This is a genomic window from uncultured Parabacteroides sp., assembly GCF_947855115.1.
In the GTDB taxonomy this organism is placed as follows: domain Bacteria; phylum Bacteroidota; class Bacteroidia; order Bacteroidales; family Tannerellaceae; genus Parabacteroides.
This window is the reverse complement of sequence record NZ_CANTZW010000013.1, coordinates 1-57671: the sequence shown is the minus strand read 5'-3', so window position 1 is coordinate 57671 and position 57671 is coordinate 1. Positions and strand designations below refer to the sequence as shown.

Genomic DNA, 57671 nt, shown 5'->3' with positions numbered 1-57671 from the left:
ACCCCGACGAACCGTTTCGTCCGCGCCTTCCGATCCGCTCAATACACCGGGGACACCGCCCCCAGACAGGTTCAATTGCCCGATCTTATCGTCTAAAGTCATTTTACTCATTAAGTCATTGATAAATACATCCATCTGTACCTTATCTTGTCTCTGCCCATAAGCGGTAAGCGCTAGGCAGACGGCGAAAGAAACTAATATCTTCTTCATATATTTAATTATTTATATTCACTATTTATCCAGTTGTAGAGACGGGGCGTGCCCCGTCTCATCCCAGCAAAATGGTATTCCAAATTACTATCAGACTGTGGTGAGACGGGGCACGCCCCGTCTCTACAACTAGGTATTATAAATGCAGCCAGCCACTATTATTTTCATTGAATAGAGAAACCCAACTTTTTCAAACCGTCCTGAATTTCCGGACAGCTCATGAACAAACGCCACAGGAGGCCTGTACGGTAATTCTCGATCATCGGGGCGACCGTACATTGGTCGATCGCCAGATAACGACGCGGATACCAATTCTCGCCCTCGCTGAAAGCATCGTAAAAACCATACTTACCCCAGATGCGATCTCCCAGATTAAAATAGAAATGCTTCAAGGCCTTCGAGGATTCCTCCGGTGTATACGGATAGCTGCTCAAGGCCGCTGTCGGCGTAATCACCCCGTGATCGTTGGAAGGCATATGCGCGTCATAGCCTTTCACGGAATAACTGGCGGTTAATCCCCAACAAGCGTCGCTATATCCCTTGAAGCCTTTCGGATTCTCCACGCAATAACGGTAATTGACCAACACGTGGTTCCGGTTCAAGTCCCAGTAATTAGCGTATCGGTCTGACAACCCTACCGGACATAAACCGATGTAGGAATAATGCGCCCAGAATAACGGGCCGCCATATTTCTCGGCATAATTATGCTTCAAGATCAAAGGCAGGTCATACGCAACCGCGTCGCTCCCGATACCACCTTTGCGGGCCCAGCCGTTGTGATAAGCGGAGGCCGGAATAGGATAGGTTGGCGAGGAAGCCGCCAAAATATAGGTAATCAGGCATTCATTATAACCTTCCAAGGGGAAATTCATCTCCCATGCGTAACCGGGGCTCCAATGCCAATACAATACATCCTGCCCGTTCAAATACCATGTCCATTCCATCTCGCGCCACAGCCGGTCGATCTTCGCGGCCAACGCCTTCTCGCTCTCATTTCCATCCTTGAAATACTGGCGTACACACAAGAGGCCTTGCATCAAGAAAGCGCTCTCTACCAAATCGCCTCCGTTATCTTTCGTGCCGAAGGGTTTTACCTTACCCGTAGGGCCATGCATCCAATGAGGCCAAACCCCATGGAAACGATCGGCTTTCGACAGGTAATCAACGATTTGATGAAAACGGGCCACACCTTCCTCACGGGTGATAAAGCCGCGTTCGATACCCACCAACAACCCGGCGATACCAAAGCCGCTTCCCCCGGTTGTCACGACATCAGCGTCGTTCTCCGGATACACGCCATCCATATGGATACGCTCCGGGGCCAGTCCGGAGGTAGGTTCCGCACCTTCCCACATATAATTAAAATGGGCCTTTTGTATATAAGTCAGAAACTCATCGTCCGACTGGAAATCCAGCTTGCGCTCATTTGACGCAGGTTCCGCGGATGTGTCGCTTTTCTTGACCTCATGGCAAGCCACCAACGAGAAGCCAAGCAACAGGGTGACAACGCCTGTACGAATATAGGTATTCATATTGGTATATACTTTAAATAGTTATCGTTTCAATACTTTACTCATCGGTGAACGGCCGCTCTCGCCCAGCGCCTCGATCGAGAAATAATAGTCCGTATCCTTATCCAGCCCCCGGAAATCATACACCGTATCATCCAATACCGTGATACAGTTGTATAATTTATCCGGCGCTATACCGTAATAGATATTGTAAGCGTACGCCTCCTTTACCGGTTCCCAAGTGATCATGGCGTTCCGCTTATCCGCTTCCGACCGTTCCACCTCCAGATTCTTAACCGTAGCGGGAGCTTCTCCCAAGCCATTCCCGAAAATACGGAACCCGGATATGGCGAAGTTGCCCGAAGGCACATGCTCGTTCACTACCTTCAGGTAACGGGTCTTCAAAGGCTCGCGCAACTCGATATAGTCATGCGGAACATCCTTGTCGTTATCGCTCTTATCGACCACCAATTCCCAGTTTTTCCCATCTACAGAATGATAAATACGATATTGATGATACAAATCCATCGCCTTATTATGCTGTACGGCTTTGTGCTCGTAATAGTTCAGTTGGATCGCACGGACTTCTTTAAGCCCCTCCAAGGAGATTTGAAGCCATTCCCCCGATTCTCCCGAAGCGGCAGACCAGAAAGTACGTATACTCTCGTCCGTAACGTTCTCGGGAACGAACGTACTATCCATGGAAGAGGCCATCGCCGGTTTTCCATACGATAACAACATCCAACCAGAAAACGTATCCGCGATATCACCGGTCTTTCCCTTCGGCGTAAACAAGGGATAATCCCCGAAAGCGGTATTCGAATACATCACCCCATCCTTATCGAATGCTGCGGGATACAGGCCGATACGACGCTCAAACTTATATTTCAGGGAAAGCATGCAAGTAGCCACATGCCAGTAATTGCCATACGCATCCTCGAAAGTACCGCCGTGTCCGGCCCCTTGCACAAAACCTCCCGGCTTGTAACTCATGGGATTATGTTTCTGGTAGGTAAACGGGCCCATCGGCTTGTCGGATACATAGACACCATCGGCATAGACCTTGAACTCCGTTCCCGGAGCGCCATACTGGAAATAATACTTGCCGTTATGCTTGGTCACGAAAGCCCCTTCCGTAAAAGGCGCTAAGGTCGTGCTGTCATCGTTGTTCATCCCGAAACGTTCCCATCCATGTTCCTCCGGACGCAGCATCATGATCTCTTGGATCTTGCTGACCGGATGGAAATCGCGGCGATCCAGCTCCACGCCCTTCAAGGCATACTCGTTGCTCGAGCCATAATACATATACAAACGCCCGTCATCATCCAGCAGGAAGGCCGGGTCCCAACTGGGAAGGGCTGTTTTCTCTACATATCGCTTGAATTTCCCGCTCTTCGGGTTCGTACTATACCAAATGGGTAATCCCGCGTAAGTAGAACCGGTATAGAACAAGGTATCTCCACTTACGAAAGCAGCCGGGGCGCATAAGTCATCATCTTCCGGATAACGCTGGAAGCCGGCGAACACAAACTCCCAATTGGCCAAGTCCTTGGAATAATAGAATCCGGCTTGATTCGTGGCGAAAAGGAAATATTCTCCTTTGTACATCACTATCATCGGATCGGCCGTAGAACGGAAAGAGCCATTTTTCACCAAATCCGGCAGATTGGCCCGGAAGCAATAGCTCAAGTTCACCGGGTTGCAATAGGTAGAGGGATGGTCGTTCGTAGCGTCGAACCAGCGGGTAGCTCGCCGCGGGGCTTTTACCCGTACATCGCGGGGATCGGCTTCCATCCGGATATCTATCCTCGTATCGTTATCGCCAAACGCATGATAGGCGTATTTCATCCCCGGATAATACACGAACAGCTCATGGTCGTAACGGCTTGCCTGTACTTTATAATGGCCTGCCGCATCGGTGGTACAATGAACCGGGCTGGCCGTGAACATGACCGTAGCGCCTTCCAAGGGTTTGCCGTCCGGCCCGGTAATCGTGCCTTCCAGGAAATGCTCCGGAGACACGGTTATATAGTAATCGCTTACCTGCCCCTTGATCACGATCACGGAATCTCCCCGCTCGTTTACTTGAGCGTTCGCGGTAGAAATCGCGAGGAAAGAGGCAAGGAGTGATATGAGCATATACTTATCCTTATAAGCTTTTCGGGAAAAAACGGCAGCTCTTATGTACTTCCGGAAAAACATGTACGTGTTTTCCGGGAAAGACGTACATGTTTCCGGAAAAACACGTACATGTTTTTTCCAGGATATGATAGGCCTGTTTATTCTATTATGTTCTAGCATATTATATTCCAGATATTTTTTTTATTGTAGAGACGGGGCGTGCCCCGTCTCCCACGGTCCGATAGTATCTTTATGTTACCATTTTGAGGGGATGAGACGGGGCACGCCCCGTCTCTACAACTAGGTATCATTATTTTATGGATTGTATTTTTTGGATTCCTTTTTGTACATCCGGGTGGCTCATGAAAAGATTCCACAGCAGATTCGTGCGGTAATTCTCGATCATCACGGTTACGGGTGCTTGGTTCAGCCCCATAAATAAGGGAGATACCCAGTTTACGGTCAGGTTGAAAGCATCCCGGAAACCGTATTCGCCCCACAAGAAACTGCCGTAGTTACGATAATAATTCCGTAAAGCTTTCATGGAAGCGTCTGGCGTGTAAGGGAATGAAGCCAGAGCGCCCGTGGGCGCCATCGTTCCGTTATCCCGGTGAGGCATCGGCTCTTGGGCTTGGTAACTCCACGCGAAATCACTAGCGGTCAATCCCCAGCAATCTTCCCCATAGCCTACATAACCACCTTGGTTCTCGACACAATATCGTTGATTGATCTTCGCTATTTTCCGGTTGTTCTCGAAATAATTCGTGTACTTATCGGTGAACTTATGCGGGTCTAACCCGAGGTATGAGTAATGGATGAAGAAAAGGGGGCCTCCATTGGAGACACCTACTTTCAGGTTCTCCCCATAATAGGTATTGCCATTCGTATACATCCTACCATCTTGCACGCAACTCCAGCCGGCACGGTATTCTTGCGCATACTTTTCTTGGCTGGCCCAACCGCTATAATACATCTCCGGGGAGACTCCGTATTTCGGTCCCATGATAGCCAGCATATAGGTAATCATGGTCTCATTCCAACCTATCAATTTATGGTTGATCACCCACGCCTGATCCGGCGACCAGTGCCAATACAAATAAGGGCTGTCCTTGAATTGCTTATACCAGTTCCATTCCACGTTCTTCCATAGATTGTCGATACTCTCGCGGATTTGTTTTTCCTTGTCATTCCCTTGATTGAAATATTGACGAGCCGTCAACAGCCCTTGGAATAAGAAAGAGGTCTCCACCAAATCGCCCCCGTTATCTTTCGGGCCGAAGAAGGCGACCGCCTTTCCTGTCGTTCCATCGATAAAGTGAGAGACCGCTCCATGGAACTTATCCGCTTTCTCCAAGAAAGAAGTGATTCTCAGGAAACGTCGCACTCCTTCTTCCCGGGTGATAAATCCCCGCTCGATCCCCGCTACGATCGCCATGATACCGAAGCCGGAAGCCCCTGTAGCGATCATGTCATTCCGTCCGGGAATATTCTCGCGGGCGAGTCCGCTGTTCGGCTCCGCTCCCTCCCAATAATAACGGAAGTTCGCTTCCTGCACCATATCCAGCAATTGCTCATCCGTCATCGGGCGGGTAGTAGCCGATACCGCCTGGGAGAACGCAGACTCGTTCAGCGCGTAGTCCACGACTGTCACCTTGTAATAGGCTTTTTTACCGATCTCCCCCAAGAAATCGGTATAGCGGTTCATCCAAGGCCGACGGATAGCGACCGGCTGGTAAGTAATCCCGTCGAATGAACGGTAGATGCGATAGTATTTTATATCCTCCTTTGATTGAGGAATCCATTTGATATCGATATGACGCTCATACGCCTTGGCCTCTTGTAAGGCAGGGGCGTTCAAAGCGCTTACCGACGGAAGGGTGGCCGGCAACAGCTCTACGTCGTCCAAGTAAATCGTATATTCGTTTCCATCGGCCGTACCGGGGCGAAAGGCCACCGCCGCCAATTTCTTGATGTTCGTATCATTCACGGCGCTCACCCCGAGATCCCCTAAAGGGATAGATACGGAATGCCATACGCCGGGACGTGTATCTCTCAGGTATTTCCCCATGTCTACGTACCGGGTATACGTGCTATCCGCGTAACGAATGGCGATACTGGGAAGAGCGGCGGTATTCATGCTCTCTTCCAGACGTACTTGCATGGAGAGTGTCGAGGGTTCGCGGAAGAAGTCGTTGCCACGAACCGGGCAATATTGTATCTCGCTATACCAATCTCCTCCGGGAGCGGATACATAGGTAAGTTCCAGGGAATTGCCGGGCGTGAAAGCAACAGAGCCAGCGACCGGAAGATGCTGCCTCGCATTTTTAATCCAAGAAGGTGAGGTATATTTCGCCTGAGAATAAAAGTAATCCCCTTTCATCAGGCTATTCTCGAAAAAAACATAGTCGTAAGGTTTCTCCACCGCTTGCAAACCGGCAGATAGTAAGAGAGTAGTTAGTAATACAATGTGTTTCATGATGCTGATATTTATATAAATAAACGATATAATCTGAGATAAAATAGGCGGTGCCAAACGGGTTGACACCGCCTTGCCAAACTACAAAGGTCTAGTAAATATGTGAGAATCTTCTTATTCTGCTATCGTTCCAGCCTCAAACTCCAAATTCGGATTCAAATCGATTTGATCTTGAGGTATCGGATAATATTCGCTCTCCCCTTTAACAAAACCCGGAAGTTCTTGAGTAGCTCTGTCCGTACGAACCAAGTCGTAGAAACGAGCTCCCCACTCTAACGCTAATTCAACCTGACGTTCTTCTAAGATTTGATCTAAAGTCGCATTCATGATCGGGGCTAAACCCGCACGTTCACGAACCAAATTCAAAGGAGCATCACCGTTTTGTCCTTTACGAACCTTAGCTTCAGCATTCATCAACAATACGTCAGCGTAACGGAATACACGCACATTATTACCTGCGCCATATTGTGTACGGCCCGGGGTCATTTGGTTCTTCGGTGTATAAGCCTTACCGTTATAGGCGGTAGGTTCACCCGGTTTAGCAGCAGGTATATAATCTCCGTCGCGTGTTGTAGCATCCGTCATTAAGAATGTTGTCTCAGCACGAACAGTCTCACCTCTTTTTGTGAATAAATCACGAATCTTCTGAGTCGGTTCGATAAATGCCCAACCAGAAATAGGAGCCTCACCACGAGGGCCTTGGAAGGCAAACCATTGATCAGATTCTACAATCTCACCACTACCGTTACCAAAGTCCGTGAACTGATACTCCAATAAAGACTCATTACATAATTTTCCCGGTATTTTGAACAACTCATAAAAGTCCGGATACAATTCGAACTTACCGCTATTGATGATATCCTCCGTCAAGGTCAATACATCATCCCATTCATTATTATACATCTTTGCCTGAGCTTTTACCATTTCTGCCGTATATTTCGTTATCGCACCCGGATGTTCAGACTCATTCGGACGAATAGCTGGAAGATTTTGAATACAGAAGTCTAGTTCATCATAAATGTATTTCAAGACATCTTCTTTCCTACTTTTCGTAATATTTAATGCTTGATTGTCAAGTAACAATGGAACATCTCCCCATAGATTTACAAGTTGATGATAAGCTAACGCACGGAAAAAACGAACCTCCGCACAATACTTAGTATTCAAAGCCTTGTCAGACTCGCTACTTATATGTTCCCCATATTTCGCCAATGACTCCAAAGCAGAATTAGACAAAGAGATCACATTATAATAATTGCCCCATGTTCCGTTTAAAGCCCAAAATGTATTTAGCTTATCATACTGGAAATTACTGCAATAATTAAACTCAACTTGGTCTGTAGGAGATCCACCTTTATTTACATCATCACCACGGACGATAATACACCCCCAACTAGACCAACTGGCCAACAGATTACGGCTCTTAGCATATATACCGGAAACCGGCATATACATCTCAGATGTTTTCGAATAATCCACAGATTCCACCTCTACAGAGTTTTCCGGAAGCTTATCCAAAAAGTCGCTACAGCTTGAAAGCGTAAAAGCTAATGGAATTGCTATTAAAAGCTGTTTTTTAAATATATTTTTCATATACTATATTAGCATTAAATATTTAATAATTAATAGATGATACGAAGACCTAATGTATAGGACGAAGACAACGGATATACCCTTTCATCAAATCCATAAGATGAAGAAGGCATCGTTCCATCCTCATTTTTCACGCTCGATAACTCTGGGCTGAAACTATTTGCCTTAAAGATTGTCAAAGGACGATCTGCCGTCAAGCTCAAACGTATGCTCGGCATCTTGAATTTTCCAAAATCCTTTTTGGGAAACGTATAAGCGACTTGTACGTTCTGAATACGGAAGTAGGAACCATCCTCTACATAGAAGGAATTAAACTTAGCTATGTTCCAAGGATTAACAGATCCGGCAGCTGAAGGATAGCTATTAGTTGATCCCTCACCAGTCCAACGGTTTTCTACTTGATCAGCATCATAGTTCAACTCTGAGTGCCAACGACGGTCACCACGTTTACGGTTTACGATCTGGTTTCCTGTCACACCTTGCATTACCATAGAGAAATCAAAGTTCTTGTAAGAGAAACCTAAATTGATGCCATAAGAGAAATTCGGGACATAAGAGCCTAGAGTAACACGGTCTTTATCATCGATCTTCCCATCTTTGTTCTGGTCAACATATTTAAAATCACCTGGTTTCAAACCATTCTCAACAGCAATCGGATCTGCGGCAATTTCGGCCTCATTCTGGTAAACTCCAGCGACCTCGTGTCCATAATAAGCATTCAACTCACCTCCAACCTTAGAGATTGTACGGAATTCCGCAGAACCACCATATAAATAAGATAAACCATTCAGGTCCTTCACCTCATTATGCAAAGTCGTTAAGTTTGCACCAATATAATAAGAGAAATCCTTACCAATTTTATCAGACCAATTCACCGATAATTCAACACCTGTATTCAATATCTCTCCTTGGTTACCTAATAAGTTTCCAGCACCCATTGGAAGTGGGGCATCAATTACAGCATTCTGTGTCAGACGATAATACCAATCAGCCTCAACACTCAAACGACTGTCTAATATACGGAAGTCCAAGCCTACGTTCGTTTCATTTACAACTTCCCATCCCAACCAGCTAAAATATACTAAATTCGTATATCCGGGAACAGCGCTCCCCGCAAAGATACCAGAAGTTGTCATATCTTGTGTAATAGAGGCAAAACCATCACTAGCCTTGATCTTATCATTACCTAGTTTACCCCAGCTGGCACGAATCTTCATGTAATCAAGCCATTTCTGGTCTTTCATAAATCCTTCCTCCGAGATATTCCAAGCGACACCTACAGAAGGGAAATACCCCCATGTCTCTTGATATTTAGAGGAACCATCCGCACGCATTGTAGCAGACAATAAATATTTACCCTTATAATCGTAAGAAACACGACCGAACCAAGATACACCACGGTAAGTTGTACCATTATCACCCGTTGTACGTCCATCTGCATTTCCTTGATTCAAATAGAAATACTCCTCATGCTCACCGGGTACACCAGTCGCCTCGCCCCATAAATTACGGAAGTTCTCCTCACGTACAGAGTTACCCAACATAGCCGTTAAGCCATGATCACCAAATGTATCCGTATAAGTTAATGTATTGTCCCAGATCCAGCTATGATAAATATCATTTTGCTTCTTTAATTTGGAAGTAGAGTTAACTTGGGTACCACCTACTAGATAAGCCGGAGTATAAGTACGAGACTGAAGAATATTGATATCTTGACTATAAGCTGTCTTGAAGAACAACTTATTCTCCGGCAGAAAATCAAATTGAGCATAGAATGAAGGCATCACGCGCAACGACTTGTTTTTAGAATCATAATATTCAGCGGTTGCCACCGGGTTTCCATAGAACTCACTTAAACCAATTTGAGCCGGAGAGGCATAATTGATAGGATATGCTCCTAATGGATTAGATTCATCATAGACCGGAATGATAGAAGGAGTACGAAAAGCCGACATCCAAACCTGTCCATCTGGTACAACCTGCGTAGAATTACTTAACACCACATTCACCCCGACTTTTAACCAGTCAAAAGCCTTATAGTCCGCTTTCGTACGTAAGTTAAAACGAGAATAATCATTCTCAGCATTCAAGATACCATCTTGATACAAATAAGAAGCACCTACTGAATAAGTCGCTTTTTCCGATCCCCCGGAAATATCCAAAGAATGATTATGCGTCAATGCTGTATGAAGAATCTCATCATACCAGTTTGTATTGGGTAGTGATCCCCAGTTTTTAACAGACTGATTCAACACATCTTGCAAGGTCTCATTTCCCATCTCATTGATCATCATGGCATATTGCTCACTGCTTGCCATTTTCAATACATTCGTTGCTTTTTGGAACCCCACGTAACCGTCATAAGTAACCGTAGCCGGACGATTCAGGGCACCCTTTTTTGTCGTAACCAAAACAACGCCATTAGCGGCACGTACACCATAGATAGAAGCTGCGGACGCATCCTTCAAGATCGATAAATCCTGAATATCACTATTATTCAAGAAATCAATGTTATCAAAAAACATACCATCCACTACATACAATGGCTGGCTGTTATCATTCATAGAGCCGATACCACGGATACGTACGGAAGGACCGGAACCCGGCTGTCCATTACTCGTGATCTGCACACCCGCTACCTTACCTTGTAAAGCCCCCATCGGAGAGGATGTGGCATGTTTCGTGATCTCATCAGCTTTGATTACGGCGATTGGGGCCGTCAAATCTTTAGCCTTACTTGTTCCATAACCGATAACGACTACTTCTTCCAAGTTTTGCGTGTCCTCACTCATAAGAACGTTCACTACGGTCTGTCCGTTCACCGGGACTTCTTGCGTAGTCATACCTACGTAACTAAATACTAAAGTCGCGTTCTTGGGAACATTACTTAAGGTATAGTCTCCATCCATAGAGGTTATGGTACCATTCGTCGTACCCTTAACCAAAACACTCACCCCGATCGCAGGGTATCCTGTGGCCTTTTCAGTTACCACACCAGTAACTGTCAGATTCTGCGCGAACATGGTAGTCGCCGCAAGTAACAGGCATAAACAAAGCAGTAATTTAGCTTTCATTCATTCTAGTTTTAAAGTTGAACATTTGTTTTTACACACATTATTAAATTCGAAGCAAATGAACACCCAAACCTAAAAAAGGACAAATTTTTGTATACTTCAACGCTACTGCAACGGATATACAAGCGGAATATTACTACTTTTTTACTACTGCAATATAATCTAATTAACTCATTTTCAGATATAATACATTTGTTAATTCAAAAGACGCAGATTATATGTTACTAAACACATTTTACCAAAAATAGGAAAACAAAAACGACAGGAGTAGTGCATAATTACGATTCCCATATCCCATAGCCAGGATAGCTTCTCGCGCTCGTAAGCATGCAACCATCAATGGAACTGGATTATGAAATTTATCAAGCTTTGCCCTTCTGGAAGATTCAGTTTTTTACGTAACCGATAGCGTGCGGCCTCAACACCCCGTACGGAAAGGTTCTGCATACGGGCCATATCCTTAGTCGGCATATTCAGGCGTAACAAAGCGCATAATCGTAAATCACCCGGGGTCAATTCGGGGTATCGCTTTTTCAGATTCGTAAAGAACTTTTCGTGGATACGATCGAAATTTGTCTGGAAAATAGCCCATTCATCATCACCCGATATATTCTCATCGATCATACGGATTAACTTGTCGAAGAAGCGCTTCGTATAGCTTCCCGATAATTGTTGAGCCTGTATTTCCTTCTTCAAGCTCTCCAAGAAATCGTTATGAGAAATGACAGACAAAGTGGCGCTGGCCAGTTCTTTACTCTTATATGTGAGGTCATTCTCTAATTTTTCATTCTCTAACTTGATAATTAATTGCTCTTGTGCCTTTAACTGTTCTTCTTGCAATCGTTTTTGCTCCTCATTTATTTTCTTCTCACGCATGACAATCCACGCCGTATATATTCTCACCGATACGACCAGCACACATAAAAACAAGGCGAAATAAATAATCAAAGCCCACCAAGAGCTATAAAACGGGCGCTCTACCGTGAAGGGATACGACAAAGAGGATAACGCTTTCCCCCGGTCGTCTCTCACTACCGCGTGCAACACAAAATTGCCATACGGCAGGTTAGAATAAGTTTGCTGGAAATTACTGGAGCCTTCCGTCCATTCATTGTCGAATCCCTCCAGTTTGTAATAGATCTGAAAACGGCGACCCGTATAGTCCGGATATGAGAACTTGAAAAGAATCGTATTATAACTATAGCTTAACGCGGATACGCCGGCCCTCGGCGTATCCGCTCCCTTGCAAGGGAGCGGCGCGAACTCGTTCTCGTGCCTATTATAAGCCCTTACCTGCGATAAACTCAGCAGAACCCGAACCGTATCCACATCATTCCGACGTCTATTATAACGAGCGATCCCTCCGTTTAGACAGAAATAGGAAGTCCCGTCGGAAGCCACATAAATATTCCCCCTATCTTCTATTGTCGGATTATTAAACAGAGTAAAAGGGATACGCTGCTTCAAACGGAACCGTCCGGACTCATGTCCCAGTAATACATATTCCGAGTTTCGGATAAACCAATACAAATCATTATTCAAGGAAACGATCCGATAGGTATCGCTCAACTCAGGAAAGTCTTCATTCAATAAATCATAAGGAACGATTTTTCCGGTCAAATCCTCATAAGTATAGAATTTGTTCCCATCCGAGAAAACGATACGCCCTCGTAATTTCATCACATTAATCGTACCACTCTCATTTCCTTCCTCTAACTTCCCGATATACTCCATCTCCTTCACGCTCCTCAAATCCTCACTCAGACGAAGACGATAGATTCCTTTATACATATGGCTAGCCCATATATTGCCTGTAGGGTCAACCTCAAACGATTTAATCAAATTAGAGAATCCTTCCACGTTATGGCTGAACTTCCAGCGGTTGGTAACCATGTCTCGGGTAAAAACACTCAGCGGACGGTAAGACATCTGGAGCAAGACCTCCTTTCCGTGGATGATCGTCTTACGCAACACGGTACCTCCCCCATTAGGTCCCGGTATCAGGGTTGCCTCCTGGCCCTCTAATTGCAAAGTTCCTATATTATGCCCGGCGATCAATTGATTCCCGACATCAGAGATATACCACGTTTGTTCTTGAGTTCCGGGAATCAAAGTCGGATAACGATCATTCTCAGACAATGCATAAAGACCTTGGTTTGTTGCCAAATAAATAATATCCTTCTCTATCACCATGTCGTGTACCATGCCGATCTGGGCCTCAAGCGGCTCATAAAAATAAATCGGAGAATTTACATGTATTTGTGCGATTCCATTATCCAACGCAGCCCATAAATTATCGGAACTATCAGCGAATACCCTCAACACTGTATTATTGATCAAACCGTTTTCCCGGTTGAGATGCCATAGAGTCTCTCCTTTCTTATTAATCGCCACAATCCCATTCGAAATCGTACCCACGACAAAAGTAGAGTCTTTCATCATGACTCCCCGGTTCGCTATCCCTTCCTTCAATATATCGTTGGCCGGCGTATCCCATACAGACAACTTTTCATGAACCTCATCATAGAGAAAACATCCGCTACGAGCCGAGACCAACAATAATTGATGATCAAAAGGAAAGACAGAAACCACATCATCTTTTAAAGCCTTTTTCGATACTAGCTCCGTGAACTGGCCGTCATCCATCCGGCAGAAGCTTCCTCCCTCCATAAACTGAACGTATAGATGATCGTCCAAAGTAAAAATATACAACGGAGACAAATCAGATACACCTTTCCTTACTTTCTCCCCATCATAAATAAAAAAGCTCCGGAACGATTGGAAATAGATCTCCCCCTTATATTCATTAATCGTCCAGAATTCATCATTATTCAGATAGATATTCATCTCGGACGAACTGAGCGAATGATAGATCAGGTCATTCTCATCATCCATCTCAAAATACCCGAACTCCTCGAAAGAGCCTACATAAATACGCCCGTCCTTTGATATGTACAAAGCACGGACCCCCAGATTATTGGGTAATTTCACAAGATCCCAGTGAATACCGTCAAAAACCAAAAGTCCCCGGTTATTTCCGATATACATTTTTCCTCCCGGGCCTTGGGCGAGCGCCCAATTCTGGTTTCCCGCTTTGTAATCGCTTACGGAATAATTGATAATTTTGGGAATATAGGGTACCTTCGCATTCCCCGTCATACAAGACAACAAGGCAATAACGCAACAAACTAACACATGAACCAACGTCCTCTCAAGTATCTCCTTCACTATATAGTACAGAATGTTATGTACCGCAAAAGTAAATAAAAAAACATCACATTACACCCAACTTCTTATAAACTCTCACATAATCAATCTCGAATATATATGGAATCTTGAGGTTCCAATCGCATGGTTATATATTTCCGTACGCAATTATCCCACAAAAAATATTGTAAAAAACGCAAAGGCAAAGAAGTAAATAAAAAAAGAGATGCCAAAATTGACATCTCTCTCTTTGGATTGTTGAGTTGTCTCACGAGGATTCGAACCTCGACAGACAGAACCAAAAACTGTAGTGCTACCATTACACCATGAGACAATCCGATTGCTTTACTAAAGCGATGCAAAGGTAAGAATAAAATCTTACCTTGCAAATTTTTTCACTATTTTTTACTTAGCGATCAATAAATAATAGTTTTTCTTACCTCTTTGAACCAATAAATATTTATCGTCAAGCAGTGAAGAACAGTTAATTACGGTATCAACCTCCACTAATTTCTCTTTGTTAAAGCTTACGCCACCACTCTGTACCAATTTACGCATCTCGCCTTTTGAAGGGAAGATAGCGGCTTTTTCGGTACACAAATCAATAGCTTTGATTCCAGCAGACAATTCATCACGGGAAATCTCGAAATGAGGAACACCCTCGAATACGGCTAATAATGTGTCCTCGTCCAATTTCAACAAAGCTTCGTGAGTAGAATTGCCAAACAAGATATTGGAAGCCTCGACCGCAGCCTCGTAATCCTCCAAAGAGTGAACCATAACAGTCACCTCTTTCGCCAAGCGTTTCTGCAACGGACGCAAATGAGGAGCGGCTTCTTGCTCTGCTTCTAGAGCAGCGATCTCTTCTTGGCTCAAAGCCGTGAAGATCTTGATATATTTAGCGGCATCAGCGTCGCTTACGTTCAACCAGAATTGATAGAATTTATATGGGGAAGTATAACGACGGTCCAGCCAGATATTGCCAGACTCGGTCTTGCCGAACTTACCACCGTCGGCTTTTGTGATCAACGGGCAAGTCAAGGCATACGCCTCTCCTCCCAACGTGCGACGGATCAATTCCGTTCCAGTCGTGATATTACCCCATTGGTCGGTACCACCCATCTGCAGGCGGCAACCTTCATGCTCATACAAATATAAATAATCGTAGCCTTGCAGTAATTGGTAAGAAAACTCAGTGAAAGACATACCTACACTCGATTCGCGGCTCAAACGTTTCTTCACCGAATCCTTAGCCATCATGTAGTTCACGGTAATATGCTTACCGATATCACGGATAAAATTCAAGAAAGAATAACCCTTCATCCAGTCATAGTTGTTTACCAACTTAGCGGCATTAGGAGCGTCGGAGTCAAAATCAAGGAACTTAGACAATTGCTTCTTGATGCAATCCTGATTGTGACGGAGAGTAGCCTCGTCCAGCAAATTACGCTCGGCAGACTTCATAGACGGGTCACCAATCATACCGGTAGCACCACCTACTAAAGCGATAGGACGATGACCGGCACGTTGGAAATGCTTCAACATCATCACACTTACCAAGTGTCCGATATGCAAAGAGTCCGCAGTCGGATCGATTCCCACATAGGCCGATGTCAACTCTTTCTGCAATTGCTCTTCCGTTCCGGGCATCATATCAGCGATCATGCCCCTCCATCTTAATTCTTCTACAAAATTCATCGTATTAATTATTCATTATTATATATTTAGTACGGGCAAAGATACGACTTTATATGAATACACACGCATTTGTGTTAAAAATAACCCTGAAGTTTCGCTCCACCTGTCGGCCTACCTCGTCAAGAGGAAGGCTCAGGGCTTCGGCGGCACGTTCATATATTTCCCAGATGGAGCAGTCCGACTTATCAGTCTCCAGCAACAAGCGATCCGGCCAAGCCTCCCGCAAGGCTGACTCCTGGAACGATACGCCAAATGATAGATAGAATCCTTGTCGGAGCAACTGCTTAGCCAAGTCGCCTTTCTTACGGAAACCATGAACGATCCACGGCATAGCGGGCCGCAAGCGTTTCCGCACAGACAACAGTTCATCCCAAGCCTTGACACAATGGATCACCAATGGCTTACGCAAAGCTTCCGACAGACAGATCTGCGCCTCAAACACAGCTTCTTGAATAGCCAATGGCGTAACCACCTGCTTATCCAACCCGGCTTCGCCAATCATAAGAATCTCCTCCCTACCCGCCAAGTCTCGAAGCGAAACTAACTGTTCCTCTATCGCCTCCGTATGGATATACCAAGGGTGAATACCTACGGAGTATAGTGTACTTGCTTCAAACATCTCGCCATACCCGATCCCCGGCCTCTCCTCCCCGAGAATCATATTAACGATCGCTACCACACTCGGCGCTTCCTGTCTATAATGTGTATGTATATCATAGTAACGCATTTTTCCTAAATCAGATAGAGAGACAAAAATAAACTTTCCTGAAAGCCCAATTTTACGGAACCGGATCATACCCGCTCCCCCCCCAAGGATGGCAACGAAGTATCCGTTTAACCGCAAGATACAATCCTTTCACGGGCCCATACTTTTTCAAGGCCTGTACCGCATATTCAGAACAAGTAGGTGTATACCTGCACGAAGCCGGTGTCATGGGAGAGATACAATATTTATAGAAATAAACCGGCAATAAAAGTAATGTAGTAAAAAAATGTCTCATCCTTCTTTATCCCGAAGGATATGGATCGCTTTCCTCATCGCCTTCTCCATCGTAGCATACGGATGGATTTCCTTATCAAGATACAGGAAAGCGACCAACATGCGCTTATCCTTCATCTCCAGCGGTTCTAATAAATCATATTTACGAACCCGGTAAGCCTCGCGTACCTGACGCTTGATCAAGTTACGTTTCACGGCTCTCTTAAATTTTTTCTTAGGTACACTCACTAAAAAGGAGACCCGAGCGGGCATCTCTTCTTCCATCGATAAATAAACTACCCGTAGCGGAAACGCCACAAACGACTGTCCCTTCTCAAATAAGAGATCGATGTGACGTTTCCACGACAGGCGTTCTTCTTTTGAAAGGGTATACCTTTTTACTGTCATTATTTCTTACTGTCTTGCTGTTTTTTTAGATATAAATCCAAAGCAGCAGTCATAGAAGGGGCTTCCACCGTGGGGGCCTCGACATCCAAGCGCAGACCCGCATCTTTAACAGCCTTCGCCGTAGTAGGGCCAAAACAGCCGATCTTTATATCGTCTTGCTTGAAATCCGGGAAATTCTTCAACAAGGAAGAAATACCCGACGGACTGAAGAAAACCAGCATATCATAATCGAATTTCTCGTCCTTAGCGAAATCGTTGCTCACCGTGCGGAACATCACAGCCTTCGTATAATTGATTTTCTTCGCGTCTAGCAAAGCGAATAAATCATCTTTATGCACATCGGAAACAGGCACCAAGTATTTCTCCTTCGCATGCTTGGCGATTACAGCTACCAAATCATCTGCCTTACCGGTCTGACCATAAAAAATCTTACGTTTCCTATAAACGATATACTTCTGAAGATAAACAGCGATCGCCTCTGTCATACAGAAATACTTCATCGTTTCCGGAATAGCCACACGTAATTCCTCGCACAAATGGAAGAAATGATCAATAGCCGTACGAGCCGTGAAGATAACGGCGGTATGGTCTAGAATCGAGATCCGTTGCTGCCTGAATTCCTTGGAGGATAAAGGTTCAACCTTGATGAACGGGCGAAAATCTATCTCTACGCCGTACTTTTCTGCAATATCGAAATATGGTGATTTCTCCGATGCAGGCTTCGGTTGTGATACCAATAATTTTTTAATATTCAATGCCATAGAGTACTTGACTCGATAAAGTTATACAAATAAATAATACCTTCATATAGAAGAATTAAAGGCAATATTTCTTGGCCGCAAAGGTACAAACTAATATATAAAAAACTACTATTTTTCCTGTGAAATATCCGTATTGTCTTATAAATTATCACAAAACGACACAGAATATAGAAAAACACAAACAATAAAACAGGAATCTGCATACGGGTCCCCACAAATACCAGCCAGAGCGCCGGAACATATAAACAGATCCCCCACGCCCCTATAATAGCGTTATAATTAGTCTTCCAGAACTTGTATTTCGGGGTCTCCGTGAAGACTATGCCAAATAAATAATAAAAACAGCGCTTACACCAGTAAAACAGCATCAATACCATCATTATCAGCCCGATAGATATCAACACCATATTTTCTTGCAAATGGTCGAAATGCCCGTATGCCCTAGCGATAGCGAAAAGACAAACACTGCAAAGGAACAGGGCCTGAAACGTCATGAAATTCCGGAAAAACCCCTCGCTACCCCTCGTTACCTCAAATAAATTTTGACGTTCTTTCACATATACCACATCACGCATCATTTTCAAGAACAAACGGTAATTGGTACGAAACACCAGCGCAAAGCACACAAATAAGACGAACAAAAGGCTAAAGACCACATCGTCTACCAATTGCCCGTCCCACAAACGAATCCCTACATATCCTTCAAATGTACCCATGTGCCGCTATTATCGGCACAAAGGTACATAATTATTTCAATAAAGCGCTTCCTTAATAATCTCTCCGACCGTAGGGTGCGGGAACACAAACGACTTTAACTCATCCACTTTCATGCCCTTCTCTATCGCGATGCCGGCGATCACGATCAGCTCCGAGGCCGGATTACCCAACATATGAGCTCCGATCAACGTCTCATCCTCCGACAGGATCAGCTTACAAACTCCATTGCCCATCTCATTCTCCGCAACAAAACGCCCAGAGAACGCCATCGGTATCTTTCTCACCGTATACGGAACACCTTCTGCCCGCAACTCCTCCTCTGTCTTCCCGACACCGGCGATCTCCGGATTCGTATAAACGACTCCCGGAATAGCCTTATAACTCATCGCACGCGATTTACCCAAGAGATGATCCACGGCTACCTCTGCCTCGCCAACCGCCGTATGCGCTAATAGGGAGAAAGCGGTAATATCGCCGCAAGCGTATACATTCGGAAGGGAAGTTTGCATATACTCATTTACTTTCACCCCATTACGGAAAGGCTCTAAGGCCAGCGTCTCCAAGCCAAAACCTTTCGTAACCGGCCGACGCCCGACACTCAAAAGAACCTTATCGCCATGTAACGCAAATGTCTCCCCGTCTTTCTCTACAGAAACCTCGGTGCCATGTACCCCGGTCACTTTATGGCTCAAATAGAACTTGATACCTCGCTTCGCATATTCAGCCTGCAACATTTCAGACAACTCGCGATCCATCGGGCCTAATATCTTATCTAACATCTCTACCACATGCACCTCTACCCCCAAGCTATTGAAGAAAGAAGCGAACTCCATACCAATCACGCCCCCGCCGATTATCACCAAAGAAGCCGGAAGCTCTTTCGACTGCAACGCCTCCCGGCTAGTCCAGTACTCCGTCTCCGTTAATCCGGGTATAGGGGGAATTACCGTTTCCGATCCCGTACAAACCAGAAGGTTGGCGGCTTCATATCGCTCTTCTCCGGCAGCGATCGTAATCGTCCCATCGGCCGCACGACCTTGTATACAAGCCTCCGTCGTAACCATCACCACGCCATGCTCCGTCATTTTCATGCGGATGCCGGCTGTTAGTTTTTTCACCACCTTATTCTTACGGGCGATGATTTTAGGGAGATCGAAAGAAGGATTCTCCGCTTTTACCGCATACTTGGAAGCATGCTTGATATTATCGTACGTCTTGGCGGAATAAAGAAGCGTCTTTGTCGGCACGCATCCCTCATTCAAGCAAACTCCACCCAACGCGTTTTTCTCGAAAAGAATCGTGGAAAGCCCACCTTGCGCCGCTCTCTCCGCGGCAGTATAACCGGCCGGACCTCCACCGATTATAGCGACATCGTATTTCATACTATTAGATCTATTTAAGTTGTATATTAGGATTAATCTTTCTCAACTGTTTGATAAAATCGCCCCGATTGACCGGGGAGATGAGCATCCAAGGTTTCCCGTCGCTCCAAATGATCAACCGGTCTAACGAAAGCGCGTAGCTAGACACCGGCATCACGGTAGATTCCAGCGCCTCTATATCCGCAATAGCGATTTTCTTCTCCGGGAAAACGCTACAATGCGCCACCAGCATATCATCTTCCGTTATCCGGTAATATGTATTGAAGAAAACGTGAAGCACTCCCAGCGCCACGAGTATCATCCCCACCATAGCCGATATATTGGTACGCAAAAACGCCGCCACACACCCAATTATCACGATGACAATCAATAAATGATACCACCATCCTACTTTTGATTTATATTCTCTTTCCATTTTCCGATCTTTTTATATTCTTGGCAGTTTCGAGGTATTTTGCTCTATTTTTCTTTCCTCACTAGCTACCCGTCGTTCCAACTTCTTTACGTCCTCCGCAACAGGAAGTTCTTCCGGTTTAATACCACGTTCCCCCAACATATTCCTCACACTTGTATTATTTTGAATATGCTCTCTGGTTATCAACTTCTCACCATATAAGTCTTTATTTCCCACATTGTAACTAGTCATCTCTGTGGCAAGATTTTTTGCCGCGATTGTTAAAGTGGGCAAAAAATCGGCTAAAGGCCGAGTTGATTTTACTCCCAACCTCTGTTTCATATCTTCCGTAGTATAACCGCCGAACAAAGCAGTATCACCCTTTGAACGAATACGGCCAAAACCTTTATCATCAACTCCTCGCTCATATATATTTTGCGATAGCTCCTTCTCCGAAGCACGCAAACGATCTCGTGTCTCTAGGCGAGATATCAAGTTCAATCGCTCTTCAATCAATTCTATCTTACGAGTCTGAATCGCGAAATAACTTTGCGCAAATGCAATCTCCTCTTTCTTAGGGTCACCATTTTGCGCAATTAAATAACACGCATAACGCGTCAGCATAAAATCATTAATCTCTCGCTTACCACCCTTACCAATATCAATCATTTTCGTGACCTCACGAAAATGATCAACCACACTGATACCCTGAGACTTGCAGGATTCCACAGCTCGATGTATCGCCACCATGAAATTTTCCCAACGAGCATATCCTAAAATACTCTGTAATTCACGTGCAAACCAAACCTCAACTTGTTCACCGTCCTCTTCTCTGTTAATAAAATGTACAATATCATCAAAAGAAGATTTCAGCTTATTTATCCTAGATTTATCCATAAGTATCTTTATCAAACGCTATTTTTTGATTTTTGCGCAAGTTAACGAAAAAGATTACACGCAAGCTCCTTATACAAAAAAAATACGCTGCCACTTCTCAGCAACAGCGTATCCACTTAAACCGGTTAATACAAATCATAAGATTGTAGTCGCCTTTTTATTTTAATTCTTCCAATACCGTATAGGATTGCAATACGTTATTCTTATCATATTGTTCCGTACGCACTAGGCCTACATTCGGGCTGTACCATTCATAGCCATACCCTGTGATCGTCTCCTTTGATTTGGGGGAGCGTGTAGCGACATTATATTTTACCTTAGCGCAATCGAACGTACCGGCAGGGGTTGTTATACTCTCCGTTTTAATGAACTCACGATCCTTGATAGCCATATCCTTGCGGTTCTTTCGGTTCTTCTTATCGTAGATTTTCACGGAGGCCTCATCGAAATACACGTTATTCTTATTGAAATCAGCCGCATACGGATTCGGGTAATTGATAAAATTCTCCGTGATATCCACGTTTGTATTCATTTCCGACACCACTCCCGGGTAAGAGAGCGTCTCTCTCGAATCAAGGAAAAATTCTCCATTCTGGCAATATGCCTTGATATCCCCCTTGTTCACGATCGTACCGGAGGGATTGGTGTATACGTAATCCGCTTCCACCTCTTGGCCGGAAGGAAGCGTTTCTACCTCATCCACCTGGTAACTCATAACGGATTGCAAGTTTCCCTTTGCGTCATATCCTTTACGTACCCATACCGTTCCCTCTGTTTGCGGAAAGAAGAACGTACAATCCTGTGCCATCGCCCCTCCCGCAAGCAATGAGATCAAAGCCGCGTATATTATTTTCACCTTCATAATCTTGACGTTTAATTAATTCACTACTATATACATGCCGGATATCCAATGCTTTGTTAGAACAGAGTGAATCCCTAAATGTTCAGAAGGTAAAAATTAAAAATAGCCAAAATATCGTAAGGCCTCGGCACGCCATCTACTATCAATGGATACCGAATATAATATCTCTCACGATGAGAGAACCATTTACATACAGGTGCTTCTGAAATAACGGTTATCAACTGTTCATCATACTAAAAATGGAATCGTACACCCGCATCAAAAGCTAAACGAAATACGCCGGCATGATCTCCTTTTTCGTAAGAGATATTCTCTTGCTTCGGTAACGAGCTTCCTACATAGCCGATATTCAAGCCCACTCCCACATGCTTAGACAAAAGATATTCCGCACCCAATGAGAAATTATATCCCACGCCGGATAAGGACTCGCTTATCCCCTTTGTAGATTCCCGGTAACTGAAATATCCTATACCTATTTTCTCTTCTACGATCCATCGGTTTATGATTTGTTTCATCACAAATTGAGGAGCGACATAAGTAAGCCCCACGTTAATATTTATACCCGAATAAGTATAAGACGATTTATATCCCAAATACAATAAGCCAGCACCGAAACCGTTCCTTGATATCCAATCATACCCGACTTGCCAATCCAATCCGTTTTTGGGATGGCCAGACCCACCCGGTGGCAAATAAAATTTACTAGTCACAAAAGCGTAACCTATATTCGCATAAATCGTGTTATGCTCAAATGGAGACTTCTCCACGCCAGCCTCATTCTCCAAATTCAAAGCATTCGATAAAGGAGCAGCCCGAAACGCCGCCGTATCCGACAATAAAAGCATATTACCAGCTATCTGATGACAACTACTACCTAACAATGAAGGTTTCCGATGGTCTGTCAAGGCCAATGCGTTACCTCCCGCTTTTGCCGTTTCTTGTTTCGCCAACCAAACAACCTGGTCATAATTACATTTAGTAGACACACCATTATCCACTACAGAAACATCGCCGATCCTCTCTGCCGAGGCAGGAACAGCCTCCCCCACCTCATACAAACGAACCTTATCCGCAGTTACGCTTGACGGATAACTTTTGGAGATATTCGTAATGACTTTAGGCGCACATCCCGTCATTAGAAACAAAAAAGAGACAAATAAGACAGACAAACATTTAATCATTTTCATTTTTCATTTATAAGTTCAACATCCACTTTTTAAACTCCTTATTCTTACTAAGCACCCCAAATTAATAATAAAACGAACTTAGTTACGAAAAATTATTTATCATAATCAAATAATCCAAATCATTGGACAATCTCTTACCATTTGTAGTATGAAACCACACACATTATCATACAAAACTCCAAACAAAAAATAGGCTGTTTCATCTTCCATCACAAAACAGCCTATTTCTAAATAAATTCTTTCTTAATTATCTCTAGAATCAATGGAATAACTCTCCACGACAAATAAATCCACCATTGTAATCCTTCCAATCCAGTTCAACCAAATGTTTTTCAACTTCAAGCTCTTTGACCGGCTCAAACTTTACGCCTGTACTTACAGGACGAATTTTAAACATTGAATTTACTAATTAGATATTTTCAACATTCATTTCTTATAATCTATCCATAATATGGATTATATCCATTAAAAATAGTCATAATCACATCTTTCTCTTTTTCATTAAAAATAAATGCAACATTATGATCATCATATTTCTGCCATAAAATAATCGATTCTTTTACTATTTCAATATAAATCCTAAGAACATTTTCATCCAACATAGATAAATCGTCATGAATAATTGTTATATCTGTATCATCAATCCAACTAAAATCCCTATATATATCTAATAAAGCATCCCAATTATTTCCAAATTCAAAAGGGTAATTTAACACTTTAGTTATTTCATGAAATAAATCAAATTTATTACACACTTTAGAAATATGCCCGAACACACCTCTTTCCATACTGTACACATTAACATCTTTCTCAAAATATATATTTCCCATATTTTAAATATTTACATTTATATTAATCATAAACACACAAACAACTTTTTATCCCCAAAATTAAAATTTTATTTGGATAAATGTATGATAATGATCTGGAGTAAACCACATCTTACTTCCTCCTGTAATAACTCTCATAGGCCCTGCTCCTCTTGTCAAACCAGGCGTAGGATGAACATACTCTTTATAAACACCATTTGATAAATTTGGCAACTTTCCTTCATTATTATAATAGATCGCCCCATCATGACGAAACGTAAACAACTTTCCTGATCGTATTCTATCAATAGTGGGTTGTAAATCATGAGTTACCCGCACTTTGAACCGGCATCATCACCACCCTACTCGCCGAACCTGCGGCGGCTCCACCGATAAACCTTCTATGATGATAGATATATCAACAGATTGTATAGTGTAACTACACTTGTTAAAGTTCAGAAATAAGCTCGGCGTCAGTACATATACAAAACTCAAACAAAAAAATAGGCTGTCTCATTTTCTATCACGAAACAGCCTATTTTTTAATATAGACTCAAAAACACCAAAATTTAATGTTACATTATTTTCTGGTATTACCTCGTTACGGCATAAATTCAAAAGCCATTCTACTATCTATTCTTTCATATTATTTATACTCACTGTTTCTTTTCATAACTATCCATTCCCTTGACATTTACACATATACCTTCCATTTCTCAACCTATCAATTATAGAAACATAAGACATTACATCACCTTGTTCTAAATCCTTATACTTTTCCGTAAGTTTACCTACAAACAAAGGAGGTTCATTAATGTGCCATACATACCAATTCTCCGAAGGACTGACAAACTCAAGTTCTTTGTTTGGAAGAACTCGGACATCACTAGCTGTTCCAAATAGAACATCCTTATGACCTTCACCTATCTCTTTTGAGTTGCCAACTTTGTACCAAGCCCCATAAACTATCCCTGCACGTAAAACCGTATGGGCATAGAACTCTACCTCATCCATCACAATCTCCTCCATAATCGGCTTATAATTCATGGGATAATGGGTCTTGAAAACTCGTATTACAGAGCTATTCAAAGCTTCTATATCATTAATGATATATTGAAAAAATCTTTTATAACCATTATCTATTTCTACACAAAAAATATCTCCCATTTTTGTCACTATTCGTTTTGCCATATTATCACAAGTTTCTTTTTTACAGTAAAGATAATATTTTTATAAATTAATACTTACCTATTCCATGTTTATCCCAAAACTTAGGTTTTATTTCATTTCTTAAATTATATAAAGAACCTCCATTCTTCTGCATTCCATATCGATTTATCAATTTCTGCTCCATTATTCTAGCATCTAACTTATTTAAGTTCCCAGTTCCTTGTATCGGTCTATAATCAAGTGTAGCCCTATTCGTCCCTGAATTCAAATGCTTTGAGAATCTAACTTCTGGCTTTCTGCTAGTAATCCCTATATAACATACATCTCCATTTGCATCAACTCCTTGATAAACAGTATAAGTTTTATGATCATTAGCCACAGATATTTTATCTCCTGTAGCAGTTAGATTTGGTCGCTCTACATTTACTGAAGGAGTAGATGCCTCCATCAACCTCATCTCTGGTGCCGGTCTTGTCGCCGTGTTCTTGAACGAGAAGATCGTCCGTCCGAATTTAACGTCCTTACCTGTCCAGAAGTTATTACCTTTCAAGGCGGCAACCGTACCGTTTCCGATTCCACCTGTCAAGGCTCCACCCAAAATGCCCAAGCCATAATCCTTCAAGCTCATAAACTGATCCCCGAAATACAACGAGTTACCTGCACTTTGGACAGGCATCAGTACATATACAAAAACCAAACAAAAAATAGGCTGTCTCATTTTCCATCACGAAACAGCCTATTTTTAAATAAACCCCTTCTTATTACCGCTTAAAGTCAGGAGAATAACTCTCCACAACAAACAAATCCACCATCGAACAATTTGAGGCAACATCTTCTATAAGAGCCTTCACAATATCCCAAGATAATCCACCCAGTCCGGCACCTACAGTTGGTAAAGCGATTGATTTGACACCTGCCGACTGAGCCAATTTCAGCATCTTATCCAAAGACTCTCTGATATAAGGCACCTCAGCCTTGGTTCGCCAAGTCTTCTGTGTACCTAAGTTATAGATATGCCCTCCCTCATAATCATAATCAAAGACATCCTCCGGATTAAACTTACTTTGCTGACACAATTTTTATACTCCGCATACATTTTGGGGTATCGCTCCCGAAATTGCAATGCTATGCCTTTCCCATCGTTCCGGCGCAATTACAACCATGAGCGTAACTGTGAACTCCATTCAGATTGAATATATCACCTTGCTCTATAAAATTAACCATTTTTAAATACATCTAAACGACCAATATTATTTTCCAAAACAACTCCTTTTAGAAAAATATTATCAAATCCTTTATTCTCTTTAACCAAAAGATCTGAGTTTTTTATGAAAATATTATTCTTTAAAATTATACATTCATTAAAATGGCAATCAAAAAAGCTAAAAAAGCCATTAAAAATATTTCCTAAGAATATAATTTCATTATTATTATGTCCACCCATTTCATAATTGATATCGGATGATACTATATTATTTACAAACATCAATCCTCCATCAAACCAAGTACCATAAATAATCAACTCATTAATTACACAATTTTTTATTACTACTTTATTGACAAATTTTAAAGCATTAAAATCCAACACCTCTATAATGCAATTGCACAAACTCAATGATTCTGTTAAACAAGGCTGTATTGAATTCGAGTCTATTCTTTTTATATATTGACTTTCAAAGTACTGCATATTATCACACAATTTATATATTTCAAAGATAATACATATTCACTCCATTCACACGAAGATTCGTATTGAACACGAAGATTCGTATTGAACACGAAATTAGTATTGCTAGCCGGATTGTAATACGCCACGACATTGTTTGCATAACCATTTGTAGTCATATAAATACCCAATTTCCCATGCAACCAAAGTTGATCCGTATCCGTGGTTCCATATTCTCCAGTAAACACATTCCAACCTTGATTCGCATATTGTCCAAAATCACCAAATGTTAATTTCGAACCTGCGCGTGCATCCCCTATCCGACCATATATCTGCATAGAGGTTACATTTCCTAAATCTTCATTATTGTCTTTTAAAAGGCCTGCTTGTACTCGTCCATTCGCAAGAACCCGGAGTTAAGCATTTGCGTTTGCTACTAAACTAATTAAAATTAAGAAAGAAAAAAGTCTTGTTGTTTTCATATAAGTTGTTCTAAAATATAAATAGATAAACATTCAAATAATACTTCTAAGGAACCCAATACCGTATCCAAACAATTGCGTAAAAGAGGCTATTACAGATAGCGATCCTACACGTAAATCACATTTATTGCGGAACATTGCGTCTACAAACAAGAAAAGGGCATAAATAATAAGAGGCACCAGAAACAAGCGGCAAAAGAATGAACTGATAACCAATAGACAGACTGAAAACGTGAATAATGCCGGTAAGCAATGTACCAGCTTCAATGAGCCGGGATGTTTCCGGTTCAATGCGATCCGGGCCTCCCCCGAATGACGCACCTGACGGAAGAACTGCGTGAGATCCGTCCGCCTTTTATGATAAACCCATGCCGAAGGAAATAGCCGGGTCCGATAACCAGCCTCCATGATCCGTATGCTAAAATCAATGTCCTCACCATATCGCATGCCGGAAAAACCGCCCAGACGCTCATATACATCCCGCCTTATCCCCATATTAAAACTACGGGGATAAAATTTATCCAACTTCTTCTTCCCTCCGCGAATACCCCCTGTTGTCAGGAAGGAGGTCATGGCGTAATTGATCGCCTTCTGAATCGGGGAAAACGAGGCATGCGCCTTATCCGGACCACCGAACGCATCCACCGGATAATGATTCAAAGAGTCATGTATATGCTCAAGCCATGTAGTTGGCAGTACCACATCCGAATCCAGTATTAACAAATACTCGCCACGGGCTTGTTTTGCGCCATGATTACGCGCCATACCCGGGCCGGAGTTCGAGATCACATTATAATGAAGATCCAATCGCCCTTGGTATCGCCCAACAATCTCTTTCGCCAGTATCTCCGAACCATCCTCCACCACGTTAACCTCAAAATGGACATAGGTTTGCTTGCAAAGGCTTGATAACAGGTCATCAAGCTCATCCGGCCTGTTATAAACAGGAATTATAATGGAGTATAAACGCATATCTTTTTTGAAATAAAGATCGCTTTTATGAGAAATCTATAAGCAAAACAGGATTTACTTCTTATTTACTTTTTATTTACAACGATTAAGTTATTATAAATCAGCGATAAATTTATCCATCATTTCTGCGGTTCCTTCTGTTCCATGAATCTTTTTATAGAGACGAATCCGGGATGCTGTTATTGCAGGAGCAGAACGTCCAACTAACCTTGCAATGTCTTTCACGGGCATGGATATTTTTATCAAATAACAAATATGGAGTTCTAGCTCTGAGATTTGCGGATATAAAGCATATAATTGAGCGGTGAAATTTGAATAGGTTGTATCAATCTCTTTTCTCAGCTCCTTCCAATCCTTATCCTGAATTACTATATCAGTATTATTACTTATCTCATGAAATAGCCGATAGACTTCAGATTTTCGAAAAGCTATTTCAAGTAAACTTTTTTCATTTTGAGAAGTAAGGATCTTTCGATTAGATAATTCTAATAATTCCTTTTGAGATTGCAAAAGTTGTTTTTTAAAATTATCTCTTTGGTACTCCGATTGCTGCAAAAGTTCCTCTAGATATAAAATTTTCTTCTTATTAGATTCAATACAATCCAAACTTTCCGCATATTGATTTTCTCTCAATAGACGTATTTTTTTCTCCTTTTCAATCGCTGCTTTTTTCTTCTTTTCTAACACATATATATAACATAGGCTTAAGAAAATAATTAAAACAACAAACAATATAAATTGATAATTGCGGATTTTTCTTTTCTCATTATCTATTTTCAATTGAACATTCTCCTTCTCTGTATGCTGATATTTGTATAATGAGTTAACTTTTGCTACAGCTTCCGTTTTTGTTTGGTTCTTAATTGAATCAGACAGTGCTATACATTTATACGCATAATTCAAAGCTGATTTACAGTCACCTTCTTGATTTTTTATTTTAGACAAGATTCCATATGTATTTTTTTTCATATAGATATTCCCATACTCATTTGCTTTCTCAAAATAATATAGAGCTGAATCTATTTGCTTATAACTTTCATATATACAACCTAATCCAAAATATATATTTGCTTGATTCTTCGTACTTGAAACCTTACTGAACAAATCTTTAGCCAAATCATATTTTCCCATATCTATATAGATGCTACTCAATTCCCTTAGCACATTATCTATTCTCGATTGATCATTTAATAACAAAGCCTTCTCATAAGCAGATTGATAGTAGTATATAGCACTGTCTGTATTTTGCTTGGCGTTATAGATCCGAGCAATATTCCTCAATGCGATCACCTCTCCTTTTCCTTTATCATACATCTTGTATTCATACGATTTCCTATAAGCTTCGAGAGCCTCATCATACAAACCTTGATATGCCAGTCGATATCCCATCTGCTCATAAACCCGTCCTAATATATCATATCGCTTACTATCTTTCCCTATGTCCGCAGCATCTTGAAAAGCTCTCACCGCTCTTGGGGCATCTCCCATATCCCGGTATGCACTTCCTAGATAATAATATGCCTCCATTAATTGATCTGGAGTCCCATAGCCCTCATAATACTGAACTATTGATTTAATCAAAGAGTCTGATTCATGAGGAATATACAGCTTATCTTTAGCTTTAATCTTAAGCAAAGTATGGTACATACGTATATTTTCCGGCTCATTCATGATTGAGCTATCCAAAGAGGAAAGACAGAGTAATGCGCTATCCGGATGCTCCCACATCACAGATTCCGCATGAGATAGTTCCGCAGGTAATGGTTTTTCTTGGCGCATACAAGAAAAAAGGGTAGCGAAAAGTAGTAAAGTCAGTCCTAGTGTTGTCTTCATTTAGATTATAGTTTACAACTTAAACGCAAGCTATAAAATTATTGGACAAATATCAATAAAAATATTCATTTGACACAAAAAAATATCTTCTTTAAGCCTACTACTCAACTAAAAATCTTTTCCTTTAGTTTGGTATCCTTCAATAGCCTCTGTGCATACCCCTCCATTTAAATGAATTTTCAAATAATACTTCTCAAAAAACCGACTCCATATCCAAACAATTGCGTAAAAGAGGCTATTACGGATAGCAATCCTACACGTAAATCACATTTATTGCGGAACATTGCGTCTACAAACAAGAAAAGGGCATAAATAATAAGAGGCACCAGAAACAAGCGGCAAAAGAATGAACCGATAACCAATAGACAGACTGAAAACGTGAATAATGCCGGTAAGCAATGTACAGCTTCTTTTTCCAGCCGCGGATGCCACCGGTTGTCAAGAACAAGGTCATAGCGTAATTGATCGCCTTCTGGATCGAGAAAAACGAGGCATGCGCCTTATCCGGACCACCAAACACATCCACCGAATAATGATTCAACGAGTCATGTACATGGCAATACAACAATTTTATCAGATGCTTACTTTTTATTTTAACATAGATTTATGATAAGAGAAACGATTATAAAAAAAGACTGTTTAACTTCAGATTGTTAAACAGTCTTTTTAGCTATTTTATTCAATGCTCATCTTCCTCCGGTGGGTAATTAGAATATCCATATCCTTTCTCTTGGCGTGATATTTGAGTTTTCCATCTCTCCCACTTCGGAGATTTAAATACCTCATCCGGAATGGTTCCAGATAATCTATTTCCCCACAGATGAGGTACCAAACAATCATCATCATCCGTGAAAAAAGACCATGGAAATGATGTAAAACAGTTATAGCTCAGATCGATGCCACTAATACCACTCGATCCATCACTATTTTCATAAAACCGCAACGTCTCCGGCACCTCACCCGCAAATTTATTGTGTTGCATCATATACACAGCCGATTTAGGAAGGTTCCCGAACTCTTTTGGTATTTCAGTAAATTCATTGAAATAAATTTGCATCACTTCTATATTCTTTAAATTGCCAATTTCTTTAGGCAATGCGCCACTTAAAGAGGTAGAAGAAATAACAAGACTTTCCAAATTAACTAAATTTCCAATCGTCTTTGGAAGTTCTCCATACAAACCTTTACCATAAAGACTTAAACTTCTTAACTTCACTAAATCTCCAATCTTATCCGATAAAATGCCATTTGAACCATCCTGCATCACAAAACCTACTACCCTATTCATTCATAACAGTGTCTAAGGCAGCGGTCACACCACCCCATGTTTGTATGTTTTCCAGATCCCAATCAACCAACGTCCAGCCCTCTCCATGCGCCTGTTCATAGATGTCTACCAAAGCTAAACTATCTTTCACGTTCAAATAGGGTTTTATAGGCGTAAGTATTTCTCCTCGTTCATCATCAGAACAACTACAAACCAGCATTAATAATGCGATTACACTCAACCAGCATTTTTGTTGTCTTTTTCTAAAAATCATATCTATATTTCATTTTTAATTATTTATCAAGAAAAGGAATAATAAGCCTATAAATTCACTTAATATCTATCCCATAAATTCAAAAATTATAACACAAAAACAGACTTATTTATATATATATTCAAGAAACATGCATAGACAAACCAGAGCAAACAAACACTGATAATCAACAAATTAAAAATATAACATAGACACTTTCCATTTTCAGCACTTTTTGAGGAATTAATTTATTAAGAAAATTATATCAAAACCTCTAAACACCCTTTCTCCTATAAGAACTATTAAAATAAAAACCACCTTAAAGGAAAAGGATGTTCTGAAATTAGATGCTTGAGTAAAATATAGTTTAGAAGCGTAAATTCAAAAAAAATCATAATGCAAATGTAAATTTATTTTTATACATAATCAAGGAATACACATGGACAAATTGAATTCAATTGCCTTTGATAATCAATAAATTAAAAAAACAGACATGGACATCCTCTACTTTTAGTACTCTTTGAGGTATTGGTCTAGCAAGAAGTTTACGTCGACAGGCATTTGTTTGCTCTTTTTGATACGCTGTTTGATACGTTGTTTCTGTTTCGATACAGACTCAGGGAGAGAGTTCGCAAAAACAGCTATTTGGGAAGAGGTGAAGCCCATTTTGATTAAACAGCAATATCGTTTGTCTAATTCTGAAAAATCAGGAAAATCTTTTCCTAACCGTGTATAGAACTGATGGTATTGCAAGTTTGTCCAGTTTATGATTAATGACCAATCGGCATCCTTTAGATATCGAGGATACTCTTTTAAATCTTTCAATTTATCAAAATAAGGCAATTGCTCATCTAGTTTCTTATATGAAGACTTTAGTAGCTCTTCATACTTCTCTATCTCTTGATGATACTTCTCATTTTGCTCCAACAAAATTTTATTCTCTGAGAGAATCTCATCATTTTCCAATTGTTTATTATTTAATATGGCGATCAATTGCCCATTTTCTCTTATACGATTCTCATTCTCTCTTATCGATTCCTTGTAAATTCGTATTTCTTTTCTGGCATACACTAAAGATTTTTCCTTCCGCAATACACGATATTGATATACGATAACAAGAACCAACAAAACGGAAATGACAAACAAACCGATTATCTGTTGATTCGTTTTTTCTATCTTTAGTTGGTTATTTATGTTCAACAATCTCTCATGATCGTACTTCGCCTGGACTTCCGCTAATTTTTTAGCATGATTTCCTCCCTTCTCAAAATAATCCATCGTATTTTGAACCCATTCATCCGAGGAAGAGATATCCAACAAATCCGAATGCTCCCACATCACGGATTCCGCACGAGATAATTCCGCAGGTAATGGTTTTTCTTGGCGCATACAAGAAAAAAGGGTAGCGAAAAGTAGGAAAATCAGTCCTAGTGTTGTCTTCATTCAGATTATCTTTACAAGATAAATGCAAGTTATAGATTTTATTTTACAACGCACCAATAAAAGTGTTTGTTTTTCAATTAATATCTACCTCAATTAATTCTGAGATACTATCAGTCAGTAGGGAGACGCGGCACACTACGTATCTACTAGTTTTATTATGTACTTAAAATATTAGCATATAAACATTTGCAGTTTTTTATGGTATAAAACAAAAGTTTATCAAGCAGAAAACTTTTGTTTTCCTATATAGAAACTAAAGTTTCTTCAGCACGAAACCTTTGTTTTCCCTAAGAGAAACTACTTTTACATATAGTCCCTACGACACACGAACCTAAACGATAATTTGATTTCTTGCGTTTTCTATTAAAACACGGTAGATAAAGAATGTAACCCGATTATATAATCCAACAAGTTCTTGTAACTTTGCAACCATCTTAATTGAAATCCCGATTGAATATGAAGAACAAATACGAGGCTAGGCTAGGTACGGAACGTATGCTACCGCTGGTTTTCAAAATGGCGCTTCCGGCGGTAGCGGCCCAATTTGTCAACTTACTTTACAATATCGTAGATCGTATCTATATCGGGCATATTCCCGGGATCGGAACAAACGCATTGGCTGGCATAGGCGTGACGACTTCCATCGTGATCTTGATCTCCTCTTTCTCCGCCATTGTCGGAGCGGGCGGTTCTCCCCTCGCCGCTATCGCCCTCGGACAAGGAGACCGGGTACGGGCCGGAAAGATATTGGGAAACGGGTTTATCTTATTGATCGTATTTACCCTGGTCACCTCTCTTATCACCTATACGTTTATGGAGCCTATCTTGCTCTTCACGGGAGCGTCGGAGAATACATTAGGGTATGCGGTGGATTACCTTTCCATTTACTTGACAGGAACTCTTTTCGTTGAGATATCCACGGGGCTGAACGCTTTTATCAATTCGCAAGGCCGGCCCTCAATCGCCATGTGTTCCGTCTTGATAGGAGCCTTATTGAATATTATACTGGATCCTATTTTCATTTTCCGGTTGGATATGGGGGTGAAAGGCGCCGCCCTTGCCACGGTCCTCTCGCAAGCCTGTAGCGCTATATGGGTATTGGGGTTCCTTTTCTCCCGGGGAGCGTCCTTGCCTCTGGAGAAACGCTATATGAGGCTGGAGCGGAAAATCGTATTGCCGATGTTGGCGTTGGGAGTGTCTCCGTTCATCATGGCCAGCACGGAGAGCCTGGTCGGTTTCGTATTGAACAGCAGCTTGAAGAATTTTGGTGATATCTATGTGAGCGCATTGGCTATCTTACAGAGCGCCATGCAATTCGCCAGCGTACCGTTAACCGGGTTCGCGCAAGGTTTCGTGCCGATCATTAGCTATAACTATGGGCATGGAGACAAACAACGGGTAAAAGACTGTTTCCGCATCGTACTGATCGTCATGTTCTCGTTCAACCTCCTACTGATGTTGTTTATGATACTCTTCCCCTCGACCGTTGCCTCCGCTTTTACTAGCGACAAGGAGCTGATCGATACCGTCCGTTGGGTCATGCCCATCTTCTTGGCTGGTATGACGATTTTTGGCTTGCAACGGGCTTGCCAGAATATGTTCGTAGCGTTGGGACAAGCTAAGATATCTATCTTTATCGCCTTGCTTCGTAAAGTTATCCTCTTGATTCCTTTGGCATTACTATTACCCCATTTTATGGGGGTAACCGGCGTATACGCGGCAGAGGCCGTATCGGATGCCACGGCCGCTATTTGCTGTACGTTGTTATTTGTATGGAAATTCCCGAGGATATTGAGAAAGATCAATCATCCCGGCTGACATACATCATATAAGATGATCCATCATGGCATAAAGCGAGAAAAAGCCGGAGGAGACCTACCTCCCCCGGCTTAGATTTTCCTATCGGATGTCTTTGCCTCAAAATTAACCGGCCGGATTAATATCCGGGGTTTTGCTTCAGGTTCTTGTTCAGCAATAAGACATCGTTGAATATAGCGAATACCGTGGTATACCCCGTCTCGTCGATCTGGTAATCCAAGGAGCTGGCAGAATGTTTCACACCTACGTAACGATCCGCGTTAGGCTGCGTGAAAGTACCGAAACGGATCTGGTCGTTCCTGCGCCATCCTTCCCACGCAAGTTCCAGCAAACGCTCATCGAGGATGTCGCTCAACGTCACGCCTTGTTTTGCCGGGGCACCTACCCGGGCGCGGATCTGGTTTACCTCCTCATCACCACTTTGTCCTAAGCGGATTTTCGCCTCGGCTTTCATCAAGACCGCGTCGGCGTAGCGGTAAAGTACCATATCGTTATGAGGCAGCGGGCCTCCATCCGTGTCGGCTCCGGCATTCGCGTCGAGCTCATATTTGTTCATACGCGCTCCGGCTGTCTGTACATACACGCCATCTCCGGATTCCATGTAAACCTTCGCTTGCATGGGAGCATATTCGAACGGTAGTTGCTGCCCGCCATATTCCAATACCAACTGGTCGCCGTCAGGACCGTAGACCGCCCCGGTATAATAAGAGAGCTTACAGCGGGGATCTTCTTTATCGGTACCGAAACCAAACACGTTCATCGCCGTTTTCGTGGCGCAAGATCCATTCCATCCGTTCAACCCGTAAGCTACCGCATGTGTATAATGCATCGTACGGGTCAGGTTATAGGTATGGTTGCCGGGGTATGAGCTGGGGTCCATAGGGATCGTGAAAATATTCTCGTTCGAGTTCTCGTTGGTCAGCGAGAAATTATCGGAGAAGTTCTCTTCCAGCGTATATCCCATAGCCGACAATTTATCTACGTATTTAATCACCGCCTCGTAAGCGTTTACCTGCTGCCCGTCTATCGTAAACATAACGTTCTTAGCGTCCGGACGATTCATGACGCCGTCCGTCCAGTTATCATCCGTATACACATCCGCGTTCAGGGCTAGTTTCGCCAACAAGAAATATCCGACACCTTTGGTAAAACGGCCATAGTAAACGCCCGATTGGTTACTCTTCGCGTCCGAGAGATACGGAAGGGCCGTCTCCAACTCCGTCTTGATAAAATTAAATACCTCGCTACGCTCCGGTTGCTCCACGTCGCTCATCTGGACGGAAGAAGAGGTAACAAGCGGTACCCGGGCAAACAAATCCATCAAGTAGAAGTAGTAAAAGGCACGCATCGCACGCGCTTCCTCCAAGTAATTTTTCAAATAATCGGCCTCGGGCTGCTCTTTTATCAGCGCCTCCAGTTTCTCCATAGACTGGTTGCAATGGCCTACCTTCTCATAAAGGTAGTTCCACGAGTCCCGGGAAAGGTCGAACATGGTTCCCCAACGATGCAAATGTAAGTTCTGCCAAAGGCCGCCATCCTCCCAGTCACCGATACGGCAGGGCAAGAAGGCCTCGTCGCTGGAGAAAGTATTCATGTCGTACACACGACGGTCCGAGCCCATTATATTGTCCATGTCATTGTATAGGTTGGCCACCGCGTTCAAATATACCAAGTTCTCGTTGGCATAGGCCTCGTTCTCGTCGAAAGCGTCTGTAGGGTTCTCCTCCAAGAAATTGGAGCATGAGGAGAATACTGCGGCGCAAGCCGCGATCATCGACGCATAAATATATTTCTTTTTCATAACTATTATGTGCTTTAAATGATTTTAGAAAGTTACACTTACACCTAAAGAGTAGGTACGAGACAACGGATAGAATTGTTTATTATCTATACCCAGGGTATTTTGCCCGGCATCCGTGATATCCGTGATCGTCTGGCTGTTCAACAGGGGAGACAGGCCGGAATATCCCGTTATAGTCGCCACGTTGTTCACGGAGAAACTCAAGCGGATGTTCTTTACATAATCGCTGATTTTCTCGCAATTGAAGTTATAGCCTAACGTGATATAATCAATATTCAAGTAGTTACCCTTTTCCAGCCAATAATCCGTGATGTCTTGGGCGAAGATCATGTCGTCTTGTGCTCCGTCCATCACGTTATAGGTAGGGAACTGGCTCAGGTTCATATAAGACAAGGAAGTACCGTTGAAGATCTTGTGGCCGAAAGCGCCGTTCATCTGTGTTGTCAGGTCGAAACGCTTGTAACGGAAATTCAGGTTCAAGCCCAAGTAATATTTTGGCATGGCCTGCCCGGCTACATAACGGTCGCCGCCATCGTTCGCGTTGAACCCTGCCTCGCCATCGATCGTCTCGTCTACCACGTAAGTACGGTGCCCGTTCGCGTCAGGCTCGCTCAGGCCCAAGCAACGCGGGATGTAGAACACACCCACCGGCTGACCTTCCATCATATATACCACGCTGTTGTTGCCCACGAAACCAGCGCCGCTCATCTCGGCCAAGGCGATGTACTTGGAAGTAGACAAGTCTTGCCCCATGTAAGTCCCGGAGAGGGAATTCAGCGTATTCTTCTGCCAAGAGAAGTTCACGCCCATATTGAACTCGAAGTCTTTCGTCTGCACCAAGCCCGCGTTTACAGCCAGCTCGACACCCGTATTCGTCATCTCTCCCATATTCGCCAACAAGGTCGGGTAAACAAACGGAGGTACCGGAACGGAATAGTTATAAAGCATATCGGTTGTCTTGGAGTGATACCAATCCGCGGTCAATGAGTAGCGACCGTTCAAGATACCGAAATCTACCCCGACATCGAACGTCTTCTTTACCTCCCAGCGTAAATCCGGGTTCGCGTTACGCTGGATACCATACGTAGCCATCGGCGATCCACCCAAAGAAGTCACCCCGGTAGGCTTATACAAGGCCAAGGAGTTGTAAGCCTCGATAGCGTCTTGGTTACCGGTCAATCCATAGCCGGCACGCAACTTAAGGTTGCTCAGCCAATCCACGTCTTTCATAAAGGCCTCCTCATTGATCACCCAAGCGGCAGAAGCCGACGGGAAGAAGCCCCATTTATTATCGGAACCCAGTTTTGAGGAACCGTCCGCACGCAAGTTGGCCGTGATGATATAACGGTTGTCGTACATATAATTCACGCGGGCCATGAAGGAAGCGATACGGTTCTCGTTTTCCAGCGACTCCACATCGCCGTACTTCACGTCGCCACCGGCCTTCAGGTTGTTATAACCGAAATAATCCGTCTCGTAAGCATGGGATTTGGCGGTAAAGCCCGTATAATGATACTTCTGCCCCTCTACCAAAGCCAAAGCGTCGAAATGATGCTTCTCGTTGAAATCCTTCGTATAAGTCAACTGGATGTTACCCATCAAGATATTCTGCTTGTTATCGATACGCTCGGCGTGACCGCCATCGGCCATACTAGCCTTGATATCTTTCGGAAAATAACGCTTATTCTCCTTTACGTTGTAGGTATAAGATCCGAACGTGCTTAGTTTCAATCCTTCCAAGATATTGTAAGTCAGACGGCCATGCACATTCACGTAAGCGTTAGTCTCCCGGTCTTTGATATCCAAACGTCCCATCGGGTTATGGATCTCGTTCGCCATCGGGTCCTCGTCCCAGACACCCTTGTCATTCTTTACGGTCGGGAATGTCGGGTTGTAAGAGGCCGCGGAGTAAAATGTTTTCAAATAATCATTCGTATTATCCAGCTCTTTCAAGGAACCGAACATACCGAACTCGATCTTTAGCTTGTTGTCGAACATATTCTGCATAGCGTCTAGCTTCGCCGTATAATTACGCATGCCGCTATTCTTGATAATACCTTGCTGGTCGATCAGGCCTACAGAGGCACGGTAGTTGGAGTCATCGGTACCCGCCCCGAAAGAAAGGTTATGGTTTTGCGTATAACCTAGCTGCTCGATCTCGTCGAACCAGTTTGAGTTGAATCCCTTATCTGTCACGGTAGTTCCCAATTTCTGGCCGAGCCCGCGGTATTGGTCTGCCGAGAGCATATTCAGATTCTTGTATACATTGCTGATACCGAACGTACCGTTATAGCTCAACGTCTTCATGCCGTTCTTGCCCTTCACCGTCGTCACGACGATCACGCCCGCGGCGCCGCGAGAACCATACTGGGCAGTCTCGGAGGCATCTTTCAAAATCGTGAATGTCTCGATATCGGCAGGAGCGATCGCGTTCAACATATCCATGTCGCCAAACACGCCATCGATAATCACTAACGGATCGTTACCCCCAGACAAAGAACTGGTACCGCGTACGCGGATAGAAGGTTTCGAAGCGGGGTCTCCGCCACTCTGCGTGATAACCACGCCGGCTACCTTGCCTTTGATAGACTCCAGCGGATTGTTGACCACACCCTGATTCATGTCTTCTTTCTTGATACGCTCCACAGCGCCGGAGATCGTGCGTTTGCTACCCGTAGCGTAACCAACCACGACTACCTCGTCTAAGGCCTCCATATCCTCCCCCAATACAATATTCAAAGGTTGTGAGCCTGATATCGTGACTTCCTGCGATTTATAACCGATATAAGAAATCACCAACACGGCCTTATCCGGGGCCTCCAATATAAAATTTCCGTCCATATCGGAAATCGTACCATTGGTAGTACCTTTCTGAAGCACACTGGCGCCGATGATCGGATCGCCGAATTTAGAGTCTTTTACTACACCCTTCACGGTAATGTTCTGAGCATAACCGCTAAAGGAAAGGATAAGTCCTAAAAGAAGTAAGAACAAACCTCTTTCCCGCAAAGAGAAGAAATGCTTTTTCATGCTTTACAATTTAAGATTACTAATTAATTTTATTTATTCTTCGTTTGCATGATAAAACAACCCAGAAAAGAAATCCCCCCCTTTATGAACACAAAAAAAATTCCATAGCAATAAAAGGGGGGGGAAAAGGGAATATAGTTGTTATATAATAAATTGATCCTATAATAAATATAGAATACTTTTGTTACATTTGCCTCAATCTTTATTAAAGCGGCATGTGTGAGCAATTGTATCTAACGGATGATCGTCTTCTTTTCGACAGGATCAAGAGGGGCAACACGAAAGCGTTCGAATACGCTTTCCGCAAGTTCTCCCCCCGCCTGGAAGCGTTTGCCCAAAAATACACGACCGACACGAGAGAGGCCGAGGATATCGTACAAGATGTATTCTTGAAATTATGGGAAAGAAGGGAATTGCTGAGTAATATCTCGCTGGCCTCCTTTCTCTTCATGATGGTTAAGAATAGCTGCTTAAACTACCTAAAGCATCGTCAGATAACCGACTCGATAGAGCAACGGATACCAGACACCGAGGTTGCCGAGCGGTTATACGCCGCCGACTTCGCGCCCGACCCCTCCTCTTTGCTAATGCAAAAGGAACTGTCCGACTCGATAGAGCAGATCATGGAGGAGCTGCCGCCCAAGTGTAAGGAAGCATTCGTTCTCAGCCGTCTGAACGGACTGAAAAACCGGGAGATAGCGGAGCATATGGATATTACGGAAAAAGTGGTAGAGAAACATATTACCCGTGCTCTGAAGCGGTTCCGGGATGGATTAAGGCGTTACGCCCTATTGCTCGGGGCGCTCCTCGGCTTTTGGAAATGGTAATGTAAAGATTTAGTAAAACAGGAAAATGGAGTATAAACAATTCGAACATACAGTCGCACGATACCTGAAAGGTAAGGCTACCCCGGAGGAAGAAGCGCAGTTGCTTCAAGCCATCCGTACCTCCGAGACGTGGGAAACCGCTTTCCGGAAGCAGACCTCCGAATGGAATCCCCTGGAAGAGATCGAGGCGAACCCGGAGACGGACAGGAAATGGAACCGGATCGCTTCCATCATCATCCCGCCGGAATCCCAGGCACGGACAGAGGAGAGAGCAGCCGTTACCTTAACCCCTTCCATCTCCTCTCAAAGAATATGGTTCTCGGCCGTGGCCGCGATCTTATTGCTGCTGGTATCCGGAGTTACCGTCTATTTACTGAGACAAGGCGGGCAGGAAGGACAAGAAAACACCGGCTGGCAAACGATCATGGCAAGGCAGGAGGATCGCTCGATCCTTTTACCCGACGGTAGTTCCGTTTATCTACGGGAGGGTTCCGAGTTAAGTTATCCCGAGGTGTTTGCCTCTTCCGCACGAAAAGTAAAAATCAAGGGAGAAGCCTTCTTCGAGGTCACCCCGAATAGTGGCCGGCCCTTTATCGTAGATGCCTCCGGCTTATCGGTCAAGGTACTGGGAACCTCTTTCAGCGTACAAACCTCAGCCCAAGGAAACGAGATCTCCGTGACCCTGGTAGAGGGAAAGGTAAGCCTGAACGACGCGAGAGAAAAAGAATTGGTACGGTTGTATCCCAACCAAAAAGCCGATTACTCCGTGAACGACGGGCATTACACGGTGACAGAAGTCGATAGCGAACGACTTACCTCGTGGAGAAAAGGGATTATCTCTTATGATAACGCTTCCCTTGACGAGATCGTACGCCTGATCGAACAAACCTATAAGGTCTCGCTCACTTATACACGCCCGGAAAACGATAATCAACGTTTCTCCGGCGCTTTCCTAAAGACACAAAAACTAGAAACCGTATTACAACAAACAAATAAACTCACAGGTACGAACTTGATCCCTGCTCAATGAAGAGATACACGCCACTTTTGTTAACCATCTTATTTCTCCCGCTACTCTTCTCCTGCCTCGATCTGGAAGAAGACCTATACGACCAACTGGAGAAAGAGGATTATTATGTGGATTACGAATCTTTAATGGCTTCTGTCTTGCGTCCTTACGAGCACGCTAAATGGGCAGAGACCGGTTTTTCTTTCTGGTTGCAAGAATTGTCGGCAGACCAACTGGTCATCACCCAAAAACGAGAGCATTGGGAGGACGGGGGCGTATGGCGCATGATCCACCAGCATACGTGGGACACGTACGAGAAGAACAGCGAGCAGATGTGGAACGCTTGCTATGGGGGGATCGGATATTGCAACAACACGTTGGCGGATATCCAAAAGTTATCATATGATAACTTCGGACTCGCAGAGTCCGATAAGCGCCAGCATATCGCCGAGCTGACCGCCCTACGAGCCTACTTCCAGCTTTTACTCCTAGACGCTTTCCGTATCCCCGCCATCTCTCTCACGATGGAAGAAGAGGTTGGTTCCGCCACCCCGTTGGAAAATTTCCGCTTTATAGAAGAAAGCTTATTAAACGCCATCCCCGATCTACCCAAAGCACCCGCCAAGAACCACGAGGGACGTATCACCCAAGGCGCTGCGGCCGTATTATTGATGAGACTCTACTTTAACGCGTCGTGGTACATCGACACACCGATGTGGGAACAGACCGGAGCGCTTTGCGAACGGATCCTAAACGGAGAATTCGGCACTTATTCTCTCGCCCCGGAATGGACCGACTTGTGGAACGCCGGTAATCGAGACTGTCCGGAATTAATCTGGTCTTACCCCCAGTCGCGACAAGTAGGATACGATGATTTCTACTATCTGTTCTTTATGCATTACCAAGCGCCCGAACGATTCGGTTGCGGCAAAGACCTGCCCGCAGCATATAACGGCTGCCACCTCAGCCCTTCTTACGATCCATCCGGCAAGCCGTATCCTTATGCGTTGGGACGCACGTTTTCCAAGTTTCCCGATACAGACCTCCGGAAGAAGAACTTCAAGGTACTCTCGCAAGGTACTTACGAGGGATTATTCCTTTTCGGGCCCCAACAAATATACGATAGCGACCAACTCCAGTATGGCGCCGAGGAATGGGGAAACCACCCGCTCCTTCTCGTAGACCAAGTGGCACGCTATTCCGACAATCTATCCGACGCGGAAAAGGAGACGTTCATAAACGGACAATTATCCTCCGATACCCCGTGGATCGTGCAAGATGAGCGGTTCGCCTCTCTCCCATCCAATATCAAGACCGGCGAGGAGAATACAGGTATCCGCATCGCGAAATATCCGTTTTACCCATCCGGAGACATGGCGTTGATGGCAAACGATCAAGTGGTACTACGGCTCACAGAGGTCTATTATACGCTAGCGGAAGTCTCCTTCCGTCTAGGTGATCCCGCCAAGGCCGAGGCGATCTTAAACCAGATACGCAAACGGTACTATTCGCCGGAAGATTGGGAACAAGTACGCTATCCGGAAGACGGCTCTATCCTTACCGAGCAGGAATTACTGGACGAATGGGGGCGTGAGTTTCTAGCGGAGAAACGAAGGCGCACGGATCTAAACCGGTTCGGCCTATTCACGACCGGTATCTGGTGGGACAAGCAACCCTCCGACAATTATCGCCGTTTCTATCCGGTACCCGCCCGGGCGATATCGGCCAATCCCCTGTTGAAACGCTCGGAAGGATATATCTATTAACCGTTTAATCCACAATATGCGAACCAAGATATACATATCATTTTTAATAGCGATCTCGTTTCTTTGCCTCCCGCATATCCAGGCCCAAGAGATCGAGATGCCCATCACCTTGAACGAACGTGGTACGCCATTGAAGGATGTATTGCGGAAAATAGAGCAACAATCCCCTTATCTTTTCCTATACAACGAGACCCAACTGGATATGAACCAGAAAATCGACAAGAAAATAACCTCGACAGATATCCGTAAAATATTGGATCACCTGTGCGAGCCGATCGGGATTCGTTATGAGATCATGGACGTACAAATCCTGCTGATGCCCAAGACCGGTACGGAACACCCCAAACTTTACCCGATCCCGGTTACAGGCTATGTAACGGACGAGAAAGGGGTTCCCATGGAATTCGTCTCGGTAATCGACCTTCTTTCCGGTAAAGGAGGATTGACGAACGAGGAAGGGTATTTCCGCTTTTTCACGGACAGGGACTCGTGCCGCTTACAAATCTCCCACCTGGCTTATAAACCGGAATTGAGAACGGTGAGGCCTGAAAACCGTCATTTACAGATTCAACTGGCGCCGGCTGTCTTTAATTTGGACGAGGTGGTAGCGATTGGCTACGGAACCTTGGCACGCAAGGAGTTAACATCAGCCGTAGGCTACGTATCCTCGGAACGGTTCTTATCCGGGAAGGTAAATAACCCCATCCAAGGTATCAAAGGCTTGATCGCCGGAATGAGTATATCGGGCTCTTCCTTGTCTGACATAAACTCTATACCGGATATACAGATACGGGGTGCCGGGTCTATTTTAGCCGGAAATAACCCGTTAATCGTGGTAGACGGGATACCCGGGGTATCCTTGAACAGCTTGTCTCTGGCCGAGATCGCCTCCATATCGGTATTGAAAGACGGGTCTTCTGCCGCTATTTATGGATCGAACGGGGCCAACGGGGTGATCTTGATAACGACCAAAAGCGGTAAAGGCTCGGACAAGCTGCAAGCCAATTATCAAACCTACCTAGCCGCCGCTCATGAGTACAACAAACCTCGTATCCTCTCTCCCGAGGCCTTTGTCGCCGCTGGGAGAGATACCGACTTAGGATATCATACGGACTGGCAAGATGCCTTGGTACGCTCTTGCCCCTTGGAGCAAAATCACGATTTATCCATCCAAAACGGCTGGAAAAGCGGGGCGTTCCGTATCTCCATGAATTACAGGGACGGACAAGGGCTAGACATCGTATCTTCCCGACGGGAATATGCCTTGCGTACCCACATCAGCCAAAACCTCCTCTCCGACTATCTGGAGCTAACCGTATCGCTCGCCTATAAAAAACAACATTTGCGGCTGGGTAACCATACAGCTTTCCAGCAGGCGATGCAAGCCAATCCTACCGCCCCGATCTATACCGATGAGGAAAAAACCGAATATCTTTATCCTTCCGGCTTCGAGCGAGATAACCCCGTAGCTTCCCTTAAAGAGGAAAACCGGCAACAAGAGAACCAATTTATAACCGGCTCGCTAACCGCACGGATCAATTGGAGCAAGCCTTTTTATTCGACCGTCATGCTCGCCGAGAACCGGGAAGAGAGCGAGGAGAACGTTTATTGGACCTCGAAAGCAAAAGAATCCGTAGACAATAACCGGAAAGGACGGGCAGACCGTACCTATTCCCAATATATAAACCGCACGTTAGACTGGACGAACCATTATGATAATACATGGGACCAGCATACCGTCAAAGCGATGATCGGCTATTCGTACCAACGCTGGGACAATTCGGGGATGAACGCCGGGAACGCTGATTTCCCTACCGACTTTTTCACATGGAACAACATCGGGGCGGGCTCTTACTTGACCGACGGAAAAGCCACCCTAAGCTCGTTTAAGAATTCCAGCAAGTTGATCAGTGTCTTTGCCCGGTTCAATTATTCCTACCGAGACTTACTCATGCTTTCCGCCTCGTTCCGTAGGGAAGGTTCCAGTAAGTTCGGGGCGAATCATAAATGGGGTAATTTCCCGGCTCTCTCGGGTGGTATACGCCTGAGCGAGCTACCCGTTTTCCAGGCGGGATGGCTAGACGATCTGAAATTCAGGGTAGGTTACGGAGTATCAGGACGCCATAACTTCTCTCCCTACCAATCGCTAGAGACGTATGCCGGAGCGGGCAAGGTCATGGTAGACGGTAAATGGATACAGGTATTCGGGCCAAGCAACAATCCCAACCCGGATTTACGGTGGGAAAAGAGCTTGCATACCAACGTGGGTGCCGAGGCGATCTTATTCAATTCCCGGCTCATGCTCTCCTTGAACGTATTCAAACGCACGACAAAAGACCTCCTGTTCGTCTACAACGCCATCAAGCCTCCCATGATTCATGACAATATCACGACAAACGTAGGGACTATCGACTCCAAGGGATTAGAATGGGAAGTAAACTGGTTGCCCGTACGCACAAAGGCCTTTCAATATTCGGCAAGTCTCACGGGAAGCTTGTTGGGCAGCACGCTGAAAAGCCTTTCCAACGACCAGTTCAAACTAGGTTATACCTACCTGTATGACCTCCCTACCCCCGGTTTACCCGGCCCGGCTATCCGCTTGGAGGAAGGAAAGCCGATCGGCTCCTTTTTCGGCTGGCGTTATGCCGGAACCGATTCCGAGGGGGATATATTGGTATGGAGTAAAGACGGGAGAAAAATCCCGGCCGCGGAACGTACCGAGGAAGACAAGGCTTTTATCGGCAACGGCGTACCGAAAGTGCAACTTTCTTTCGGCAACACGTTTACTTGGAGGAATTTCGACTTGCGGTTGTTTTTCACCTCTTGGCTGGGATACGACCTGCTGAATCTGAAACAAATGTATTACGGGCTGCAAAACGTACCGGTCATCAATCTCTTGGAAGACGCTTATACTCGCAACGATGCCATCAAGGGAGACAAGATCTATTGCGATTATTTTCTGGAGAACGGTAATTTCCTGAAACTAGAGGAATTGACCCTAGGGTACAAAATACCTCTCCCCGACGATAAATGGATTCAATCCCTACACTGCTATTTCTCGGTAAATAACGTATTCACGCTCACCGGATACACCGGAGGTGATCCCGCCAATATCAACGTGAATGGCGTAGAACCCGGTATCGAGACCACCTCTATCTATCCCGTAGCCCGTACCTTCACGCTGGGATTATCCGTACAGTTCTAAGGATACCTGCCGTAACCCGGTTTGTAATACTACAAACCGGCCGAACTTCATTCGGGAAACCTATATTCAACGTTTATTTTGCATGAAAAGCAAGCGCGAAAAGAACAACCTAATCAGTTAATCCCTAACTTTGTGAGCCTAAACAGTAGATAATATGGTACAGAGATTCGATTACTTAGTGATAGGCTCAGGAATCGCCGGTATGAGTTTCGCGCTGAAAGTAGCCAATGAAGGAAAAAGCGTGGCCCTTATCTGTAAGGCCGGACAAGAAGAAGCCAACACATATTTCGCGCAAGGAGGTATCGCTTCCGTAACCAACTTGAAAGTAGATAATTTCGAGAAGCACATAGAAGACACGATGATCGCCGGCGACTGGATCAGCGATCGGGCAGCCGTGGAGAAAGTCGTGCGTGAGGCTCCCGCCCAGATCGAAGCGCTTATCCAATGGGGAGTTAATTTCGACAAAAAAGAAAGCGGGGAATTCGACCTGCATAAAGAAGGAGGGCATTCCGAGTTTCGTATCCTGCACCATGCTGACAACACGGGGGCCGAGATACAGACGAGCTTGATCCGGACGGTAAACGAACATCCCAATATCACCGTATTCACGAATCATTACGCGGTAGAGATCATCACCCAGCACCATATGGGTATCATCGTCACCCGGCATACACCCGGCATCAAATGTTTCGGCGCTTACGTATTGAACGAGGATACGGGCGAGGTACATACATTCCTGTCAAAGATAACCGTTATGGCGACAGGGGGCTGCGAGGCCGTTTACCGGAATACGACAAACCCGTTGGTCGCCACCGGAGACGGTATCGCCATGGTATACCGTGCGAAAGGTGCCGTAAAAGATATGGAGTTTATCCAGTTCCACCCGACCGCTCTGTATCATCCGGGTGATCGCCCTTGCTTCCTTATCACCGAGGCGATGCGAGGCTATGGGGCTGTATTAAGGAACCAGAGCGGCGAGGAGTTCATGCACAAATATGACCCCCGTCTTTCCTTGGCTCCCCGCGATATCGTAGCCCGCGCGATCGACAGCGAGATGAAGCAACGCGGAGAAGATCATGTCTACTTGGACGTGACTCATAAAGACCCGGAACAGACAAAGAAACATTTCCCCAATATCTATAAGAAATGCCTCAGCCTGGGAATCGATATCACGAAGGATTATATCCCGGTAGCTCCGGCGGCGCATTATTTATGCGGAGGTATCAAGGTAGATTTGAACGGACAATCCAGCATCCGTCGCTTATACGCGATCGGAGAGTGTTCTTGTACCGGTTTGCACGGCGGTAACCGTTTGGCCTCAAACTCATTGATCGAGGCGGTCGTATATGCCGACGCGGCGGCGAAACATTCCTTAAGTGTCATGGATCGCTATGAGTTCAACCAAGACGTGCCGGAATGGAACGATGAGGGAACGATCAGCAACGAGGAGCGCATACTGATTACCCAAAGCATGAAAGAGGTAAACCAAATCATGGAGGCGTATGTAGGTATCGTCCGTAGTAATACGCGTTTGATACGTGCGTGGAACCGCCTGGATATTTTATACGAAGAGACTGAGAGCCTGTTCAAGCGTTGCAAGGCATCGCGGGAATTATGCGAGTTGCGCAATATGATCAACGTGGGTTATTTGATCACCCGTCAAGCGATGGAGCGGAAAGAGAGCAGAGGACTGCATTATACGATCGACTATCCTCCAACTAAATAATTGTAACAGAAAAGGGGTTATCCGTTTCGGATAGCCCCTTACTATTACTTACAACTTCGGAATTAAAGGCATAACATTATCCTTATTCCCTAGCCTGAACCTCAAGTTTGCCGGATGATATTTCTTTCCCTTGCCAACTTGTCAGTTCGCTTAATAGTTTTGTTTCATCGGCTCAAAATAAGCTTGCGGATGGGCGCATGCCGGGCAATTAACCGGTGCTTTCTTTCCCTCGAATACGAAACCACAGTTACGGCATTGCCATAGGATAGCCTCATCTTTCTCGAATACCTTATTCTCCGTTACATTCTGCAACAGCTTACGGTAACGCTTCTCGTGCTCTGCCTCTACTTTGGCGATCATCTTGAAAGCTACGGCGATAGCTGGGAAACCTTCTTCCTCGGCGATCTTCGCGAACTCCGGATACAACTCGGCCCACTCCTCGTTCTCGCCATCGGCCGCAGCAGCCAGATTCTGGGCCGTCGTCCCGATTACACCGGCAGGGTAAGAAGCGGTAATCTCAACCATCCCACCTTCCAAGAACTTAAAGAAACGTTTGGCGTGTTCTTTCTCCTGCTCGGCTGTTTCCATGAAAACACCCGCGATTTGCTCGTAGCCTTCTTTTTTGGCCACGCTGGCGAAAAATGTGTAACGACTTCTTGCCTGAGATTCTCCGGCGAATGATTTTAACAAATTTTGCTCGGTACGCGTACCTTTAATACTTTTTTCCATAACGCTAATTTTATGTAGTAAATTAATGAGTCTGCTTGGTATGCCGCTTTCCTTACGGCCAATCAAAAGTAAGAATTTATTTCCAGACCCTATTCATATAAACAATAAATAATATCTATTGTTTTATAGATATAGCTTATTTAACAATAGAATCGTATATCAAGAACAAGAGCGTACAAATTCACACATTATATTAGCATATACTCAATACTAGCATATACTCATCCAATTATTACTAATATTGCGTTTTACGATAAAATTAAAGAAAAAAATAGGGGTATGATAATTGTTTTATGAAAATAATATATATATTTGTCATACATGTCAACGACATGATTGTAGAAAAAAAGCGTTTAGCTGATTTCTGTATAAGTGGAAAAGTCGAAAATTTCATAACGAGTACACAAAAACAGCCTGACGTTCACCCCTTGCGGTATTCGCGGGGGGACGTTTCCTGTTCGTACTACGGGTTTCGGTTCCCTCATTTAAGACAAGGCTAATGCCCTTTCGCTTTTTTGTTTTAACGGGTTTGCTGATAGGGCACAAGCCTAATAATACCGAACGAATCATGGTAAACAAACAAATCGCATCTCCCGTTTTCCTCTCGGCAGTATTTTCAAAATATTGGCGATCCACCGAAAAGAAATATCCTATATTTCATAAGTAAGTAATCACATCATTTCATTATTTACTTAAAAAATAGCCATATACCGGCCCTCATCTGAAGGTCGCATAGTTGTTGTATTCCCATTAAACATGGATAATTAACCGTTGATTCAAATAAATAAATCGAAATATGTCAAATCTTAATCTATTAAATTAACAGCTATGGATAAGAAAATTGTCGGTGCCAACGCAGGAGTAGTATGGCACGCCCTCAACGAGGTGAAGGAAATCTCAATTTCCGAACTGGCAAGGAAGTTGAATATGAGTGTAGAAAGTACCGCGCTGGCAATTGGTTGGCTGGCACGAGAAAATAAGGTTTGTATACAGAATAGAAATGGATCGATCGAGGTTTTTGACGAAAGCCATTTCCCGTTCTGCTTTGGTTGAATTTTTAACATGGCACTTGGTCGGAGATCTAACATACGATAAAGGCTCGTGAAGAATATTCAATGCCTGGTTTTAAACGGAGTTTCCCGGCAAAGGGTAGCTTTCAGGCTACCCTTTGTTTTATAGATCACATTCTCAAACAACTATCACGCTACCGCGCCTATCCACACACGGGTCTCGCCCTACTTATTGTATACTTAATTTTTTGCATCTTCTTTATTTTGTTAACTTTGCGCACTCAAATCAACAGGCAAAAAGAAAATGAAGAACAAATTTGATTTTCAGCCCAAACTCTTTACGGCGCTGAGAAATTATTCCAAAGAGAGGTTCATGACGGATCTCATGGCGGGTATAATTGTCGGCATAGTTGCCTTGCCACTCGCTATCGCTTTTGGTATCGCCTCCGGGGTCAGCCCGGAAAAAGGATTGATCACCGCTATTATCGGTGGTTTCATTGTCTCCCTTTTAGGAGGTTGCAACGTACAGATCGGCGGGCCTACCGGGGCGTTCATCGTGATCGTATATGGTATCATACAGAACTTCGGTATCGAGGGGCTTGCCATCGCGACCGTCATAGCGGGCATTATCCTGGTATTGATGGGCGCTTTGAAACTCGGTACCGTGATTAAGTTTATCCCTTACCCGATCGTCGTAGGTTTCACGAGCGGTATCGCTATCACGATTTTCACTACACAGATGAAAGACTTGTTCGGCTTGACCATGGATAAGGTGCCCGCGGACTTCATCTCGAAATGGATCGCCTACTTCGGGGCGATCGACACGCTCAATCCATGGGCACTCGCCACTGGCCTCGTCAGTATCCTGATCATTACGTTAAGCCCGAGGCTGACAAAGAAGATCCCCGGCTCCCTGATCGCTATCATCGTGATGACAATCGTTGTTTACATCATGCGCAATCATCTGGGGATCACGTGTATCGAGACGATCGGAGATAGGTTCACGATCAATGCCTCCCTACCGGCCCCGGCACCTATCGCGTTCAACATGGAAACGATCAACTTGCTGCTTCCTTCGGCCTTCACGATCGCCGTGTTAGGGGCTATCGAATCCTTGTTATCCGCTACGGTAGCGGATGGCGTGACCGGCGACAAACATAATTCGAATACGGAGCTAATCGCCCAAGGGGCGGCCAATATCATCGTTCCTATCTTCGGGGGTATCCCCGTAACCGGCGCTATCGCCCGCACGATGACGAATATAAATAATGGAGGCCGAAGCCCGGTGGCCGGTATTGTACATGCCATCGTATTATTGCTGATCTTGCTTTTCCTCGGGCCGCTTACCAAGCATATCCCGATGGCTTGTCTAGCCGGCGTATTGATTATCGTATCTTACAACATGAGTGAATGGCGTACGTTCCGCTCCTTGATGAAGAACCCGAAGAGCGACGTGTCGGTCTTGTTGGTGACTTTCTTCCTCACGGTTATCTTTGACCTTACGATAGCCATTGAGATCGGCCTCCTGATAGCGATGCTATTCTTCATGCGCCGTGTGGCCGAGACCACGCACGTATCTGTCACCACGGATGAGATCGATCTTTCCGACGAGGGCGAGATTCATCATGACGAGGAAGTCCTCTCCCTGCCTAAAGGTGTAGAGGTGTACGAGATCGACGGCCCGTTCTTTTTCGGCGTGGCGAATAAGTTCGACAGTGTCATGAAAAACATGGGAGACAAACCTAAAGTCCGTATCATCCGTATGCGTAAGGTTTCGTTCATAGATTCTACCGGTCTGCATAACCTGGAAAGTCTTTTCCGTCTTTCACAAGCAGAGCATATCCATATGATACTTTCGGGTGTCAATGAGCATGTACACCGTGTATTGACAAAATCCGGATTCGATAAGAAGATTGGCGCGGAAAATATTTGCAGTAATATCAATGAAGCAGTAGCGAAAGCAAAAGCTGCCGTACAAGACTAAATCCATATTCAGGGGGCAAGTTGTAGAGACGGGGCGTGCCCCGTCTCATCCCCTCAAAATGGTAATTTAAAGATACTATCAGACAGAAGGGAGACGGGGCACGCCCCGTCTCTACAACTGGGTATATTTCAACAGAGTATTTAAACTGGGTATTTAAACTGGATATTTATTATTCAGGTAGATAAAGCATGTTATTCGGTAAGACGGATTCTTTGATTGTCCGGCTGGAAACCCCGACCTCCAAGGACTCGCCCATATAATCCTCGAAATACAAAACACGTAATTCGTGGAAACCCGCGTCTAACGCGACCTTTCCCTTGGCTAAACGAGCGTTATGGGAACCATCATTATCCACAACCACTTTACCGTCTATAAATAGTTTGGAACCATCATCCGAATAGGTATAAAAACGATATACACCTTTTTCGGGGATATTTATCAACGTACGGAAATCATAAGCGAAATGATCCTTGGCCGGCGCCTCCTGGATGGAGATATTTTTCATCGTGCCTTCTTTCACTTTTGTACCGGAAGCGATCTGATCCGTATGCTTAAACTTACCTTCGTAATAGGTATAAGCTACGCCTTGCTCTTTGGGTTGTACCGTTTTGGCGGGAAGAAACTCCATCGTTTCCTCATCTTTAGAAGTCAGGCCAGACGGGTAATAATAAGTATACTCCCGGCCGATCGGGGTACGGATCCAAGAATCAAACTCAAACTTACCTTCACGCAGCTCTATGATACGACCACCCCGCTCAAAATCTCCATAAGCGTCCCATCCGGATACACGCCCGTAGGCCAACCCCTTATTATAAAGCATTCCTATATAATCGTTTGCGTGATCATGACCGGCAAACGTACACATCACATCTCCCATCTCAAGCAAGGAAGCGAAGAAACCGGTATTGATATCCGGCGAGGTCACCTCACCTTCTTCCATGCGTCCAAGAGTAGTCTCAGCCCCCACGATTTCCTTATACTCCGGCAGAGGGATATGAAAAAAAGCCAAGGCAGGCAACGGCTTGCCGCCATTCTCTCTCGTATAACGGGCACTCTGCTCGCGATACCAATCGATCTGATTGAAGTGAATCCAATCATACGTGCCATAATCCTTTAAAGTAGGATAATCATTCGAATCCAAGCAATAGAGTAAGGCCGCCGGTTTCTTTCCGTCCGAGCCATAAACCGGGACTACATAGTTTCCGGCTCCCTGAATGTCGTCCGGACCTTTCTCACCGATAAAATACGGTGATTGCTTAAGCATTTCGTAAATCTCGCTCTTAGGTACTGTCTCTGCGTCATGATTTCCCATCATGACCGTAAAAGGGATCTTCGCTTCCTCGAAAATACCGATCACGGTTTTCCACCCTTCGACCCCAGGACTAGCGGTAACCACATCACCCGTCAACATAGCCACATCCGGATTCTCCGCTTTTAATACGGATTGTATCGTGGCGACTGTCTTAGCGCATTTAGGTGATTTTTGATCCCAATGGATGTCTGTAAATTGAACGATCTTGAATTTCCCATCCTTGAAAGAAAGCTGTTTTCGCGCGAATAAGCTCATCGGGGCGCAAAAGCACAACAAGGCTATCGCTAATAAAAAAGTCTTTTTCATGTTCTTCGATTTAGTAATTGGGGGCTAAGTTATAAAAAAAAGAGAGCGATGTATAAAAACAGGCTCTCTTCCTTATGTTAAATGTGCCACAATGAAACCCTTGCTGTCAAACAAAAGCTATATACAAATCCGCCAACCGTGTTTTCCGGTCAAAATGCGGGATCTCTTTCACTAACTTCTCACAATCCTCAAGGCTCATTCCCCCTTTAGGCTCTCCCCAATACCAAAGCTTGGGCGCATTCTGTTTTTTACTTGTAGACTCCATAACTTACATTTTTTATTGCTAAGACAGGAAAAAACGAAATACCCCTATCCTTGAAGTATGTAAAAGATTAAAATAAAGTGAATTTATACCCAACAGACAGACCTAGCTTCAAATCTTGGTCATTGATACAATTCTGGAAGTAATTCACTCCCACATAAAACCGTTTTACCTCTATGCCTGCCTCTGCCGTAGCTCCCAGGTTCCAATATTCGCCGGTACCGGTGTAAGCGCCCGCGTTTAATCGAAGATTCACTTTATCGCTCAACGGTATATGGAAAGAAGCGTACACGGGTACAAAAAAATCAATATTCCAATCATCCCCATACGAAAACGAGTGTCCTGCCGTATGCAACAACAATCCCGTTTGTATAGAAAACAACCGCGATTGCGGAAAGTCCAGGTACGCCCCGGTCTGAAGCCCCCATCCGTCTCCTCCCAATATGCCGGTACGAGCTTCTATATCGGCGGCCTGAACACGGCTGAAAGCCATAAACAACATCAACAGAACAAATAACTTCTTCATAACTTACAAAATTATATGATTAAAAATATTAGCTTCTATCCTCAATACTCGCGCTTTCGAACTAAGATTAAAATTTTTTTCCGTAAAGACATCAGAATCTCCTACTGTAGTAAAATCAAAACCTATATCCGAAAGAAATAGTCTCCGCATGATAATTCTCATCTCCGAAAGAATATTCAAAACCTATGCGGACAAAGCAACGCTTTACCTCGACACCTCCCATAGCGGAAAGACCTATTTCAGCGACCTTCCCGTAATCATCGTGTTGATGAAGATAGGTTTGTTTCCAATCATTCGCGAAATACAAACCCAAATAGGGACCAATTCCCGCGAAAAGCCGTACCTCATCAGCAACCTTCCATGCGAAACGGGCACGAACAGGGATCTGGAATTGATGACGGACCAATGATGGTTCCTCGTGAACCGGAAGATCCGCATTTTCCGCAAAAGAAAAACCTCGCTGCGTATAATATAAACCTGACTCTATAGAAAAAGGAGATTTAAACTGATATTCTACAGCCGCTCCTACTTTAATTCCGGGACGCCACTCATAAAATTGCCGACGATAAGCAGACAAACCCAACTCCGGGGAAATACTCAACTGCGCGTTCGCCGTTATCACGCACACAAGGCAAACGATCAATAATCCAATTTTCTTTTTCATAAATACGAATTTAAGCTGTCTCATTTTGTTTTTATTTTTTCCATGTGCGAAGATCAAGCCTATAAAAGAAACGACAAAATATAATACTAAATAATAAACGACAAACACAATTTGTAATCAACTAATATACAATTGATTAAAAATTAGCCAGTAGGACAAGAGATAAAGTTTATATTAATACAAGATACTGTTTATCAGTCTATTATATTTCATTGACAATATAAGCGCATAAATCAAGTTCCTTAGCTATGATTCCCAACCTTTGACGTACACGCTGGCGACGCTTGTTTACCGACTCCGGTTGGATATTTAGCAGGATAGATTCGCCCATCGAATCCAAACCCAGCAAACTCAGATAACAATACCGTAATTCGGCAGCAGACAAGTTAAACGCAGCTAATCGATCCGCTAAAAAAGGATAGACATCATTCGCTTGTGTAATCATATTTTGCCAGTCTTTTTCTGATAATGGAGATTTTGTAACTCCCGGTATCACTTTTTGTGATAGCTTGGTCACTTTTTTCGCAATAGCGGATGATAGGAATAGTTGTCTGCGTTGCTCCGAGATTTTAATTATAAGATTTTCCTTCTCCTGTTTTATCTGTTTACATTCTTTTTCCAATTCATCTCTTGAGCCAAGCCTATTTATCAAGTCACTATTTTCCGATAGTTGAACAGACAACCCCTCTAATTTCTCTTGCTTTATACGCAAAGCATCTTGCAATTTAAATAACTCATTATTTTTTTTCTCCAAATCAATTTGTTGTTCAAATAGTTCTTTGTTTTTCCTTTTAATATTCACTTGATAGACTAACAATAGAAGTAAACAAATAACGATAGAAATCATAAGATAGATATAAAGTTTCTGCCTGTCAGATATTAATCTCATGTTTTCCATCGATATTTTTAAATGTTCATACTCTTTCTCTACTTTTATAATATTTTCCCTATTTAGTATTGTCAAGATAGAATCCGAGGCATTATTATATTCATTCAGATAAAACCAAGCCTTTTCCCAATTACCCTCAGCTTTCTCTAACAGAGAATAACCATAAAGCACGGAAAAACGAGTCATATCATTAAGACTTGGTAGACTGGCTTTTTCCAGACAGATACGGGCATTCTTGAAGTCACCTTCTTCTATATATATATCAGCCAAAGCTCTATAACTAGGTGCGTCATTAAAATCAGACATACCAATAGATCTCCAAAAATATTGCTTGGCAAGTTCTCTATTCCCCCGCATATGATAAATATTACCTAATCCATTAGCAATAGATTCAATATCAGAGGAGTCTCCTACCTCACTAATAATCGTATCTGCCTTTAATAAATATACCAACGCTATTTCCAAAGAATCTGAAAATGCGTACATCCGCCCCACATCCCGCAAGGCGAAAGCCGAGCTTCGCATATTCCCTGCCTTTCGAAAATAAGATTCCGCTTCCTTATATTTGTCCTTTCCAAACAGATAATCCCCATCGAAATCATATAAATCCCCCATATAACTGCTAATATACCCGGCCTGATTATAGTCCTCACAACGCAAGGCGATATCCAACGCCTGCAAATAAGCCTTCATCGCCAGCTCGTTCTCCTTATCTTCCACATACGAACGCCCTAAGTACAAACCTATTTTTGCTTGTTCTTGCCTCGTTCCGTGAGCCTCATAATAGGCTTGCGCACGACGCAATTGATGTACGTAAGGCAGATCCGTATACAGCGTATCCGCCACTCTGCCATACAGCATACACCAACGAGCCAATAATTTATCACTCAAATTATCGGGTATGGCTATACTATCCAATAAAACAAGAGAACTATCCGGATCGGATTTCAACAAGGATTCGGCACGATTGATTAAATATGTGGCTGCACTCTCATCCTTACAACCTATAAACGAAAGCGTAGTTACCAACGATATCAAGATAAGTAAATATCTCATCGGTTCTTCTATTTAGATTCCATGCGCAAGATACACATTTTATACTAAAGCCTAAATCATCCTATAACTTATTGTATATGATTCTTATTTCCCGAACCCTATCCATCGGTTTCCCGGAAAAAGACGTACGTGTTTTCATAAATTCTCGTACGTGCTTTTAAAAAAAGACGTGCGTGTTTTCCCGAAAACATATACGTTTTTTTCTATACCTGATTATCAACCTATTAAAAACGAATGATCAACGATAGGGATATTGTCGGAAATTTACATATCTTCTCTTATTTTGTTACGGTCGTAACAGTTACGGCTGTAACAAAATTAGAAAAAAATGCTGGAACAACCGAGAGAGATGGGAGAAATGACGCTAAAAGACTTTGTA

The 57671-nt window shown here is 43.7% G+C and carries 47 protein-coding genes (1 of these 47 running past the window's edge); 8 read left to right on the top strand and 39 right to left on the bottom strand.

Going from position 1 to position 57671, the window contains the following annotated elements; all coding sequences use genetic code 11:
- From bglX to Q0110_RS09650, 31 genes are all read right to left on the bottom strand, one after another.
- A protein-coding gene (gene bglX, locus Q0110_RS09795) for a beta-glucosidase BglX (RefSeq protein WP_297905965.1) crosses the window boundary here: on the bottom strand, window positions 1-210 show its 5' portion. The gene continues 2040 nt to the left of window position 1, outside the view; only the first 210 of its 2250 coding nucleotides appear in the window; it begins with the start codon at window positions 208-210; its stop codon lies beyond the left edge, outside the window.
- Between the two features lie 164 nt (window positions 211-374).
- A complete protein-coding gene (locus Q0110_RS09790; RefSeq protein ID WP_297905964.1) occupies window positions 375-1742 on the bottom strand; it encodes a glucoamylase family protein in 1368 nt (455 codons plus the stop codon).
- A gap of 21 nt (window positions 1743-1763) precedes the next feature.
- Window positions 1764-3923, bottom strand: a complete 2160-nt coding sequence (locus Q0110_RS09785; protein ID WP_297905963.1) for a family 43 glycosylhydrolase — start codon at window positions 3921-3923, stop codon at window positions 1764-1766.
- A gap of 229 nt (window positions 3924-4152) precedes the next feature.
- The gene (locus Q0110_RS09780) at window positions 4153-6318 is read right to left on the bottom strand and encodes a glucoamylase family protein (protein WP_297905962.1); all 2166 of its coding nucleotides are present in this window, start codon (window positions 6316-6318) and stop codon (window positions 4153-4155) included.
- Between the two features lie 114 nt (window positions 6319-6432).
- Complete coding sequence (locus Q0110_RS09775) at window positions 6433-7911, bottom strand: RagB/SusD family nutrient uptake outer membrane protein (protein ID WP_297905961.1); 1479 nt, start codon at window positions 7909-7911, stop codon at window positions 6433-6435.
- A 29-nt stretch (window positions 7912-7940) separates the two neighbouring features.
- Entirely contained in the window at window positions 7941-10985 is a 3045-nt protein-coding gene (locus tag Q0110_RS09770; protein WP_297905960.1) for a TonB-dependent receptor, read from the bottom strand.
- 336 nt (window positions 10986-11321) lie between these two features.
- The gene (locus Q0110_RS09765; protein ID WP_366139662.1) at window positions 11322-14180 is read right to left on the bottom strand and encodes a triple tyrosine motif-containing protein; all 2859 of its coding nucleotides are present in this window, start codon (window positions 14178-14180) and stop codon (window positions 11322-11324) included.
- A gap of 417 nt (window positions 14181-14597) precedes the next feature.
- A complete protein-coding gene (tyrS, locus tag Q0110_RS09760; protein ID WP_297905958.1) occupies window positions 14598-15890 on the bottom strand; it encodes a tyrosine--tRNA ligase in 1293 nt (430 codons plus the stop codon).
- Window positions 15891-15939: 49 nt separating this feature from the next.
- Window positions 15940-16617: a TatD family hydrolase gene (locus tag Q0110_RS09755; RefSeq protein ID WP_297905957.1), complete on the bottom strand. Its 678-nt coding sequence runs from the start codon at window positions 16615-16617 to the stop codon at window positions 15940-15942.
- A 52-nt stretch (window positions 16618-16669) separates the two neighbouring features.
- Window positions 16670-16891: a membrane protein insertion efficiency factor YidD gene (gene yidD, locus Q0110_RS09750; protein WP_297905956.1), complete on the bottom strand. Its 222-nt coding sequence runs from the start codon at window positions 16889-16891 to the stop codon at window positions 16670-16672.
- Window positions 16888-17277 carry a ribonuclease P protein component gene (rnpA, locus tag Q0110_RS09745; RefSeq protein ID WP_297905955.1) on the bottom strand — a complete coding sequence of 130 codons (390 nt, stop codon included), beginning with the start codon at window positions 17275-17277 and terminating at the stop codon, window positions 16888-16890. Before rnpA ends, yidD begins: the two co-directional genes overlap by 4 nt.
- Window positions 17277-18032 carry a uroporphyrinogen-III synthase gene (locus Q0110_RS09740; protein WP_297906004.1) on the bottom strand — a complete coding sequence of 252 codons (756 nt, stop codon included), beginning with the start codon at window positions 18030-18032 and terminating at the stop codon, window positions 17277-17279. The genes rnpA and Q0110_RS09740 overlap by 1 nt, the downstream gene beginning before the upstream one ends.
- A complete protein-coding gene (locus tag Q0110_RS09735; RefSeq protein ID WP_297905954.1) occupies window positions 18029-18754 on the bottom strand; it encodes a DUF4271 domain-containing protein in 726 nt (241 codons plus the stop codon). Before Q0110_RS09735 ends, Q0110_RS09740 begins: the two co-directional genes overlap by 4 nt.
- A gap of 36 nt (window positions 18755-18790) precedes the next feature.
- On the bottom strand, window positions 18791-20137 hold the full coding sequence (gene lpdA / locus Q0110_RS09730) for a dihydrolipoyl dehydrogenase (RefSeq protein ID WP_297905953.1): 1347 nt from the start codon (window positions 20135-20137) through the stop codon (window positions 18791-18793).
- 10 nt (window positions 20138-20147) lie between these two features.
- Window positions 20148-20552: a PH domain-containing protein gene (locus Q0110_RS09725; protein ID WP_297905952.1), complete on the bottom strand. Its 405-nt coding sequence runs from the start codon at window positions 20550-20552 to the stop codon at window positions 20148-20150.
- A gap of 12 nt (window positions 20553-20564) precedes the next feature.
- A complete protein-coding gene (gene dinD, locus Q0110_RS09720) occupies window positions 20565-21428 on the bottom strand; it encodes a DNA damage-inducible protein D (RefSeq protein WP_297905951.1) in 864 nt (287 codons plus the stop codon).
- A 157-nt stretch (window positions 21429-21585) separates the two neighbouring features.
- Complete coding sequence (locus tag Q0110_RS09715) at window positions 21586-22290, bottom strand: hypothetical protein (RefSeq protein ID WP_297905950.1); 705 nt, start codon at window positions 22288-22290, stop codon at window positions 21586-21588.
- A 233-nt stretch (window positions 22291-22523) separates the two neighbouring features.
- The gene (locus Q0110_RS09710) at window positions 22524-23477 is read right to left on the bottom strand and encodes an outer membrane beta-barrel protein (protein WP_366139661.1); all 954 of its coding nucleotides are present in this window, start codon (window positions 23475-23477) and stop codon (window positions 22524-22526) included.
- Between the two features lie 259 nt (window positions 23478-23736).
- Complete coding sequence (locus tag Q0110_RS09705) at window positions 23737-23874, bottom strand: hypothetical protein (RefSeq protein WP_297905948.1); 138 nt, start codon at window positions 23872-23874, stop codon at window positions 23737-23739.
- 43 nt (window positions 23875-23917) lie between these two features.
- Window positions 23918-24307, bottom strand: a complete 390-nt coding sequence (locus Q0110_RS09700; protein ID WP_297905947.1) for a barstar family protein — start codon at window positions 24305-24307, stop codon at window positions 23918-23920.
- Between the two features lie 60 nt (window positions 24308-24367).
- Window positions 24368-24625, bottom strand: a complete 258-nt coding sequence (locus Q0110_RS18320) for a ribonuclease domain-containing protein (RefSeq protein ID WP_366139660.1) — start codon at window positions 24623-24625, stop codon at window positions 24368-24370.
- Between the two features lie 336 nt (window positions 24626-24961).
- Window positions 24962-25477, bottom strand: a complete 516-nt coding sequence (locus tag Q0110_RS09695; RefSeq protein ID WP_297905946.1) for an Imm26 family immunity protein — start codon at window positions 25475-25477, stop codon at window positions 24962-24964.
- Between the two features lie 46 nt (window positions 25478-25523).
- Entirely contained in the window at window positions 25524-26132 is a 609-nt protein-coding gene (locus Q0110_RS09690; protein ID WP_297905945.1) for a hypothetical protein, read from the bottom strand.
- Window positions 26133-26217: 85 nt separating this feature from the next.
- On the bottom strand, window positions 26218-26532 hold the full coding sequence (locus tag Q0110_RS09685; protein ID WP_297905944.1) for a macro domain-containing protein: 315 nt from the start codon (window positions 26530-26532) through the stop codon (window positions 26218-26220).
- A gap of 140 nt (window positions 26533-26672) precedes the next feature.
- The gene (locus tag Q0110_RS09680; RefSeq protein ID WP_297905943.1) at window positions 26673-27143 is read right to left on the bottom strand and encodes a hypothetical protein; all 471 of its coding nucleotides are present in this window, start codon (window positions 27141-27143) and stop codon (window positions 26673-26675) included.
- 494 nt (window positions 27144-27637) lie between these two features.
- Window positions 27638-28576, bottom strand: a complete 939-nt coding sequence (locus Q0110_RS09675) for a glycosyltransferase (protein WP_297905942.1) — start codon at window positions 28574-28576, stop codon at window positions 27638-27640.
- A 93-nt stretch (window positions 28577-28669) separates the two neighbouring features.
- Window positions 28670-30409 (bottom strand): tetratricopeptide repeat protein, encoded by a 1740-nt coding sequence (locus Q0110_RS09670; protein WP_297905941.1) that lies wholly within the window; start codon window positions 30407-30409, stop codon window positions 28670-28672.
- A gap of 289 nt (window positions 30410-30698) precedes the next feature.
- Window positions 30699-30977 (bottom strand): hypothetical protein, encoded by a 279-nt coding sequence (locus tag Q0110_RS09665; RefSeq protein WP_297905940.1) that lies wholly within the window; start codon window positions 30975-30977, stop codon window positions 30699-30701.
- A 111-nt stretch (window positions 30978-31088) separates the two neighbouring features.
- On the bottom strand, window positions 31089-31697 hold the full coding sequence (locus Q0110_RS09660) for a hypothetical protein (protein ID WP_297905939.1): 609 nt from the start codon (window positions 31695-31697) through the stop codon (window positions 31089-31091).
- Window positions 31690-31896, bottom strand: coding sequence for a hypothetical protein (locus Q0110_RS09655; protein ID WP_297905938.1), 207 nt, complete (start codon window positions 31894-31896; stop codon window positions 31690-31692). Before Q0110_RS09655 ends, Q0110_RS09660 begins: the two co-directional genes overlap by 8 nt.
- A gap of 543 nt (window positions 31897-32439) precedes the next feature.
- Window positions 32440-33372 carry a hypothetical protein gene (locus tag Q0110_RS09650; protein WP_297905937.1) on the bottom strand — a complete coding sequence of 311 codons (933 nt, stop codon included), beginning with the start codon at window positions 33370-33372 and terminating at the stop codon, window positions 32440-32442.
- Window positions 33373-33828: 456 nt separating this feature from the next.
- Between Q0110_RS09650 and Q0110_RS09645 the strand changes: the two genes are divergently transcribed.
- Entirely contained in the window at window positions 33829-35190 is a 1362-nt protein-coding gene (locus Q0110_RS09645; RefSeq protein ID WP_297905936.1) for an MATE family efflux transporter, read from the top strand.
- Between the two features lie 118 nt (window positions 35191-35308).
- Here the strand turns inward: Q0110_RS09645 and Q0110_RS09640 are convergent, their stop codons facing one another.
- Entirely contained in the window at window positions 35309-36991 is a 1683-nt protein-coding gene (locus tag Q0110_RS09640) for a RagB/SusD family nutrient uptake outer membrane protein (RefSeq protein ID WP_297905935.1), read from the bottom strand.
- Window positions 36992-37015: 24 nt separating this feature from the next.
- Entirely contained in the window at window positions 37016-40021 is a 3006-nt protein-coding gene (locus Q0110_RS09635; RefSeq protein ID WP_297905934.1) for a TonB-dependent receptor, read from the bottom strand.
- Window positions 40022-40236: 215 nt separating this feature from the next.
- Here Q0110_RS09635 and Q0110_RS09630 point away from each other — a divergent pair, with 215 nt between their 5' ends.
- The 5 genes from Q0110_RS09630 to nadB all read left to right on the top strand — a co-directional run bounded on the left by Q0110_RS09630 (window position 40237) and on the right by nadB (window position 48554).
- Window positions 40237-40848, top strand: coding sequence for an RNA polymerase sigma-70 factor (locus Q0110_RS09630; RefSeq protein WP_297905933.1), 612 nt, complete (start codon window positions 40237-40239; stop codon window positions 40846-40848).
- A gap of 25 nt (window positions 40849-40873) precedes the next feature.
- A complete protein-coding gene (locus Q0110_RS09625; RefSeq protein ID WP_297905932.1) occupies window positions 40874-41878 on the top strand; it encodes a FecR domain-containing protein in 1005 nt (334 codons plus the stop codon).
- The gene (locus Q0110_RS09620) at window positions 41875-43623 is read left to right on the top strand and encodes a RagB/SusD family nutrient uptake outer membrane protein (protein WP_297905931.1); all 1749 of its coding nucleotides are present in this window, start codon (window positions 41875-41877) and stop codon (window positions 43621-43623) included. The genes Q0110_RS09625 and Q0110_RS09620 overlap by 4 nt, the downstream gene beginning before the upstream one ends.
- 16 nt (window positions 43624-43639) lie before the next feature.
- Window positions 43640-46828, top strand: coding sequence for a SusC/RagA family TonB-linked outer membrane protein (locus Q0110_RS09615; RefSeq protein WP_297905930.1), 3189 nt, complete (start codon window positions 43640-43642; stop codon window positions 46826-46828).
- A gap of 154 nt (window positions 46829-46982) precedes the next feature.
- Complete coding sequence (gene nadB, locus Q0110_RS09610) at window positions 46983-48554, top strand: L-aspartate oxidase (RefSeq protein ID WP_297905929.1); 1572 nt, start codon at window positions 46983-46985, stop codon at window positions 48552-48554.
- 150 nt (window positions 48555-48704) lie between these two features.
- Here the strand turns inward: nadB and rbr are convergent, their stop codons facing one another.
- Window positions 48705-49283 carry a rubrerythrin gene (gene rbr, locus Q0110_RS09605; RefSeq protein WP_297905928.1) on the bottom strand — a complete coding sequence of 193 codons (579 nt, stop codon included), beginning with the start codon at window positions 49281-49283 and terminating at the stop codon, window positions 48705-48707.
- Window positions 49284-50111: 828 nt separating this feature from the next.
- On the opposite strand from rbr, the gene Q0110_RS09600 reads away from it, so the two are divergent.
- Window positions 50112-50336 carry a winged helix-turn-helix domain-containing protein gene (locus tag Q0110_RS09600; RefSeq protein WP_297905927.1) on the top strand — a complete coding sequence of 75 codons (225 nt, stop codon included), beginning with the start codon at window positions 50112-50114 and terminating at the stop codon, window positions 50334-50336.
- Window positions 50337-50597: 261 nt separating this feature from the next.
- A complete protein-coding gene (sulP, locus tag Q0110_RS09595) occupies window positions 50598-52277 on the top strand; it encodes a sulfate permease (protein ID WP_297905926.1) in 1680 nt (559 codons plus the stop codon).
- A gap of 169 nt (window positions 52278-52446) precedes the next feature.
- Here the strand turns inward: sulP and Q0110_RS09590 are convergent, their stop codons facing one another.
- The 5 genes from Q0110_RS09590 to Q0110_RS09570 all read right to left on the bottom strand — a co-directional run bounded on the left by Q0110_RS09590 (window position 52447) and on the right by Q0110_RS09570 (window position 57292).
- Window positions 52447-53895, bottom strand: coding sequence for a PA14 domain-containing protein (locus Q0110_RS09590; protein WP_297905925.1), 1449 nt, complete (start codon window positions 53893-53895; stop codon window positions 52447-52449).
- Window positions 53896-54001: 106 nt separating this feature from the next.
- A complete protein-coding gene (locus Q0110_RS09585) occupies window positions 54002-54160 on the bottom strand; it encodes a hypothetical protein (protein WP_272056962.1) in 159 nt (52 codons plus the stop codon).
- A gap of 67 nt (window positions 54161-54227) precedes the next feature.
- Complete coding sequence (locus tag Q0110_RS09580; RefSeq protein ID WP_297905924.1) at window positions 54228-54683, bottom strand: hypothetical protein; 456 nt, start codon at window positions 54681-54683, stop codon at window positions 54228-54230.
- A gap of 115 nt (window positions 54684-54798) precedes the next feature.
- Window positions 54799-55347, bottom strand: a complete 549-nt coding sequence (locus Q0110_RS09575) for a porin family protein (protein WP_297905923.1) — start codon at window positions 55345-55347, stop codon at window positions 54799-54801.
- A gap of 202 nt (window positions 55348-55549) precedes the next feature.
- Window positions 55550-57292: a hypothetical protein gene (locus tag Q0110_RS09570; RefSeq protein ID WP_297905922.1), complete on the bottom strand. Its 1743-nt coding sequence runs from the start codon at window positions 57290-57292 to the stop codon at window positions 55550-55552.
- Window positions 57293-57671 lie beyond the last annotated feature (379 nt).

Excerpts from the sequence above, each read along its gene's own strand:
- Q0110_RS09790 (WP_297905964.1), bottom strand. The coding sequence starts at position 1,742 with ATGAATACCTATATTCGTACAGGCGTTGTCACCCTGTTGCTTGGCTTC.
- Q0110_RS09785 (WP_297905963.1), bottom strand. The coding sequence starts at position 3,923 with ATGTTTTTCCGGAAGTACATAAGAGCTGCCGTTTTTTCCCGAAAAGCT.
- Q0110_RS09780 (WP_297905962.1), bottom strand. The coding sequence starts at position 6,318 with ATGAAACACATTGTATTACTAACTACTCTCTTACTATCTGCCGGTTTG.
- Q0110_RS09775 (WP_297905961.1), bottom strand. The coding sequence starts at position 7,911 with ATGAAAAATATATTTAAAAAACAGCTTTTAATAGCAATTCCATTAGCT.
- Q0110_RS09770 (WP_297905960.1), bottom strand. The coding sequence starts at position 10,985 with ATGAAAGCTAAATTACTGCTTTGTTTATGCCTGTTACTTGCGGCGACT.
- tyrS (WP_297905958.1), bottom strand. The coding sequence starts at position 15,890 with ATGAATTTTGTAGAAGAATTAAGATGGAGGGGCATGATCGCTGATATG.
- Q0110_RS09755 (WP_297905957.1), bottom strand. The coding sequence starts at position 16,617 with ATGCGTTACTATGATATACATACACATTATAGACAGGAAGCGCCGAGT.
- yidD (WP_297905956.1), bottom strand. The coding sequence starts at position 16,891 with ATGAGACATTTTTTTACTACATTACTTTTATTGCCGGTTTATTTCTAT.
- rnpA (WP_297905955.1), bottom strand. The coding sequence starts at position 17,277 with ATGACAGTAAAAAGGTATACCCTTTCAAAAGAAGAACGCCTGTCGTGG.
- Q0110_RS09735 (WP_297905954.1), bottom strand. The coding sequence starts at position 18,754 with ATGGGTACATTTGAAGGATATGTAGGGATTCGTTTGTGGGACGGGCAA.
- lpdA (WP_297905953.1), bottom strand. The coding sequence starts at position 20,137 with ATGAAATACGATGTCGCTATAATCGGTGGAGGTCCGGCCGGTTATACT.
- Q0110_RS09725 (WP_297905952.1), bottom strand. The coding sequence starts at position 20,552 with ATGGAAAGAGAATATAAATCAAAAGTAGGATGGTGGTATCATTTATTG.
- dinD (WP_297905951.1), bottom strand. The coding sequence starts at position 21,428 with ATGGATAAATCTAGGATAAATAAGCTGAAATCTTCTTTTGATGATATT.
- Q0110_RS09715 (WP_297905950.1), bottom strand. The coding sequence starts at position 22,290 with ATGAAGGTGAAAATAATATACGCGGCTTTGATCTCATTGCTTGCGGGA.
- Q0110_RS09710 (WP_366139661.1), bottom strand. The coding sequence starts at position 23,477 with ATGAAAATGATTAAATGTTTGTCTGTCTTATTTGTCTCTTTTTTGTTT.
- Q0110_RS09705 (WP_297905948.1), bottom strand. The coding sequence starts at position 23,874 with ATGTTTAAAATTCGTCCTGTAAGTACAGGCGTAAAGTTTGAGCCGGTC.
- Q0110_RS09700 (WP_297905947.1), bottom strand. The coding sequence starts at position 24,307 with ATGGGAAATATATATTTTGAGAAAGATGTTAATGTGTACAGTATGGAA.
- Q0110_RS09695 (WP_297905946.1), bottom strand. The coding sequence starts at position 25,477 with ATGGCAAAACGAATAGTGACAAAAATGGGAGATATTTTTTGTGTAGAA.
- Q0110_RS09690 (WP_297905945.1), bottom strand. The coding sequence starts at position 26,132 with ATGCCTGTCCAAAGTGCAGGTAACTCGTTGTATTTCGGGGATCAGTTT.
- Q0110_RS09680 (WP_297905943.1), bottom strand. The coding sequence starts at position 27,143 with ATGCAGTACTTTGAAAGTCAATATATAAAAAGAATAGACTCGAATTCA.
- Q0110_RS09675 (WP_297905942.1), bottom strand. The coding sequence starts at position 28,576 with ATGCGTTTATACTCCATTATAATTCCTGTTTATAACAGGCCGGATGAG.
- Q0110_RS09670 (WP_297905941.1), bottom strand. The coding sequence starts at position 30,409 with ATGAAGACAACACTAGGACTGACTTTACTACTTTTCGCTACCCTTTTT.
- Q0110_RS09660 (WP_297905939.1), bottom strand. The coding sequence starts at position 31,697 with ATGAATAGGGTAGTAGGTTTTGTGATGCAGGATGGTTCAAATGGCATT.
- Q0110_RS09655 (WP_297905938.1), bottom strand. The coding sequence starts at position 31,896 with ATGCTGGTTTGTAGTTGTTCTGATGATGAACGAGGAGAAATACTTACG.
- Q0110_RS09650 (WP_297905937.1), bottom strand. The coding sequence starts at position 33,372 with ATGAAGACAACACTAGGACTGATTTTCCTACTTTTCGCTACCCTTTTT.
- Q0110_RS09645 (WP_297905936.1), top strand. The coding sequence starts at position 33,829 with ATGAAGAACAAATACGAGGCTAGGCTAGGTACGGAACGTATGCTACCG.
- Q0110_RS09640 (WP_297905935.1), bottom strand. The coding sequence starts at position 36,991 with ATGAAAAAGAAATATATTTATGCGTCGATGATCGCGGCTTGCGCCGCA.
- Q0110_RS09635 (WP_297905934.1), bottom strand. The coding sequence starts at position 40,021 with ATGAAAAAGCATTTCTTCTCTTTGCGGGAAAGAGGTTTGTTCTTACTT.
- Q0110_RS09630 (WP_297905933.1), top strand. The coding sequence starts at position 40,237 with ATGTGTGAGCAATTGTATCTAACGGATGATCGTCTTCTTTTCGACAGG.
- Q0110_RS09625 (WP_297905932.1), top strand. The coding sequence starts at position 40,874 with ATGGAGTATAAACAATTCGAACATACAGTCGCACGATACCTGAAAGGT.
- Q0110_RS09620 (WP_297905931.1), top strand. The coding sequence starts at position 41,875 with ATGAAGAGATACACGCCACTTTTGTTAACCATCTTATTTCTCCCGCTA.
- Q0110_RS09615 (WP_297905930.1), top strand. The coding sequence starts at position 43,640 with ATGCGAACCAAGATATACATATCATTTTTAATAGCGATCTCGTTTCTT.
- nadB (WP_297905929.1), top strand. The coding sequence starts at position 46,983 with ATGGTACAGAGATTCGATTACTTAGTGATAGGCTCAGGAATCGCCGGT.
- rbr (WP_297905928.1), bottom strand. The coding sequence starts at position 49,283 with ATGGAAAAAAGTATTAAAGGTACGCGTACCGAGCAAAATTTGTTAAAA.
- Q0110_RS09600 (WP_297905927.1), top strand. The coding sequence starts at position 50,112 with ATGGATAAGAAAATTGTCGGTGCCAACGCAGGAGTAGTATGGCACGCC.
- sulP (WP_297905926.1), top strand. The coding sequence starts at position 50,598 with ATGAAGAACAAATTTGATTTTCAGCCCAAACTCTTTACGGCGCTGAGA.
- Q0110_RS09590 (WP_297905925.1), bottom strand. The coding sequence starts at position 53,895 with ATGAAAAAGACTTTTTTATTAGCGATAGCCTTGTTGTGCTTTTGCGCC.
- Q0110_RS09585 (WP_272056962.1), bottom strand. The coding sequence starts at position 54,160 with ATGGAGTCTACAAGTAAAAAACAGAATGCGCCCAAGCTTTGGTATTGG.
- Q0110_RS09580 (WP_297905924.1), bottom strand. The coding sequence starts at position 54,683 with ATGAAGAAGTTATTTGTTCTGTTGATGTTGTTTATGGCTTTCAGCCGT.
- Q0110_RS09575 (WP_297905923.1), bottom strand. The coding sequence starts at position 55,347 with ATGAAAAAGAAAATTGGATTATTGATCGTTTGCCTTGTGTGCGTGATA.
- Q0110_RS09570 (WP_297905922.1), bottom strand. The coding sequence starts at position 57,292 with ATGAGATATTTACTTATCTTGATATCGTTGGTAACTACGCTTTCGTTT.